Source organism: Halalkalibacter oceani, from assembly GCF_023715705.1.
GTDB lineage: Bacteria > Bacillota > Bacilli > Bacillales > Bacillaceae_D > Halalkalibacter > Halalkalibacter oceani_A.
In genome coordinates this window covers 1-48,488 of record NZ_JAMBOS010000031.1, presented here as the reverse complement: position 1 = coordinate 48,488, position 48,488 = coordinate 1, and the positions used below count along the sequence as shown (strand labels likewise).

Here is a 48,488-nt window from a genome sequence, read left to right as displayed (position 1 = left end):
CTCCTCCATTTGCTTGATATATTGGTTGGCGAACCACATATATCGTAGCATCACGAAGGAGTTTTTTTCATACCTCGCTGGAAGCTTTCCGGAACCCTAGGCCTAGCCTAGGGTTTTCTTTTTACAATAAAAAACCAGGGCCGCCAGCCAAAAACGGCACACCCTGGTTTGTACTTACCCTTGAATATCACGGCGCCTGTAGCCTAGGAAGGCGAGGGCGAATAGTACCGCTGCAACAAGAAGAAGCACTCCCGCAGAACCATAGTTGAATTCATCCTGCGGCAGCTGCGGCACATGACCAAACGGCGTCAGGCGCGCGAGCCAGTCCGGGAACTGAAACAGCCCGCCAAAATAGCTTACAATAAAGGAAAAGGCTAAATAGAGCCAGGCGAGGACACTTGCCCGTGGAAGAGCGCCGACAAGGAGCGCCCCAACACCTACCATGACAAACAGTGCCGGCACATAAGCAAGGGCCGCACCAATGAATTGCCCGATTGGAAGCTGCTCATCCATCACCGCCGCTCCTGTCAGTCCGAGCGCCAGCGCGGATATGACGACCATACAGATGCTGATGGCAAGGGCAAAGCCGGCATAGCTGCCAAGCTGGCGTCCGCGCGACACCGCTCTTGTCAGCACATGTTCATTGCGCTGTTTACGCTCTTCCGCTTTCAACTTAAAGATCACAAGCAAGGCCGGGATCACCGCCGCCAGCGCCAGTACCATTATAATCATGGAAATGAACTGCTCCGTCATGGACACGCCTTCTGCCGAGGCAAACATGTCGGCCATCATTTCATTTGACGAAAAAAACGTCTCCAGATCGCCGAGAACTGAGCCATAGGACGCACCTAACAAGGCCATCGCCACAAGCCAGGAAATCATTGCCGTCCGTTGCAGACGGATTGCCAGGGCAAGCGGGCCTTGCAGGAAAGCGGATGCCTCTTTTCTTCCGGCCCGCGCGGGCAAAAATCCGGCATCCAAATCACGCACCAGCTGAAGGCGCAGAGCGATAACAAAAAGCAGAACGGCAGCGGCAACCAATAGAAAGAGCGGACCCCACTCATTCTCCACATAGGTTTTCGTTCTGACTGCCCAGCCGAGTGGAGACAGCCAAGAGAGCGCCTCACTCGATACATCACCAATTGCCCGCAGGAAGTAGGCAAGACCGAGTGACGCAAAGGAGAGGCCGAGTGTTCCTCTCGCGCTCTCAGAGAGCTGGGCGAAAATCGCGGTCACTGTCGCGAAAAAAAGCCCTGTGCCGCCAAGGACGGCGCCATATAGCAAAGATCCCTGCAAATCAATGCTTTCAATGTCGAGCGCATACAGGCCGAAAGCCGTCAACAGCGCAAGAAGGAGATTCGCTCCTGTCATGACAATCAATGCCGCACTGAGCTGCGAAAGCTTGCCGAATGGCAGGGAACGCAGCATTTCCAGCCGACCGTCCTCTTCCGGCGCCCGCGTATGCCGCGTTGTGAGCAAAATGTTCATCACCGCGACAACGACCGCCGTCAGCAGTAGCATTTGATGTGCCATCATCGCCGCTTCCGTATAATGGTCAAGACCATAGCCCGGTCCGAGCATCGCCGTCATTGCCGGGTTATCCACCGTCAGCGCCATCGCCTGTCTTTCTTCATCTGACGCATACAGGCCCGTAAAAGAGGATGCTGTCGCCACACTCGCTGCGACAAGGCTCATCATCCAAATGAACAGGCGCAGACGATCCTGGCGGACAATAAAGCGGACCATCGCTGCTGTGTGGTGAAAAACCGTCATCTTTCAGCACCTCCTCCTTCATAGTGGCGCATAAATAAATCCTCCAATGTCGGCGGCGCACTTTCCAGCTTGACGATCCCATAGCCGCTAATATGCTTCATCACCAGCTCGAGTTCTTCTCCATCTACTTGAAGATGAACAGTTCCATCCTCCTCCCTGACATCATGAACTCCTTTCAGTCCCGTCAGCCCGGTAAGAGGCTCCTTCGTTTTAACCGTCAAATTCGTCCGCGTTAAATGGCGCAGCTCTTCCAATGTGCCCGTTTCAATCATTTCCCCTTCACGAATGATTCCGACACGATCACAAAGCCGCTCGACCTCCGACAAAATATGGCTGGAAAGAAGGATGCTCTTCCCCTGCGCTTTTTCCTGTGCAACACATTCCTGAAACACCCTCTCCATCAGCGGATCAAGCCCGGACGTCGGTTCATCCAAAATGAAGAGATCGGCCTCCGAGGAAAACGCCGAAATCAGCGCCACCTTTTGTCGGTTTCCCTTTGAATACGTCCGGCACTTTTTCGAAGGATCGAAGCTGAACAGCTCCATCAGCTCATCTTTTCTTTTTTGATTGTAGGAGCCGCGCATCCGGCCGAATAAATCTATTACTTCGCCCCCTGTTAAATTCGGCCACAAATGGACGTCTCCAGGTACATAGGCCAAGCGCTTATGAATCTCAACCGCCTCCTGCCAGACGTCCTTTCCAAAAATCTCAGCCCTTCCGCCTGACGCTTTTAACGCACCAAGCAAAATGCGGATTGTCGTTGATTTCCCTGCTCCATTCGGGCCGATAAACCCGTACACCTCGCCTTCCCGAACATCAATCGACACATCCTTTAATGCCGTGAAGCTGCCAAATTGTTTGGTTAATGATTGCGTAGCAAGTACACTCATGATCATTCCCCTTTCTTGTAAAAACAGGCTTTTAAAATATCGAGGTATTCGTAATAGTCTTGCCAATACGGCTCCATATCAATATCGGTCAGCTTCCTCCCTTTAAATTTCTCCATTAGCTCAATTCGGTACCCTTCCATCGACCAGCGGATCAAATCGAACGCTTTTTGCACATCAACATCATCGCGAAACTTCGTATGATCAATATTGTCGTTCATCACTTTCCCGAAAACCGCTTGCATGTTTTCGATTTTGCTTCTTAGCGGTTGCGGTAGCACTGGCTCCTCGAGATTCAGACCAACTGTCGCCATAAAGTTACCGAGTGTTTCATATTCGGCAAAGACTTCCCATTTCAGAATCGCCATTTTTTTCAACCGCTCGATAAAGTCGGTTTCCGTCAAATCAATTTTGTTCAAATAGTGTTCATCTAACACCCTAATCGCGTAATCGATCAAGTAATGATAAAGCGATTCTTTGTTCTCAAAATAATAAAAGAGCATACCCTTGCCGATCCCGGCAGCTTTCACGATCCGATTCGTCGATGCCTGTTCATAGCCATTCTCGGCAAACTCATGAAATGCCGCCTCCAAAATACGCTTTCGCTTCGTTTCCTCCAGCGCCTCAAAGCGTTCCAACAAAGGAATCCCTCCTTTCACAAACTTTAGACCACCCCGGTCGAATTCAGCATAACACGTTCGACCAGTGTGGTCAATTTGATTTTTTTTAGAAAAACATGCAGCGTCCTTTTTTAAAAGCGGCGTGTAGAATGATCCGAAATTTAGTATAAAAAACCAGGATGCATCAAAAGACACATCCTGTTCCTTAGCGTGACAGATCTCTTTTCCCCCTCGGTACTGCGGCACTATGAAAATGATCGATATTCAGAAAAATCCCAGCGCAACTCAGACACGCTCCAATTGGAATGTCACTGATTGCCATTTCATCCTCACCCACATATATCCCCAGCAGCACGTTAGACACTTTTTCTTCCCCCATTGCTCTTTTATGTTGAACCTTTTTCTACAGAGTAACACCGTCCCTTTTCAATTTTGGAGAAATGAAGGGGCACAGGAAAAGCCGCCGCCCTTATGAAATCGTGGCCGCGGCTCCAAAAACGAACTTAAAAATTCTGTTTAAAATCAAGCCTCTCTCCATCCTGATACTCGATCTCCAATGTAAACTGCTTCAGCTGATCCTGTGGCACCTCAAGAATGTCCAAAATATCACTTGTGATGCTTTCTGTCGTTCGTGCTTGATCAATGACGACCTGGCTTAAAATCGATTCAATTTCCTGCTGAGCCTCTTCTCCACTGATTTCACGCTTTTCGCCATTGTCTTCTTTTTCAACTTTCGCCCTTACCTCGCCATTAACTTCATAGTCATAGTCCCAGTCTCCGCCATCGACGAAATCGAGATCAAGATCAAACTCTTTTACGCCGCGTTCAGCCGCCACAGACCCGGCGGCGTCTCCGTCTTGATTTCCTTCATCAACGACCGGTTCCCCTCCCTGGAATGAGTCATCCACTGTCGACTGATTCGGCTCCTCATTTGCTCCACAACCGATTAACACAAGAATGCCAAGCAGACTGACGAAATACTTCATCTTCAAAGCTGTTCACTCCCTTGATCATTTGATGAAAATCTGTACAGAAAAGCAAGTTTTTGGCGAACCCTCTCTGAACGATATTTTGCGCTGATCCCGCCAATTCTATCCTTGTTTGTTTCTTATTCCCCGATCTGCTTTTCTTACACATCTTCATTCGCTCCTGACTTTCCCAGCCTCCATTTCTCATCCTGTGTTACTCCGGGACGTTTTCTAAAAACGGGGAGAGCATATTGCCGGACAATCACGCCCCCACCTTACTCGCTCGTTAAAAACACTTTCCCATTGACGCCGGAAAACGTTTCAACGGCAGCGACTGCTTTTTTTACTTCGATTAAGTCGTATTGCTGAACCGCCTCCATCAGCCGTACTTGCTGGCTTTCGATCAGCCTGATCAACTGCTGAAACGTTTCCTGCCATTTCGCAGCAGAAACGTCCTTGTTCCAATGCCGCAAATGAAACAGGTTGGCTTGGACTCCCGCTTGTTTGACGATCTCTTCCCAATTCACCTGTTTCCCCGATAGCAGACCTATCGATAAAAACATTCCTCTCGGCCGGACCCCCATAAGCCAGCTCATTGCCAGCTGCGCCGCCAACCGAATCAATGGCCGCATGAACACCGCGGCCATCGGTCAATTCCCACATTGCTTCCGCTATATTCTGCTCAGCTGCATGAATTACAGCGGAGGCTCCAAGCTGAAGCAGTTGCTCCGTATGCCGATCATCTCGCGTCACAGCAATCAGTCGAAAGCCCAACACACGAGCCAATTGCGCAAAAAGACGCCCAATCGCCGAGCCACAGGCATTGACCGCCAGCACATCACCGAAACTGAGATTCAATACTTCGGTACACACAACCCAGGCTGTAACAGGGTTTATATACATTTGCGCCGCCGTGAAATGATCAATCCGGTCAGGAACAGGCACCGCCCATTTCCCTTGCGTCTTGACGTACTCCTGCCACGTTCCTTCTCCCCGTAACGGCAACACGCGCGTTCCAACGAGGTGATGCGGAGCAAGCGGTCCCGCCTGCTCGACAATACCGACCCCTTCATACCCAGGAATATGAGGTAAAGAAATACGATGAGCATAAGAACCGCTAACCGGTATCAAATCAGACGGATTAATCGGCCGGGCCAGCATCCTTACAAGAATCTCGTCATCCTGCGGTGGCTCCACTTTTTTCTGTTCCACCCTCAGAACCTCCTGAGGGCTGCCGAAATCACGACAAATAATACAGTTTGCCTCCAAACTAAAACCCCTCCTTTATTCCTGTTTGAAGCAGCCATTTATTCCTTTCTTATCCTTCAAAAATGACCACTCTTCTGCTTTTAGCCAAAAAGCGCCGAACCTGTTCAATAAAACGGCTGAATTTTCCTTTGACAACCGCACAGGCACCCCTTACAATAAGCAACGTACGAACTATTATTTAACAGTAAGGAGGATTATGAAAAAGTGACACATTCAATGAGACTACGTTTCCCAACTTTGAACCGGTAATTTAATACGTTCAAAGGCTCTGTTTGTGCTAACAGAGTAAATGGGATAAGTCTGTCCTTTTTCAATAATCTTCATTGTTTATAGAAAGAATAGGAATCAGTGAACCTTCTGGTGGCTGTTCGCAATGTGAGGAAAGGTAGATTTTTTCTGCCTTTCTTTTTTATTGTACCTTGAATAAGAGATGCATTTGGTTTCCACTCACCTGGAAAGCGATTGCAGCTCTTGTCTTTGATGTGCAACGAAATCCGGATCGATCTTTTCCCTTTTGCTCTTTCGTCACAGGCAGCAGCCTGTGATTTTTTTTAATCATTCAGGGTGGGGCGGCGGCTTCGCGCGTTACTCGGATGGCTGAAAAAAGCCTGTTCTCAGCCATCCTTAAACCATTGTAACGGCTCCGCACGCCGCTTCTAAGAAAAGCCGCTACGCGTTTTTCTTAAGAAAGGGAGATCCAACATGACCTGCAATAAATATTCAAAGACGAAAAAGATCAACAATCAAAAAGAGCCGAACTTTCCCGGCCAACATTTTATGCACAATCGAAAGCTGATCGAGGAAATTATCGCTCATGCTACCATCGCTTCGCACGAGACCGTGCTTGATCTGGGCGCTGGCAAGGGCGCACTGACGACCGTTCTCACTTCAAGAGCACAGCGCGTGCTGGCCGTTGAATTTGACCAGAAATTAGTGGACTATTTGCGGCGGAAAATGACGCCACATCCGAATGTGAAGGTCATTCATCACGATATTCTTACGATGCCGATGCCGAAGCAGCCTTTTGTCGTCGTGTCCAATATTCCTTACTCTATCACAACGCCGATTATGAAACGGTTACTCGATCATCCGGCCGGTCCTTTTCAACGCGGGGTCATCGTGATGGAGAAGGGTGCGGCGAAGCGCTTCACCTCCCACTTCATTAAGGACGCCTATGTGATTGCCTGGCGGATGTTCTTTGATATCCGCTATGTAAAAGACATTTCGCGAAAGAACTTTTCGCCACCACCAAAAGTCGATTCGGCTTTGATCACGATCAAGCGGAAAAAGACGCCATTGATTCCGCCGGCCAAATACTTGGCCTTTAGAGGCCTGGCCGATTACGCGCTCCACAAGCCGGGACTTCCCGTCAATTTGGCGCTGCAAGGCATTTTCACTCCGCCGCAGCTGAAGCATCTTCGGCGCCGGCTCGCTCTAAAAACGGAGACGCCGATCTCGACATTGTCCGAACAGCAATGGGCACTCCTTTTTGAAGCAATGCTCCAGCATGTGCCAGCGTTTCGCTGGCCGAAGTGGAAAAAGAGAAAATAAGCTTGTCTGATAGAATGGTCGTTTGGAGGGCATGACCGCTCTTCTCTCTTCTTCTTGAAGCTTTTTCGCAATACGTGGTGATGGCTACGATTTATGGTGGCTTGGTGACCTGCTCCTTAGTACTGAAACCTCGCAATTGCTTTTTGCGAGGTTTTTTCTTTCATTTATTGATTTTTTCAATCATCTCATCATAGTAGTAGAATAATGGACGCTTGACTACGCTAATTGATTTTCAATTAAGGACAGCTTATTCGTTTCCCTTTCTCATTTCGACAACTTTTTTATCAATTATGTCGAAAACGGATTTATCGCCATTCACAAAAAGTTCATAGTCGTCAGTCAGCGTGAAAGTACCAGTTAACAAAGGATTCCACCACTCTATCAAATGAAAATTTTCAGGATTGAGATTTTATCCTTTTCATTTCAGGAATAATTTATTATAATTATAATATGAGAATGATTATTGGTATCTAGTTAGTATATTTTCTTACTGCTAGAAAGATAATCTTTCTATATTAATTCTTATTTAAAACAGGGAGGAGAAATTGTTTATGGAAAACAACGGAAATATCGAAAAATGCCCTTTCCACGGCAGCGCTACAAGCAACAAGTCCCGCGGCACAACAAATAAAGATTGGTGGCCAAACGCGTTAAACTTAAATATTCTTCAACAGCATGATACAAAGTCAAATCCGATGGATGACGATTTTGATTACACAGAGGAGTTCCAGAAGCTCGATTACTTTGCTCTTAAGAAAGATCTTGAGGAACTAATGACGAACAGCCAGGATTGGTGGCCTGCTGACTACGGACATTACGGTCCATTCTTTATTCGTATGTCCTGGCATGCTGCTGGTACGTACCGGACAGGCGACGGCCGTGGAGGCGGCGGAACCGGTGCGCAGCGCTTTGCTCCATTAAACAGCTGGCCTGACAACGGCAACCTTGATAAAGCTCGCCGTCTTCTATGGCCAATTAAGCAAAAGTACGGTAACAAGATCTCATGGGCTGACTTACTTGTCCTTGCAGGTAATGTTGCCATTGAATCAATGGGCGGAAAAACAATCGGTTTCGGTGCAGGACGTCCTGACATCTGGCATCCAGAAGAAGACGTCAACTGGGGTTCTGAAACAGAATGGCTCGCTGACAAACGTTACTCCGGTGACCGCGAGCTGGAAAATCCATTAGCCGCTGTCCAAATGGGTCTGATCTATGTAAATCCAGAAGGACCTAACGGAAAACCAGATCCGTTGGCAAGTGCGAAAGATATTCGCGAAACATTCGCTCGTATGGGAATGAATGATGAAGAAACAGTTGCCCTGATCGCCGGTGGTCATACATTCGGTAAGGCACACGGTGCAGGAGACGCGGCACATGTCGGTGCAGAACCAGAAGCAGCATCGATTGAAGCTCAAGGCTTTGGTTGGTTAAGCACACATGGTAGCGGTAAAGGCCGCGACACGATCACCAGTGGACTTGAAGGTTCTTGGACGGCTAACCCTACGCAATGGGATAATGGTTACTTTGACCTGCTATTCAAATACGAATGGTGGCTCACAAAGAGTCCGGCGGGTGCTTATCAATGGCTTGCGGTAGATCCAGATGAACAAGATCTCGCACCGGATGCCGAAGATCCTTCTGTTAAAGTACCAACAGTAATGTTTACGACGGATATGGCATTGCGCTACGATCCTGAATACGAAAAAATTTCACGTCGTTTCCATGCCAACCCGGACGAATTTGCAGATGCATTTGCCCGTGCCTGGTTTAAACTTCTTCACCGTGATATGGGTCCTCGCGCCCGCTACCTTGGACCGGAAGTTCCGGAAGAAGAGTTTATCTGGCAGGATCCGATTCCAACTGTTGATTATGAATTAACTGATGCTGAAATCGAAGAGCTTAAAGGAAAAATCCTGACTTCAGGTCTTAGCGTAAGCGAGCTTGTCACAACAGCCTGGGCTTCCGCCAGCACATTCCGCGGCTCCGATATGCGCGGTGGCGCCAATGGAGCACGCATCCGTCTTGCTCCACAAAAGGATTGGGAAGTGAACCAGCCTGAGCAGCTTGCAAAAGTGCTTTCGGTTCTTGAAGATATTCAAAACGGACTTGATAAAAAAGTCAGCCTCGCTGATTTAATTGTACTAGGTGGTAGCGCCGCCGTCGAAAAAGCTGCTCAGGATGCCGGCTTCGATGTAACAGTTCCGTTCACTCCTGGACGTGGCGATGCGACAGAAGAACAAACAGATGCAGAGAGCTTCGATGTACTTGAGCCTTACGCTGACGGATTCCGCAACTATTTGAAGAAGCAGTACAGCGTAAGCCCGGAAGAGCTTCTCGTCGACAAGGCACAGCTTTTAACGCTTACTGCACCGGAAATGACCGTTCTTATCGGTGGTATGCGTGTTCTTGGTACAAACTATGGCGGTACTCAGCACGGTGTCTTCACTGATCGTGTCGGCGCTCTCACAAACGATTTCTTTGTGAACCTGCTTGACATGGGTATCGAGTGGAAGCCGGTTGACCACAACCTGTATGAAGGACGCGACCGTCAAACAGGTGAGGTTGTTCGTACGGCAACGAGATTCGATCTCGTCTTCGGTTCAAATTCTGTCCTTCGTTCCCTTGCAGAAGTTTATGCACAGGACGACAACAAAGAGAAGTTTGTCCGTGACTTCATCGCTGCTTGGGTGAAAGTAATGAATGCTGACCGTTTTGACATTAAAACAACATCTTCTGACGCGAAGAAAGTATTAAGCTAATTCAAATCCTCGCTTTTTAGGAAGCGGAGAAAACAAAACAACCAGCGCGCACCAATTGAAAATCGGTGAGCGCTGGTTGATTTTTTATATGACGAGAGTTTGGTAGTCCCGTAAGCGCAACTGTATAGGTTTGATCCCAAGTTGTCGAATGTGCTAATCGGAAACTCATCATTAGGAGAACCAACATGATCCCCCTTTTCTTCCGCTAACCCTTATTCGCTTTTCCAAGCTGTTATTTCCCAAACATGCCCATCAGGGTCCTTAAAGGAACCGCTGTAGCCCCATTCATTTGCAGTCCCCTGCTTAAAAATCTTTCCTTCTTCTTTTTCAGCCTTTATCAGAATATCATCGACTTCTGCTTCCGTATCAGCAGTATGGCTCAGAATAAGCGTCGATGGCCCGGCATCTTCAAGCTTTTGTCCCGTCATTTCAGCAAATGCCGCGCGTTCCACTAACACGAGAGAGAGCCCTCCCTCGAGAAAGAAAGCAAGATGATCATCACCAGCTGAAATTTGATCCTCTGCTAGCTCAAACATCTCCCGATAAAATCTTTCAGCTCTTTCCAGGCTTTTGACCGGAATAGAAATAATCGCAACAGTTGGTTTCATATGATTCTCCTCGCTCCAGCATCCGTCGTACTGCCTTTATCATCACCCAATCTAACAAAGAAATGTACATGTCGCCTCCACGATAGGCCATCCCACTAATAATGAACTCACCACTCTTTAGTTTTCAACCTGACTAAATCGCGGCATCTATTCAAACACCGTCACAATCACACCGTCACTGTTGTCCCCTGACAGCTCATACTCGTGATTTTCCGGCACCGGAATGGTCATCCCTTCTGAAAAAGGATAATAAGCAACGGTATAGCTTTCGCCGTTAACCGTAATGGAAATCTTCTCTTCTTCTTTTAAATAAGCTAAATATTCTTCCAACACAAAGTTCTTTTCCTTCATCACCGCGCTATGAGGTAAGCCGACATAGCGGATATGCCACGGCTCATATTCAATGCCGGTAATCTCTGTTTTATCCTTTGGATAGCGTAAAATAAAGCCGTATTTCCAAGCGTTTTTCTCTATCCATATTCCTTCATCGGCCTCATACATCGTCGTCTCGGTCGAACCTACATCAAGCGCCACTCCGACATTATGCTCACTATAGCCTGCTGGCAGCGCATAGTCGGCTCCCATCGTTTGATAAAGCTCACCTTGTTCCTCAAAATCACGAAAGCCGCTGTTTATGACAAAATGCTGCACCCCGTCCTGCTCCGCGGCAGCGACCATCTCAGAAAAAGCGAGTGCCACCTCTGTTGATAAATAGATGCCGCTATTTAACAGGGTATAGCCTTTTGTCAATTCAGGCGCCTCATATAAATTGACGATATCAGACCTTACACCCTCCTGATGAACAGGGTATTCCGCGTTTACCAAAATCAGATTTCCCTGATAGAGTTGTTCTTTTCTAATCTCTTTTTGCTCCACCCTTTCGGAAGCCTCTTGTTCGTATTGCTGAATCTCCACTTCATGCTGGTGCAAAAATGGCACCCGCTCAACAATGACAAAAACGAGACAGCCAGTTAATAGTAATAAAAATCCCCACTTTTTCATTTTCGGTTCCCCCTACATCACAACTGACTATAGCGTAGACAAAACCTTTTAAATAAAAAGCAGGGAAAAGCTTAAATTTTTCTTAAATCTGTTCGTTCGCCCCCTCCTGTGGCAGACGCACTTCAAACATCGTCCGGATGACGCTGCTTTCGGCGGTAATCGTTCCACTATGCTGCTCGACGATATTTTTTGCGATGAACAGGCCAAGTCCGGTACTGGCCGCCTGATGGCTACGAGCCTTGTCGCCGGTATAAAACATCTCAAACAAATGCGGAAGCTCCTCCTCGGCGATAAGGCCGCCATAATTGATCACTTGAACGACGATTTCCCCGGCCTCGGAAAAGCCATGAATATCAATATACTGACCATCAGAGCCATAGCGATTGGCATTGACCAGCAGGTTTTCAAATACGCGCGCCAGCAGGTCTCCATCACCGAAGACCGCTAATTGTGGCTCCATATTCATTCGGGCGCTCACTTTACTCTTCTCGAAAACAGGATACATTTCCTCTATTAATTGATGAAGCAGCTCACTGAGATTTATCGTTCTTTTTTCAAGTGGCAGCATCCCGTAATTCATTCGCGTCACTTCAAACAGTTCTTCGATCAGCCTCTCCAAGCGCTGGGATTTTGTATAGGCAATCGTTAAAAAATGCCTGACCTGCTCCTCCGTTAACTTGTTATCCTTCAAAATTAAATCAATATAGCCTATTACGGAGGTGAGCGGCGTCCGCAGATCATGGGCGAGATTGACGACGAGCTGATCCTTGCTGCTTTCAGAAAACTCCCCTCTCTCAATCGCCTGCTGTAATTGCTCGCTCGCCAGATTAATGTCGCGGGCAATCTCGCCGAACTCATCCTTCGAACGGACTTGAACGCGATGAGTAAAGTCACCGCGGGCGAGAAAATGAATGCCGTTGGAGATCTCCTTGAAATAGGTAGAATACCTCTTGCTCAGGATAAAGAAAAACAGAATTGAAAGCGGAATAAAAATCAGCAAAAAGAAGTTAACATCACCAACCGATCTGATAAAGGAACGAAGTCGGGTCAACTGATCCTCGTAATCGACGACCGTATAATAGTAAAATTGCAGACCTTTATAAATAATATATGTCGTAACACCCGCAAGCAGCATGCTTATCCCAAACAAGAGAATCATCTTTGAACGAAAACTGCGCAGCATTTTACCCATTGAACGTATACCCAACTCCCCAGACAGTTTTAATCCATTTGTTTTTTCTTGTATCTTCCTTCAGCTTTTTCCGCAGCGTCCGAATATGAACCATCACTGTATTATCACGTTCAAAATACGCCTCACCCCATACATGCTGAAAGATATTCTCCACACTATATACTTTCTTCGGATGGCTCGCCAGCAAGTACAAAATATCAAATTCCTTCGGTGTCAGCTCAATCCGTTCATCATAAAGCAGAACTGTACGTTGTTCTGGAGAAATAACCAACCCTCCATATTCCAGACCCGCCTGCTGCTCAGGCTGTTGCTGATTTAATTTCGTAAAACGCCGCAGCTGGGCATTTACCCGCGCGACCAATTCAATCGGAGCAAACGGCTTTGTCATATAGTCATCGGCACCGATCACCAACCCGTGTACCTTATTAAAATCAGATGTCTTGGCGCTCAGAAAAATAATCGGCATATTATGCCGCTCACGAACGAGTTGGGTGACTTCATATCCGTCCAACTTCGGCATCATAATATCGAGAATCAGCAGATCGACCGGCTGTGCTTCAATCGCATCAACAGCCTCCTGCCCATCCACCGCTTTAATGACCTTGTATCCTTCCTTCTCTAAATGAATCGCAACGAGTTCACCAATCTCTTCATCATCATCCGCGACCAAAACCGTTATCGGCTTCATCGTTATCCCTCCCGACTCCTGTTTCCATTCATTTTAGTTTATTTTCTATGATTTCCAGGAAGAGTTCAATCCAGATCGGCAACATGAAGGAAATGTCCTGATTTCACAATAGATTGAGACGGAATCAGGATTTACTTATTTTGCCCTTCTACTACCTTTTTCTACCTGCCCTCTCCTTTTTTGCAAAATAAAATAAAAAAGACGGGGTTAACTGAACGCCCCGTTTTAACAACACCTTTTCTCCTACTCTTTCGCAAATCGCTCAAGTCCGAGAAAAGCAATATCTCGCTTCGTCCTGCCCTCGATCGCCAGCTCACGCAAAATGTCGCCAATAACGCTGGCGAATTTGAAACCGTGGCCGGAAAAGCCGGCGGCCATGATGACACGCTCCGTTCCCGGCGCCGTATCGATGATGAAATGATGATCCGGCGTATTGGAAAACATACATATCCCCTTATTCAGCAACTTCCCTTCCGCCTGCGGCATGAAATTCGCCAAAAAGCTTCGCAAGTCCCGTTCATCCTTTTCTTCATAAAACGCCCGGTCAATCGTATCCGGATCGGTTTCATCTCCCAAATCCATCCGCCCGACCTTCACTCCGCTGCCGTCCATATCCGGAAACCCGTAATAACACTCATCGTCCGGCAGATCGACGACAAAGCATGGGAAATGATCACGGTAGATGGTCCCCTCTGTCTCAAACCAGCCTACCGCTTTCCGCACGACTTCAATCGGCAGCGCGAGCTCCGGCAAAAGCTTCGCACTCCACGCCCCGGCCGTAACGATCGCTTTGCGCCCTCTGAACAGCCGGCCGCTAGCCTTGATATGAACAGCATCACCCTGCTCCTCAATCGCTTCCACCCGCGTGTTTTCATGAATCGTCGCGCCATGCCGCATCGCGGCTTCCTTATAAGCCAGGACACAGGCTTCGCTTAACAAAAAGCCGGATACCGGGTCAAAGCATCCTTTGAAATCAGCCGGCAGATGAAAGCCCGGCCAACGCCGTTCAATCTCCTCAGCAGTCAACACTTCATGCTCCAGCCGATGCTCACGCGAGCTTTCAATCGTTTCCCGCACAAAGCCGGAATCCCGATACCCAATCGACAAGGCACCGACTTGCTGAAACAGCGTCCGACCTGTCTCTTTCTCAAGCTCTTTCCAAAGCGCCAGCGCTTCCTTTAAAAGCGGTACATATTGCCCTCCGTCTCCATAGCCCATTCTGAAAATACGCGTTTCCCCGTGATGACTGCCAATGTTGTTTGGAATCGTCGATTGCTCAAGCACCAGCACCTTTTTTCCGCTCTTTGCCACATAATAGGCAGCCGCGATCCCCATCGAGCCTCCGCCAATGATGATGACATCATAGTATGCTTCCATTGCTGCTCCCCCATTTTCGCTTAATCTCATGTTCTGTCCTTCCATGATACTACGAAAGAGAGCATAATTCTGCATAAGAAAAGAAGCAATTTAAATGACTGATCCAAAGAAAAGCTGATGAAAAAGGACGATTTTCACTTTTTCATCAGCTTCGATCGGAAGTCAGCTTCCTTTCTTCATCCTGTCTTTCAGTGTCGAAGAAGAGGACACCTCCAGTGGAGACAAAGCACGCGACAAGCCGAGCGGCCGGGCGATATTGGCATAAATTGCTTCATAGCTGCCCGCCTTGATAGCATATTTCATGAAACACACCGACCGCCTTTGTTTTTGCCGCCTTTTGATAAAAATGAGTCCATGCCTTTAAATGTGTCTGTCCATGAGCATAGGCATGAAGGCTCTCGATGTCCTCCCAATACTGGGTAAAGACAATCGTTCGACCGCCCCATGCTGCATTATGGGAAAGAAAACCATTATCCTTTTCTGCGTAAAGCTCTTTCATCATCGGTGGCATCGCGGTAAATACCGGCCACCACGCCTTAATATTCCACCATTGCTGAATCCGCATGCCAATGATAAACAGTACAATATCGCGATCATTTGGAGCCGTATAACGTTTATTCACTTTATCCTCTCCTTTGTTTTTTTACACCAGCTTAATTCGGCCTTTGCAATCTCCTTGCCATAATCAAGCGTATACAGCCAAAACTCCGCGTCCGGGTGGTCGCGGATGTCCTTTTCAATTTGCTCATACACAGTCAGCTTCAACTGCAGCAGACGCTCATGTTCTTCTACGTGCTGAAACGCCTGCTCGCGGCTCATTTCCTTGCCAAAGAACAGTTTAACAAGCAGCTCGCTTTTATGCAGTCCCGTCTCCTGCACCGGCACAGTGAGCCATTCCTGAAGCTTCTTTTTTCCGTTTTCTGTAATCGTGTATTCCTTGCGCTCCGGCTCCCCTTCCTTATTTATGGCCACTTGGACGGCATAGCCTTCTTCAACAAGTGCCTTCAAAGCCGGATAAATCTGACCGTAGCTCATTTTCCAAAAATGACTGAAGCTGACATCAATCAGCTTTTTTATCTCATAGCCGGTTCGGCAGCCCGTCGTCAAAATCCCTAAAATAATCCACTTCGTTTCGACCTTCATTCGCGCCTCCATATCTTTAAGATATATCTTAAAGATATATACAAAGAGAGCGGCTGTCAACCCTTTATAAAACCCTTTTACATACATACTGTATGTATGTTAAGATGAACTCAACTTAGAGAAGGAGTGAGCAAAATGAAATGGAACAGCTTTTATCCTGTCATTATGACCGACCGCCTTACCGAAACGAGTCAGTTCTATCAGTCTTTATTTGGCTTTTCCGTTGTTTTTGAAGCCGATTGGTATGTAAGCTTGAAAAAGGAAGAGACAGGCGATGAGTTGGCCGTTTTGGATCAAACGCACGAGACGATCCCCCAAGCTTTTGGCAAGCCAGTACAAGGAATGATTCTGAATGTTGAAGTCGATGACGTTGATCAGCTTTACCAGACATTCATTAACGAACAGCATTTGCCGTTGCATCTGGATATTCGCGATGAACCATTTGGTCAACGCCATTTTATTACCAGTGATCCGAATGGCATTCTTATCGATGTCATCACCGTCATTCCCCCTGACTCGTCATTCCAGGCGCAATATGAAGAGCAAGTGTGGAAGGATGAATAATGGGGCCGCGTACACTCCTTTAAAATTCTATTTCGATCAGCGGCTCGCTGAACGGCTATCATGTTTAATCGAGCGGCACGATTCACATTTCAACTCAAAATCATTCATTGCCAATGTCGCGAAGAATGTTGAAGACAAAGAGCTGAAGGCGCGGGTCGACGTCATCACAACCGAGTTGCAGAGCCACTTGCCCGCCGACTATGAACGCGCCCTGTCGATCCTGCTCCAAATTTTAGGACCGGAAAACGAAACCGAAGAGGGCATGTTTACAAACGGCTACTTTTTAATGCCTGTTGCGTATTTTGTAGAAAAATACGGTCTTCACCATTTTCATGCTTCCATGCTTGCTCTAATGGAGATCACCAAGCGTCATACGTCCGAATATGCGATCCGTCCATATCTTGAATTGGACACTGACCGTGCTATCGCGTATCTTCAAAGTTGGATCACCGATGCGAACCCACATGTCAGACGGCTCGTTAGTGAAGGGACACGCCCTCGCCTGCCTTGGGCCAAAAGAATAGCGCCGCTTCAAAACGATCCCGGCTATAATCTGCACTTATTGGAACATCTGCTTGATGACCCTTCTGCCTATGTGCAAAAGTCTGTCGCCAATCATATCAATGATGTATCGAAGGAACATCCGCAATTGGTAATCAACTGGCTCGAAACATGCCTAGCTGATCGCCGACGGATCAATGAGCGGATCATCAAGCATGGATTAAGAACTTTGATCAAGCGGGAAGAAAACAAAGCCGTCCAACTCCTTGCGCGAGTGAACGGTTTTGTCAAACAGTGAAAAGAGGAAAAATCACGATGAGAAAAACAAAAGAAGAAACCGATATGACAATCCAACGAATAACCGCCATCGCCAGAGAGCTTTTTGCTGCAAAAGGCTACACGAATATCGCCCTCGAGGAAATTGTCCAGGAAGCCGGATTAACACGCGGGGCGCTTTATCATCATTTCACCAGCAAAAAAGGGCTTTTTCTCGCTGTATTTGAAGAGGTTCAGCGCGATATCGCCCGACAGATCGAAACCGAGGCGATGAAAAGCACAGACTTATGGGAGCAACTGCTTCTCGGCTGCCGCGCCTTTGTCGTCTCAGCTTCGGAAGCCCAAAATCACCGCATATTATTAGTGGACGGCCCGGCGATTTTAGGCTGGGACACGTTCCGCAAAATGGATCAGCAACACTCGATGAAGTCATTAATGGAGCATCTGGAGCTCTTGCAGAAACAAGGCATGATCAAGCCAATCTCCATCGAAGCGATGACACATTGCCTGTCAGGGGCGATGAACGAAGCGGCTCTCTGGATCGCTGAACACCCTGATCGCCAGCAGGCCATTGATCAAGTGATGGATTCCCTCCGTGTCCTGCTCTACGGGTTTAAGATGTAAGAAGAACGTGTAGCGTCCTTTTAAAAAAAGAGATGTCTCAAAAGGTTGAAAAGACCCTCCGAGACATCTCCACTACCCACTCGTGGCATTACTCCCTCGAAAACAACTCACGCAGCTTCGTCCAGAATGACTTCTCTTCTTCTCGTTCAGCCGGTGCCTCCTCCGGCTCTTCTATTTCAACTCCTGCGGTTTTGATTACGAACTGCACGGTCTCGACATTGTGATTTTTTTCGGAAACAAAGGAAACTGGGTCAAAGTCCGATTTGTCGTAATCGGAAATCATCGCATCAATCTCTTCCTGCATCTGCTCAGGCAGACCGCTCGTCGCCTCATGCAGCTTACCTGTACCGTTGTGAAGAGCGTCAGCCCCGGTTGCTAGTTCACCGCTTCCTTCTGTGACTTCACCGATTCCATGATGCAGCTCACTGTAAGCAGCAGACAATTGTCCAACCCCACCTGTATAGCTCACAAGCCCTTGGTGAAACTCGCTGTAATTAACCGCTAACGCTGACAGTCCTTCTTGTAGCTGGGAAAACGAGTCGAGCCCATCCATCCCGCTGAGTGACTTATTAAGACCGTCTGCAATTGCCGTTAAGCGGTTTGCCATTTCCTTTGTTCCGGCGCTCACTTCCTCCAGTATGGAATCAACCGCGTCAAAGCCTTGTTTCGCGGCTTCATAGGTTGCCTTCGCTTTTTGCGCGGCGGAGTATGCTTCAACGAGCCGGTCAATGACATCACGGTCTGCGCCGCTCGCATACAATTGCTCGATTTGCTCCTGACTGACCTGCTGACCGCTAATGCCGTTCATCGCCTCATTAACTTGATTGTAGGCAGTTGCATACTGCTCGCGGAGCTGCACCAGGCCCTGTGAGGTTTCCTTAAGAGCATCCGCCAGCTGGAAAAGGCCGTCCGGCAATTGCTGCAAGTCTCCGACATCCATCTCCTCTGTCAGCTGAAGGGACTGGCTAACCTCTTTTAACGCCTGTTCAATGGTTGAGGACGCCTTCACCAGTTCCGCCGAGGAACCTGTCATTTCATCGATTCCCTTTTTATATTCAGCAGAGCCATTTTCAAGGCTGCGCAAGCCGTCATTCAGCTGCGAAATACCCTGTTTCAGCTCGCCTACTCCATCATCCATCTCCTTGACTCCAGCTGTCAGCGAGCTGAATTCTCCTGCGATTTCGTCAGCTCCGGGAGCCTCGATCGCCATCGCCGGCGGCACAGCTGTGATGTCGATTCCACTAAACTCAAAGTCTGTGACAGCGGCCGACAAACTGAGCTCCTTCTCTTCCCCCGGCATCACGGTGAATGTCACTTGCTTATCTTTCCCGGCATTGGCAATCACCCCGTCACTTGTCTCAAGTGTTTCATACGTACCTTCTTCAAACGTAAGGGCGATTTGCAGCAAATAGTTTTCAAAAAAGGATGGATCAACGTCTTCATTACGGGACGTATCAATTGTGATTTGCAGACGGCCGTTTGCTCCGGCAAGCTCATCGACCGTCATCTCCTCTCCATCCAACTCGTAGGAAAGCGAAAAATCCCACGGCAGCTCCAGACGATCCTTAAGATTTCCTTGATAGTAGGCGCTTCCCTCCGATGCAGCGAACCGCACTTCGTCGCCGGATTGTTTCATTTCAGCCTCATTCGTCAAGTTTTTCAGGCTGCTGTATCGGCCATAGTCGGTGATCATCCCCGCTTCACTGACATGCAATGTGTTCACAACAAACACTTCATCTAATTGACCGTCAGCAAGTAAGTTGGCATAAATCACTTCCTCCTTGGCACTTATTTCCCCTTCCTGCCCCGTCTCTCCTGCTTCGTCCCCCACAGGAGACGCATGGACAAGAAATGAAGGGGCAACCAGCATGACAGCTACTATGACAAACGGTAGTCGTTTCATTTTCATCATCATTTCTCCTTGTAAAAGTTTGCTTGTAATGTTGTTTTCCGAATCACTTTATCAAGCACATACAGCATCGCCGGCAGGAAGAAGAAAACGAGGACAAAGGCTAATAGCGCCCCCCGGCCGAGCAATAGTCCAATCGAAGATACGACCGGATTCGTGGACGTAATCCATAAAATAAAGCCGATGCTCGACAAAATGGAAGCCGAAACTGAAATCGAGAATGTCTTTTCATCCAATGTATCGATGATCGCTTTCAGCGCCGGCATTTCTCTTCGCTTCTCTTTATACGTCTCGGTAAATAAAATCGCATAATCGACCGTCGCCGCCAGCTGTACCGTACTGATAATCAAATAGCCGATAAAATCAAACGAGGTGTCCGTAAAATACGGAATCGATAAGTTGATCCAAACAGCGGCCTGAATCGTGATCAGCAGGATGATCGGTATCGAAATTGACTTGAATGTCAGAAGAAGGACGATCGCAATCGTTACGACAGTCATCGTATTGACAAATGTATTGTCCTTTTGCACGGTATTTTTAATATCATATAACGCCACGCTTTCACCGAGGCTCAACGTCTCGTCGCCGTAATACAAAGCGGCTTTTTCCTGGACTGTTTCCACAATTGAAAACGGGACATCTCCCTCTTTTTCCCGGTCGGTATTAATGATGAGGCGGCTGTAATGCTCTGATAAGAACTCACTCGTGACCTCCTCATCCAAATATTCCGTCGGAATGGCGCTGCCTACGGCATTTACATAAGAAATGACATTCGTGACATGCTCAATGTCCTCCAATTCTTGAACGAGCCTCTCTTCTTTGACAACATCATCTTTTGGCACGAGCAGCACAATCGGCGTCGATTCGCCAAATGCTTCCTTAATCGCGAGCAAATCGGCGCCGGTACGTGTTGATTCCGGCTGCTCGCCAAGCCCGTAGGTGAATGCCGTATTGCTTTGCGCGAGAAAGCTTGGAATCAAAATCGCCAGAACAAGGAGCAAGGACGGATACTTCATTTTCATCACACGCCGGCCGATTCCCGCAAAACTTGGAACAAAGCTTTTGTGCTGCGTTTTGTCCATCCATTTGTAAAACAGCAGGGTTAAGGCCGGAAAGAACACCATCACACTAATAAAGCTGAGCAGAATCCCCTTTACCAAGCTTAAACCGAGATCGGCGCCCAGCTCGAAGCTCATCAGCATTAAAGCCATGAAACCAAAGAAGGTCGTTGCCGCGCTCGCCGCAATCGGCGCGAATGACTGCTTCATCGCAAGCTGCATCGCCTCCTCCGGGTTAGTCGTTTTTTTCCGATATTCCTGAAAGCTGTGCAACAGAAAAATCGCATAATCAAGCGACACGGCAAGCTGTAAAATCGGCGCCACCGATTGCGTGACAAAGGACACCTCTCCGATAAAAATGTTCGTGCCCAAATTGATCAGAACAGAAACCCCAATCGCCACGAGAAAAAAGAGCGGCTCCACCCATGAAGTCGTTGATAGCACGAGAATCAGGATAATAATCGGCACAAGCAGGGCGGCGGCATACACCGTTTCCGTCCCGGCCATTTTCTGAGCGGTAGCGGTATTGACCGCTTCCCCGGCCATCGCCCCTTCCTCGCCGATTAATTGGTAGATTTCATCCGTGATCCGGACTTCCTCACCCGGACGAATACTTAGCTGAAACAGCGCTTTTTCATCCTTATAGTACGTCTCGACCGTACTTGCATCCGCCACTTCAAGCGGCACCTTTATATCTACCGCATCGTCAAGCCACATCACGTCAGAGACGCCGTCAATCGCGGCCAGCCTTTCTTTAACCTGCAGCGCCTCCTGTATACTGACATCCTCCACCATGACCCTCGTATCAGGGACCGAAGAAGTAAATTCATTTTCCATCACGTCAACCGCCCGACTGTAAGAGCGCATAAAACGACCTCGGCAAAAAGGAAAACCTGCCTTTTGCCGAGGCCCAACCCATCTTCATTGAAGCATTTTCACCAATTCTTCCCCATTCATGCCCCCCGGGACATTTATTCGGTGCAGAACCCCTTTTTTCAAATTTTTTTCAGTATTGATTTTCGGCTTTACCGTATAAAAAAGCTCGACACCGAGTGTTCTGGCCACTTCCTTCGCCTGTTTATTCAAAACACCATATGGCGCAGCGAATGACAACACCTCTTCCCCCAGTTCTTCCTCGATACGCGTGATCGAAAGAGCGAGGTCCTCTTCAATCCGGGCTTTATATTGCTCTCTGGACTCGCCTTCTTTCACAGTGACGAGCATTGGGGCGGGCTCGCCTCCATTTTCCGGCTCGATATAGTCATGGTGATCATAGGTATGGGTTTGACATGTAATGAGTCCTGAAGCGAGCATTTCTCGGGCCTGCTCCCACGAAAAATGTTTTTCATTCCCGTGATCCCGCCTTTCTACGATGATGAAAAGAGTCGCCTTCATTTCCAGCTCGTCTAAGATTGGAAACGCTAATTCATAATTAGAGAGGTAGCCATCATCCATCGTCAGTAGGATCGGCTTTTCGGGCAAGGCATCTTTTTTCCCGTGGCGATAATCGATTAAATCCTGATCGCTAATCGTGGTATAGCCCGCTTCCTTCAGCGCGAGCAATTGATCCTTGAAATCATCCGGATGGACAGTCAGGGAATCTTGCTGGTCGAAGCTGAAATGATGATACATCAAGACAGGCACCTCCGTCTCAGGTCCGGCGAAAACCGACATCGATGGAAGCAGCAGATACAAAAGAGAAACGATAATCAATGTTCTTTGTTTTATCATATCTATTGTCCTTTTCCGATTAGTAGTAGGTTCATAGCTTCAACGAAGGATTTCGCTATTACTCTTAAAACGCTATCATCTACCTAATAGTTACATTTTTTCCTTCGAAAAATTTCTTTTTGACAAGAAGATTAGTTCTATCAGCCGGGCGTTAACAAAGAATTGGCTAAACACGGCTGCAGGCTGGGGTATGCCTGAGAGCAAAATGTGATGGTCACCCCTTTACCAAAAGTGCTATAATGACAGAAAATTCGCATGTTGAAAGGAGACACCTCATGGAAAGCTATGTTGTCTATCTGCGGGGCATTAATGTTGGCGGAAAAAATAAAATCAAAATGGCCGACCTTCGCACATCCCTGCATGAAAACGGCTGCGAAAACGTCCATACCTATATTCAAAGCGGAAATATTGTATTGCAGTCCGAACTGTCTGCTCAAGAACTGGCCAGGCAAATTGAAACAATCGTCGCAAATAATTTTAAATTGGACAGCAGCTTAATCAAAGTGTTAGCCCTGGACGCTAAGACCTATCGTGCGATTATCGAGGAGGCTCCACACGGGTATGGAGAGGAATCGCAAGCAACGGACTATCGCTATGATGTTCTATTTTTACTTGATGTAACGTCTGATCAGGTCATGAAAGAAGTGATGGTACGCCAGGGAATTGATATGGCGTGGCAAGGTTCACATGCCATTTATTACCGCAGACCGGGACCTGGCAATCCAGATTATACGAAAAGCTATCTTAGTAAGCTAGTAAAAAAAGACATCTATCAATCAATCACTGTACGCAATTGGAAAACAGCCACAAAAATGTGGGACGCACTTCAAGAATTATAAGGTTGCGAATGCCTCCTTATGGCACACTTAGAAAGGTGTCAAGATCCTGATCTCACCTTCTTGGGGCTGCCGCCCGCAGACCTCTACCTTTTTCCCGGCAGCTTTTCTTGAATGACGAGCAACAAGGTCGCGATAGGTCCCAACAGCAATGAAATAAAAAACCAATTGAGTCCGGACCTGTTCTTTCCTTGCGCTAACCCTGCATTAATAAGGGCGAGCGTTCCCCATCCCACAAAATACTGATTCTCCATCGTTTCTGATCACCTTTCTTTGTTAATAAGTCAAATGTCATACCAGTAGCATTTTTGGCCAGCTACAGCTATCCCATAAAACTGCTGGAATAGTAAAACTGTACCATATTGATGGTAGCCCTACAATGAAGAAATCTATCCTTTCCGCTAGACAACGTGCCGTAAGGATAGCAGGGTCTGTCGGTAGTACATAAAGGGCTGGGCAAAAGGTAGAACCCCCTTTTTACCCAGCCCAGAACTATCACAGTTTAATAATCAGCCTTCTAAAATACCTTTCGCTGATAAATGATCGTTGTCACGCTCCAGGAAACGGCATAGACAGCGAGGATGACAGTGGTCGCTCCCATATATAGAGCCGGCATCGATAAGCTGGCCATAAAGTTGGTAATAGTCGTCATGCGTTCAGCGAAAAACATGAAAACGCTCGGTCCTACCGCTGACAAAACGAGAAAGCTGATCAGGACAACCATTGAAATATAGCCCGGTTTAAAAATATAGAACATCGGAAAGGTAAATGATGCAAACACTAGAAACAGGCCGCCGCCAATCGCCATATCAGTCGGCGTAAACGGTTTGTTGAAGACAAATAACGCCACGCTTGCCACCGCCATGCCCACCCCCATATAAGCGATGGCGCCAAGATAGCGCGAGGCGATAATTTCCTTCCTGGTGTAAGGCAAAGAATTTAATAATATATTTGTCTCCGCTCTTTCATCGTACGTATACGTATTAAAGGGGATCAGTATACTGGCAATCAGAAACGTAAATGCCGGATGTTTATCCATCATGACAAAGAACACCACCATAAGAACATAGATAAGAAGCAGCTTTTTCTGCAGGATAAGATCACGTCTGATTAAGTTAAACATGCTGTTTCTCCCCTTTCAAGTAGTACATAATATCCTCCAAAGAGGCGCGTTCAATCACCACAGTGTTTCCGAACGTTTCTTTCACCGCTCCAATATTATCTGTTAACGCCTCAAATCCCGTCGGCGCCCGATGAATACGGACAAAGGCTTTTTCCGTGTCCCGATCCAGCAGCTCGACGCCCCCTTTAACGAGTGCATAATTTTCTGCTACATCATGAATCGACTGGTTGAACACGATTTCCCCTTTCTGGATAAAGGCGATGTAATCGGCGATTCGGTCTAGATCTGTCGTAATATGCGTCGAGAAGAAAATCGTACGCCGGCCATCAAGCATTAATTCCTGCAACAGATCCAGCAGCTCCCGCCGAAAAATCGGATCCAATCCTGCTGTCGGCTCATCCATGATAATCAGCTCGGCATCATGGGAAAGAGCGATCGCCAGCGATGCTTTCATCTGCATTCCCTTCGAGAACGTTTTAATCGCTTTGTTCAGCGGCAGTTCAAATCGTTCCACATAGCGGTGAAATAACGCGTCATCCCAGCTTTTATATGCCGGCCCGACAATCCGCTTAATATCCTTTAAGTTCAATCCTTCATAAAAGACATTGCCATCATAGACGAAGCCGATGCGCTCCTTAATCGCCTTCTCGTGCGTCCTGTAATCCAGACCAAAAACTTTAACCTCACCGCCATCGGGCTTTAACAAATTCATCATCATCTTGATCGTCGTCGATTTACCGGCCCCATTCGCGCCGATAAACCCGGTCACAAACCCCTGTTTCACCCCTAAATTCATATTATGAACGGAAAACCCATTGAAAGTTTTACTCACATTTTTCATTTCCACTACATGTTCCATCTCTCTTCACTCCTCATACAAAATCTTCAGTAATTGCTGCAGCTCATCAAGCGACAGTCCGATTTCCCTGCTATTTGTGATTACCGCAGTGAGCTGTTCCTCAATGACCTTCAGCTTCTTCTCTCGAATGACCTCTAAATTCTGCTCAGCGACAAATGAACCTTTTCCGACGATGGAGTATATAAAGCCCGCTTTCTCCAACTCTTCATAAGCACGTTTCGTCGTAATCACACTAATTTGTAAATCCTTGGCGAGCTGGCGTATCGAAGGTAATGCCGTGCCTTCCTGTAGCTCCCCTGCTAAAATGAGCGATTTAATTTGGTTCGTAATTTGTTCATAAATCGGCTCCTTCGTACTGTTGGAAATAATAATTTGCATGTCAATCCCTCTTCTTTATTTATTGGTAATCAGCGTTGCTCTATATCCATCACTGCCTGACACACAATCGCTGTAACTTGAACAGTTATAAACAGATGAAAAAGCGCTAAGCGATACGTGGTTTTCCATGCCTGTCATGTAAAACTTCACCTCGCCCGTCTCTTATGTTCATTCTTTCTAGATCCAAGCTTGAATATAACCAAAACCTGTATATATTGTACATATAACATATATACATTATATACACGATAAAAATATTGTGCAACCTTTTTATTTATACAGCAAAAAACCGTTATTTTGAAAAGAACATCTCAAAATAACGGTTGTATTTCTTTCCCGGCTCACCTCTACCCTAAGCTCTCTTGCCCTTCACTTTATGATAAAGAGACATAACGACCCAAATAGCGGTTGGAAAAGCGACCGCTCCAATGACCATATACGCCAGGAGGTGAAGAGCGCTCCTTGAACCATCAACAAATGCCACGACCATCACCGCAAGGATGAAAAGAAGAAATGGTACCATGTTCAATACGTTTGCTGCCCCTTTCTTTCCTTTGCTCTTCCATTTGTTGCTGTATGTGGCGATTACCGTCCAGGTTGCGGGGATGGCAATGATTGTGAGAATAACAGCTACTACTTGAAGAACGGATTTTAAGGTACCAGTGCTTATCACCGTTCCGAGCCAGACGAGCACAGTCAGCACAGCGAGTGGCATTGCCAGCACCCTCATAGAACGATTTACATTCTCATACTTCTCAACGGTTGTGTCACGATCACTGTAAATCGGCTTTGTACCCGGGTATGATCGAAATAAATGAATATTTCCTTCCGAAGCAACATGCGTCCAGCCGGCAGTTGAAAAGAAGTCAAAGTACTCCTCCTTTTCGTCTTCTTTTAAAGAGCGATAATCTATACTGTAGATATAATCTGAGCTTTCTCCTTTTTCAAGCGTATACCCCATAAATTTAAAGTCATTGACATGCCAGCCCTCTAACGAAAAACGGCGCAGTCTCTCCATATCCTTCTCCTCGGCAAAAGCCAATCCGCCTGACATAATATATTTTGTTTTTTTCATTCTTCTCCCTCCTTCAATCCATTTTCCGCTAATTGAATCATCAGCTTTCTCAGCTTCAGATCTTCCTCCAAAACTTCCCTGCCCGTCTCCGTCAGCAAATAGGTTTTGCGTCGGGAATCCGACCCATCATGTAAATAAATCCACTCCTGCTTTAATAACTTTTTAATAATGGTATACATCGAAGCCGGGCCTATCGTAATCGCTCCTTTTGTCGTTTCTTCAATTAAATTCATAATCGCGTAGCCATGCCTCGGTTTCGTTAAAGCAGCCATAATATAAAACATTGAATCCGTTAATTGCTCAGTTGTCTTCAACTGATCACCCCCATATATCACTCGAAGATATATCACATAACGATATATTTATTTAAAGAAAATATATCACAATCTGATATATATGTCTATACATATATCACAATTTGATACATTAATTCAAAGAACGCCGGTCCACCCTGAAAAACAGGACAGCCCGGCTGCACTCTCTAAGTGATCTCAAGTTTTACACTCTGAGCACGCTGCGGAATCCTCTGGCCGCATAGTACGATTCCGCTCCATTATGATACATAAAAACGGTATGATAGCGGCGATCGCAAAAAATCGCCCCGCCGTGCTCCCTTATATGAGCAGGTGTTTTCACCCAGCTCGATGTTTTCAAATCAAACTCGCCAAAATCCTGGAGCTCCCGGTACTGTGCTTCCGTTAACAGTTCAACGCCCATAGCATCAGCCATATCAACCGCGCTATTTTCCGGCTTGTGCTTTTTCCTTGATTCCAGTGCTTCGCGGTCGTAACAAACACTTCTGCGTCCTTTAGGACTTTCCGCTGAACAGTCATAAAAAATGTACTCGTCCGAGTCCTGGTCATAACCAACTACATCCGGCTCACCACAGGTCCTCTCCATCTCATAAAGGGACCACAGCTTTTCCGGATGGGCCTCAAGCTTTGCTTGCACCTTTGCCCAGTCAATTCCCTGATGACGATTCATGTTTTTTTCAAAACGGTCCTTTACTGTTTCGAGCAATTCGTCGCGATCCTCGGACAACAGCTCCTTAGTTTCCTTTGCCATATGAGCTCCCCCCTCATTTTCATTTATTTTCCAACAACAAGATCAAGGATTGCCAGGCTTTGCTTTCCTTACACGTTCATCGTTCTATTTTTCACTGGTTGCCCCCTGCTCTGCGGTGAGAGCAATAGAACAGCTGAAATTGAGAACAGTTAAAGTTTTACGTGTCAAAGCATCAGCACTTTTCATAAGAGCAGACCTATCTTCGCGCGTAATGACTCTTTAATTAATGAGGAGACTTGCAAATGAAAATGCGGGTTAAGAAAAGGCTAATAAGTGGAGTCCTCCTCTTTTCCCAGTATGCCATATAACGTTAATTTTAGAATTCCCATCTTGTATTCCGGATCGGTTTTCATAAAATCAGACTGTTGCATAACTGCTATTATCGAGAACAGGTAAGAAAGTATCACCTCGTTCGGAATTGCATCATCGATTGCTCCTTCTTCTTTTCCCAGTTCTATAAATTTTATATAAAGCGACTTCGCTTTTGTTTCCATGACTTCTTGAACTACCTGTTGCATGGTCTGATCCTCCCATGCGTATTCACTAAAGTAGGAGCCGCTTATTTCTAAGATCGCATCATTTTTTTCACTCATAATCATCGTTAACTTATCTGTAAAAGGAACATCTTTTCTCAAAATCTCCTCATAGCGCTCCATATATTTCTCGACATATGAGATAAGTGCTTTTTTTGCAAGCATATTCTTATCCCCAAAATAATTATAAATTGATACTTGGGAAACGCCTGCTTTTTTAGCGATTTCACTTATACTAACTTCTTTAACTCCGCGTTGTGTAAAAAGTTCACGAGCTGCATCAATAATAGACTCTTTCTTCATATTCGTTCTTTTTTGATAACCATTCATCTTCATCACCTGACCATTATTATACCACGGTTTTGAAATTATCGAACAAAAATTTCAAAACATATTGACAGTCGCGGTTCCAAACTCTATTATGAAATTCAATAACGCATATTACAAAACTAACTGGAGGATGAATAGTGGAGCCTTATATTTTACGCTTTTCAGAAATAGATCATACAACGCTTAAGTCTGTTGGCGGTAAAGGATTAAATATTGGTAAACTGTTACAGATTGATGGCCTAAAGATACCTGACGGATTCTGTGTGACCACTAAAGCATACAAAGAAGCTATAGAAAACCTGCCGGAACTAACCGGCTTGTTTGAAAGGCTGGTCGGTCTAAAAGCAACAGATAAGGCCCAAATTTCAGAAATCAGTAAGGAAATTCGTTTAACAATTGAAGGTAGCAGAATGCCTAAGATTGTAGAAAACGAAATTAAACAGGCCCTGTCTTTATCTGAAAGCCAGGAGGCCTATGCCATTCGTTCCAGCTCAACTGCAGAGGATCTGCCATTTGCCTCCTTCGCTGGTCAACAAGATACGTATTTAAATATCAAAGGAGAGAATCATATTCTTCAGCACGTGATAAAATGTTGGGCATCGTTATTTACCGAGCGGGCGGTCACCTACCGTATACAAAATGGGTTCGATCATCGGAAAGTCTTTCTGTCTGTCATCATCCAAGAAATGGTTTTCCCTCAAGCATCAGGCATTATGTTTACGGCAGACCCGATGACGTCCGATAGAAAGTCAGTGACGATTGATGCCGGTTTCGGACTCGGGGAAGCTCTAGTTTCAGGTTTAGTTAATCCAGATATTCACAAAATACAGAACGGTACTATCACTGAACGAAAGCTAGGTACACAAGAAATGGAGATCAAACCTCTATTACATGGGGGAATCAGCGAACATAAAATTGAGAAGAGTAAAGAGCCTAAGAGCGTCCTCTCAGATATGCAGATACTCCAGCTTGCCCGCATAGGTAAAAAAATCGAGGCGCACTTTAATTCTCCTCAAGATATTGAATGGTGTTTGGCTGATAATGAATTTTATATTGTTCAAAGCCGTCCTATTACAACGTTATTTCCGCTGCCTCCAATCAAAGGAAAGAAGAAGCCACGTGTATATATGTCAATTGGACATACCCAAATGATGACGGACACTATGAACCCCCTTGGAATGTCCTTTTTTGAAATGATCTCAGAAACTTCCTTAGACAGGATAGGAGGCAGACTTTTCGCTGATATTACCCACGATCTTTCCTCCAAAATAGGCCGTATCCGTTTACTATCAGCAACGGGACAACAAGATCCCCTCATTCAGGGAGCGATTAAAAGCCTGTTGGAAGATAAAGCATTCATGGCGTCTCTGCCCCAGGGAAAAAGAAATGTTAAAGGAGGAATCTTCACAGCCTCCACTATGATAGAGGCTGTAAGAATGTATAACAAAAATGATCCGTCGGTCTTGGTGGAAGTATTAAAGCAATTTGAAAATGAACTGATTGAATTAGACAAACAGCTTTCAGAACTCTCCGGCGAGCAAGCTCTCAAGTTCATCGAGCATGACCGTGATCATTTATTAGCAATGGCCTATAATCCAATCATACTAGGCGCTATAATAGCAGCTATTCTTGTTAATAATTGGCTGAATAAAAATATAGAGAAGTGGTTAGGCGATAGGAACATAGCAGACATTCTTTCAAAATCACTGGATCATAACATTACGACCGAAATGGGGCTGGCCCTTGGAGATATTGCCGATATGATCCGTCAATATCCAGATGTTATTGCGTTCATTTCTACTAAGCCCGATGATGAACGCTTTTTCGAGGAAATGGAAAGGCTACAAGGCGGCAAAGAAGTAAGGAAAATGTTTGGACACTTTTTAAGAAAATTCGGCATGCGATGCCCTGGAGAGATAGATATTACTAAAGATCGATTTGAAGAAAAGCCCACTCAGCTAATTCCTGTTCTGTTAAACAATATTCATGTTTTACAACCAGGAGAGCATAGACAAAGGTTCTACGAGGGCAAACTTGATGCAAAGAAAACGCAGGATAACATTATTGATCGATTGCGAAATCACAACAGCCGAGAAAAAAGAATAAAAAAGGTTATGAAGCGTATCAGCTTTCTTCGCAATTTTATCGGCTATCGAGAAGAACCAAAGTATTATATTGTCCGCCGCTATCAAATATATAAAAAGGCATTACTGAAAGAAGCAGAAACTTTGGTTAATCAAGGGATTATTAAAGAAAGGGAGGATATTTTCTATCTGTATTTCGATGAATTATTGCAAGTTGTGAAGACGAATGAACTGGACTACTCTCTCATTGAAGAAAGAAAGAAGGATTATATCCATTTTGAAAAGCTTACCCCGCCTCGTATACTGACTTCAGCTGGATTTGTTCCTCCTGTCCGTTACTCAACGAAGGATATACCGGAAGGAGCATTGTCGGGCATTCCGGTTTCATCTGGTATCGTTGAGGGACGGGCACGCGTTATTCTATCCGTAGAAGAAGCCCAGCTGGAGAAGGGGGATATTCTGATTACCCAATTCACTGACCCAAGCTGGACTCCGCTCTTTGTGACTATAAGTGGACTCGTTACTGAAGTAGGAGGCTTCACGACTCACGGAGCAGTCATAACACGGGAATACGGGCTCCCCGGCGTAGTCGGAGTCGAAAACGCCACGAAACTTATAAAAGATGGACAGAGGATTCGTGTTGATGGGACAAAAGGGTATATAGAAATTTTAAAGGTATAGTTGAGCTGAATAAATGCAGAAGATATTCATAAAAACCCCTACGATAAAGGTCATTTCTCCTAGCCTTTTCCCGTCAATCTGAGTACCCCGGCCTGTTAAGCCTGCGGAATCTTCACGATCTTTTCATGCCCGTTGTAAGTGAATTTCTCACAACGGGCTTCTGGGCTGTTAGCCATGCCCAATAGGTTTGTCTCACGTTTATCTCATGATCACAAGCTTACATCGTACTAATATCAATAACAAAACAGTATTTGACATCCGACGCTAATACTCGTTTGTACGCCTCGTCAATTTGATCGGCAGATATGACTTCAACCTGAGGAGCAATGCTATGCTTCCCGCAAAAATCGAGCATTTCCTGTGTTTCGCGGATGCCGCCGATCATCGAGCCTGCAAAGGAACGGCGGTGGCCGATCAAGGAGAACGCGTTTACTTCTAGCGGCTCGGCAGGCGCACCGACGTTTACCAGCGTTCCATCGAGCGTTAACAGGGAAAGGTATGCACTAATATCAATTTTTGCACTGACGGTGTTAATGATCAAATCAAATGTACCGGCCAGCTTCTCGAATGTCTCCGGCTCGCTCGTCGCAAAGTAATTGACTGCCCCGAATTGCAGGCCGTCTTCTTTTTTCTTTAATGTTTGGGAGAGAATCGTCACTTCCGCCCCCATGGCGTGGGCGATCTTGACCGCCATATGACCAAGTCCTCCCATACCAACAACCGCCACCTTCTTACCTGGCCCGGCTCCCCAATGATTTAATGGTGAATATGTCGTAATGCCTGCGCACAGCAATGGTGCAGCCGCATCAAGTTCTATGTTATCAGGGATGCTCACGACAAAGTCCTCTGTTACAACAATATGAGTAGAATAACCCCCTTGCGTATACTCACCATATTTGTCGACACCAGCGTAGGTAGGGATATTGCCTTTCAGACAGTACTGTTCTTCCCCCTTACGGCAATTCTCACATTCGCCGCAGGAATCCACCATACAACCTACCCCTACCCGGTCACCAGCTTTATACTTTGTCACCTCGGCGCCAACATCGGTTACAATTCCGGCTATCTCATGTCCGGGTACGAGCGGATACTCGACCGGCCCCCACTCCCCATGTGCAGTATGAATATCAGAATGGCAGATTCCCGAATATTTAATTTCAATTAAAACATCATGCACATCAAGCTCGCGCCGCTTAATTTCAGCTGGGCGAAAGGATTTGTCCGGACCATCGACAGCCCGTGCTTTAGCCGTTATCATTGATAAAACCTCCCAAAATATAGACTGTAAAAGAGACTGATACGTTCTCTTCACAATATAATCGTAATACTTATAGCTAACTCTAGGTCAAGTAATTTATCAAAATAGTTCCAGCAGCCTTTTAGCCAGCTAGGCCGATTAAGCATGAACATTGACGGCTGACATATCCAATGATAGAATCCCCTCAAATCTAAAGTTAACTCGAAGTCTATCTGGGCTGAAGGGAGAGAAAAGATGAAGACCTATTCGATCAGCGAGGTTGCTAAAGAATTGAACCTTACAGTCTATACGTTGCGCTACTACGATAAGGAAGGACTTATTCCTTTTGTGGAACGGACAGCCGGGGGAAAACGGTTGTTTAAACAATCTGATATCAGTGCGTTAAAGGTGATTGAATGTTTGAAAGCGACCGGAATGCCGATTAAAGAGATAAAAAATTTCATTAACTGGTGCATGGAAGGAGATTCCACCCTGCAAAAAAGATATGAAATGTTCCTGGAACGAAAAGCCGCCGTCGAAGCAAAAATGAAGGAACTGCAACAAACAATGGAAGTGATCGAGCACAAATGCTCCTATTACAAAACAGCATTGGACGCCGGAACGGAAGATGTTCATCAAAACAATAAAATAGAGATGTTCAATTAATAGAAGAGCCCGGAGGAAAAGGTCATTGTTTTCCCGGGCTCTTCTACGTCCTGCTTTACTCTATTTATTTTCAAACCAAAAGGAGGGTAGCCTCGTCTGAGGTGAAACGTTCGTTATAGCCGCCCTGTTTATAAATCAATCATTTTCCCTTCAACTACAAAGGAAGCATAAACTCTCCTTTCAATTCAGCTCCATCAATTTCATAGTCATAACTATGATGATGATAGAAATTGAAGTTTAAATCGTTTAGTTGATTTGCTCTGCCAGCTCTAAAATAATTCCCTCAGGCCCACGAATATAGCATAATTTATAAGCGTTTTTATAGTCTTGTATCTCACCAATCAATTCTCCACCCTTCTTTTTTAATTTCATCACAAGGGCTTCCATATCTTCAACAGCGAAGGCAATATGGCGGATTCCCAATGTATTTGCCAAAGGGTGCTGTATCCCGGCTCCATCTGTCGGCGTGTGAAATTTCACCAGTTCTATATTTGCCTCACCGTCCGGCGTACGCAACATAGCAACTTCCTCTTTAACGTTCTGAAGACCTATGATCCGCTCCACCCACTCTCCTTCCACTTCCATCTCTCCCATCATTTCAAGGCCGAACTCAAGAAAAAATGCTTTCACCGCTGGAAGATCGTTGACGATGATTCCTACATGATCAATTCGATTGATTTTCATTTCCCACGCCCCCTTTACTACCCAGCTTATCACACAGCTCTCCGGCAAATTTCTTTCCGATTGCGTTAGATCTGTCACAAGCAAGAAGATAGTAACAATGCCCTGTTTTGCTTTAAGTTGTTTTGATTTTGTCCAGACGTGGTATCTCTCATTACTAAGTCACCACAGAAGGAGGTGTCACCTTGGCTCAACAGAAATACGCTGAACACGAACGGTTGGAAATCCATGAAATGATTACAGTCAAATCGGCATGCGCTGTAAAATCTGCGATGATGCAAGGCTTCGCATCCGATAAAAAGTTAAAAAGGCTTTTGGAAGAGGATGTGAAAGTATCTCAGCAGGCGATTACGGAATTAAAAGAGATTTTAGAAAAAGCCAAGTAGGAGGGTGAAGAATGGCCAGTATCTTAGATAAGGTAAACAACAAGGAAGTAATTAATGATGAAGTGATTGCAACCGACCTGTTAGTTTCTGCTAAGGCTGCTGTCCGGAATTATGCCGTCGCCCTGACGGAAATCGCCACACCGGAAGTACACAGCATCGTAAAAAAACAATTAAATGATGCGATTGATCTTCACCACAAGGTTGCGACGTATATGATTGAAAACGAAATGTACCATGCCTATGATATTAAGGAACAGTTGGATCACGACATCAAAAAAGCAAACAAGGCGCTTGACGTGCCTGTCAACAGCCAATCTTAAATTGGCGAACCGTAGAATCTAAAAAAGGAAAGGAGATATGCAAAATGGAACATTTAAAAGCTTTGATCATTAAATTTGCGATGATCACGCTCGTATTGTTCATCGTACTTGGTGTATGGGGTGTATCCTTTTCTAACATTCTGGTGACAAGCTTGATTTTAACAGCGGGAGCGTATGTACTTGGCGATTTATGGATCTTCCCTTCACTTGGCAATGGCGTCGCCACGATCGCTGATCTCGGACTGGCATTTGTCGGGATATGGGTCATAGGGGAGATGCTCTATCCGGCCGTCAACCTTCTGCTCGCGGCGCTCATTTCAGCAGTGATTATTGCCGGTGGCGAGTGGTTCTTCCATAAGTATATGGCAAGAAATGTGTTAGGACGCAACACCCGTCATGTAAGGAAAGAAGCGCAACGAGTTTAATAGGTCTCTATCAGCAAGGGGCCGGGACAAAGGTTTCTTTATCCTTTGCCCGGCCATTAAGTAATAAATGAGACCCACTAACCATTTAAACCCCGTCGCGAATGAAGCTGCTGCCAATACATCACAGCTCATTTTGCCTCATCCGCTTCCCACATAAAAGCAGCCCTGTCCAAGAGTGCAACCAAGGCTACAATACCCGTGAAGACAGAGTATATTTTTCCACCGTTAATGCAACCGCCTTTGACGCCAGTAAGCCAGGTACACTCATCGAGAAAAACAACAGGAGCGAAGGCCAATAGAGCAATACGGCCCCAAGAATAAGTAGTTGAAAGAGCAGGACGATGCTCACGAAAGGCCGGCTCAGGCTTACGACCAGAGCCGCCATATAAACCTTGTACCAGCTTCGTTGCAGGCGGACGTAGATTGGAAAGCAGTAAATGGAAAAAAGCAGGAAGACAACCGTTAACGTGTAAAGCATATATTTGAAAACAAGCATCCAGCTCTGCCCAAGAGAATCGATAAACCAAAGGTCTATGCCGATAATGAAGCCAATGATACAAAGAGGGACGCCGACCTTATAGCTCGTACCGAAATGCTGTTTAAAGCTTGCTTTGAATGTTTGATAAACAGGCAGGTCTCTCCCCTCTACCTCCCATTTGTAAATGACATCAAACAAGGCTGCCGTCGCCGGTATGACCGTGAAAACAGGAAGAGAGTAAAGAAGCCATGTCAGGTTCAAAGCCGCCAGTCGTGTCAGCCATTCCATTCCCCGAAATAACAATCCCGTTAGCCCCTTAGGCTCCATGATGTCACTTCCTTTCCTTCGTTTCTGGACTTGTTATCCCTTTGACCCCGCGGTCAAATCCATCCCTTCAATAAAGTATTTCTGGCAGATGAAGAACAAAACGATTACCGGGATTAACACCATCGTTGAGCCGGCCATTAAATAATTCCATTGCGTTGTCGTCTGACTAACAAAAGTCTGCAAGCCTATTTGCAGCGTATACATCGATTCATCGTGTACATAAAGCAACGGTCCAAGGAAGTCATTCCATACTCCATTAAACGAAAAAATAGCGACCGTCACTAAAGCCGGCTTCGTCAACGGCAGCATAATTTTTCTCCAAATGTAAAAATGGCTCGCACCGTCAATCTTCGCTGCTTCGATCAGTTCGTTACTAATCGACATATAAAACTGCCTCATCAAAAAAATGAAAAAGGCACTGCCAAAAAAGGCAGGAACAATCAATGGTAAGTATGTCCCGACCCAACCAAGCTTTGTAAAAAGAATGTATTGCGGAATCAATGTCACAAAGCCCGGAATCATCATCGTCGCTAAGACGAGGGCAAAGACAAAATTGCGTCCTGGAAATGATATTTTTGCAAACCCGTAGGCGATAAAAGAGTTGGACAGAATATTGCCCAGTACGACAAAAGCGGTAATAAATAACGTGTTTGCTGTATAGCGCAGGAAAGGAAATGCCTGCAACGTATCCAGATAGTTGGACCAGACGATTTCTTTCGGAAATATCGTCGGCGGAAATTGCATAATTTCCGACATTGGCTTTAATGATGTAATGACCATCCAGTAAATCGGGGTCAGCAGGACGATGCTGATCGCAATAAGCAGCAGCGAGATGACCGCGTGAGAGAGCCGTTTTTTCACTTTTCTGTTCTGAAAAAGCCTCCTCAGTTTAAGGGAGGGACTTGCCGCTTCAGCCTGTGATGTACGGTGACTGTTTACAGTCTGAGACGCCAGCTGTTCCTCACTCTGTACATAGTTTTTCGCTTCCATTATTGCCGCCCTCCTTCATAATGAACCCAGCGCGGTGCCAATTTAAGATTGATCACTGTCAGAACGAATACGATAAAAAACAGAATCCACGACATCGCCATCGCATATCCCATGTCAAAACCCACGAAAGCTTTATTCCACATATGCAGATTGTAAAACAGCAGAGAATTCGCCGGTCCGCCTGTTCCGTTTTCAGTCATTACATACGCTTCCTGAAAAATTTGGAAAGCACCAATTGTCGTCGTGACAACATCAAAGAAAATAATCGGCGTTATTAATGGCAAAGTAATATGCCGGAACCTCTTCCATGCGTTCGCCCCATCAAGCTCAGCGGATTCATAAAGCTGTGCAGGAACATTTTGCAATGTTGCCAAATAAAGCAGCATCGTGCCACCGATGCTCCAAAGCCTCATCATGATCAACGCCGGCTTTGTCCATTCCGGATCAAACAGCCATGACGGCCCCTCAATGTGAAACCAATTCAGCACGGTATTAATCAGCCCGGTCGATGGTGACAGCAACTGCATCCATAATATGTACACGGCTACCCCAGAAAGCACAGCCGGCAAGTAAAAGATCGTTCGATAGACTTTCATTCCTTTTATCTTCTGGTTTAACAGAACCGCCATCAACACTGCTCCGAGCGCCGTCAACGGAACGATAAACACGACATAATAAAGCGTATTAAGCAGTGACGTCCAGAATAGCTTGTCCGCTGTAAACATTTGTTTATAGTTATTCAACCCGATAAAATCCATTCGCGACGTAATATTATAGTTCGTGAAGCTCCCAATTAACGAGAACAGCATGGGACCTAACATAAACAGGCAGAAACCAATAATAAATGGGGAGATGAATAACCAGCCCCATAATGTTTCCCGCCTGCGTAACGACAGTCTGTTCAATCCGATTATCTTTCCTCCCACTTTTCTTCCCCGCTTTTCGATAGAATATGGAAATGAAACGGGCTACCACATCTTTATCCGGGTAACCCGTACATTGACTGTTATTGATGCTGCTGTACTAACCCTTCGACGGCCTCCTGCGATTTAGCCAAGCCTTCCTCCGGGCTCAGTCTGCCTAATAAAATTTCGTCAATATAAGAGTTGTGAAGCGAGTTATAGTCCGGTGCAGTTAACGGTACAGGCGTTAAAACAGTCCATTCCAAATTTTGATGGGCCAGCTCATATACCATTCGTTCTTCCTCTGTTAAATCAGCACGTTCAGCCAGTCTTTCATTGGCATGCTGATTTGCCATCACATCAAACCCGTTCGCTCCCCAAAATTCCTGAGGGGCATTGTCTGTTACATATTTGATAAACTCCCACGATGCCTCCGGATGCTCAGCTCCATAAGGAATTTCAGCGACAAACCCGCCGCCCCAGGAGTGGTGACCGGAACCTTCGCTTCTCTCAGGTAACGGGGCAACTCCAAAATTGAGCTCCCCAGCATGCTCTTTCAGACTTGTAAAATTGTTGATGTTTTGGCCACGCATCGCCACTAGACCTGAGACAAAAGGATCAGCAATCCCGGAACCGAATTCCGCTTGATAGCGCTCAATCGTGTCCCTGCCGATTCTCTCCTGCCAATCAACGATCCAGTTCAACGCTTCTACTTTTTCTGGGGTATGAATCGCAACTTCCCCATCCTCGTTAAACCAGCCTGTCCCATTATCCGCATTCAAGCTCCATACATCTGCCCCGAGATCCCACAATGGATAAAACCCGATTGTTTCCCATTGGTCTCCGTTTTTCTTATCGAGAGCAGCCGCGGCCTCCTCCAGCTCCTCCCATGTCGTTGGCGGACTATCCGGGTCCAGTCCCGCTTCTTCAAACATATCCTTATTGTAAAAAAGCACCTGTGTATCCGTGTTAAATGGCAGCGCATAGGCTTCCTCTTCATATAAAACAGCATCCCATAAATGCGGGTAAAAACGCTCCTGAATTTCTTCGCTTTCCTGCTCAATGAACGGCTGTAAATTAACAGCCTGATTCGCTTCCGCCCGCTGCCTTACCGAGTTAATATCCTGAATGATGACATCCGGCGGATTCCCTGCCGCGATCGCAGCTAAAGACTTCGTCCAAATGTCGCCCCATGGTTGATAGACATGCTTCACATGGATCTCATTTTGCATTTGATTAAAATCGTCCACGATCTTTTCAATAATCGGACGCCGCTGTTCAGAACCCCAGAACGTCCAGAATTCAAGTTGTACCACTCCTTCTGCCTGCACATTTTCTTCGTCACTCGAAGTATTCCCCGTTTCACAGGCAGAAAGCAAGACAGCGACTCCTCCCAATACCAGAATGGAAACAAAAAAAGAAAGCAACCTGTTTTTCATCTGTCATTCCCCTTTTGCAAGTTTATGTTCCGCAAGGTTTCTTTCTTATTACTTCTCCATCCGTTTAGATTTGAGAAAGAATGCTACTTCGTCTTATGTACAATTTTAAAAGAAACCCGGCAAACTAATTGTTTACTTCCCCTTCTTCTTCTCTTCAAACCAAATTTCACAGTTTTTCAAAGTTAATAGGAATAAAGATCCGAACCTAATTGAACGCCAAATCTACATTAGGCCCTCTTACTCAATAGAAAAAGCCTCAGGCTCGTTCAATTACGAATAAAGAAACAGGACTTTTGTAAAAAACATAGAACATTTCTATAAATAGGGAATAAAGGGGATGGTCAATGATGAGTCGATTGCTTACTTCTTCTCATGCAAAAAAAGGACTGCAAAAGGTACGGAATGTCGCTAAATTAATACAGGGCAGGCTCGATCCCACAAAATCATTAGAAAGCCAGGCTGAAGCTATTCGCAAGATTTTGGATGCTGAATTAGAACAGGATGAGTTTTTCGTTATTGTAGACCATTCTGGAAAGGGCATTGTTCATACGAACAGATTACGCGAGGGGACCTATTTCACTGACGACGTCGGGCTTAAAGCCGCCCGGTCCGCGCAGCCGCTCCTTCAGCTATATCCGAGAAATACAGGCGAAGTTTTGATTGACGCCTCATGTCCGCTATTTCAGGATAAGAATGGAAAACAATATAGCTTAAGAATGGGGAGATTAATTCACAAGCCGTTTCTCGGCTTGCTTTTTGCTACTTTAAATGGCGTTGCGGCTCTTTCAGCGGGAATAGCATCAAGGCTGGTCGGCGGCACAACATCAGACATGATCATTGTTTTTCTGTGCACATTTGGTACCGCTTTCATTTTTAGTCTCTTTTTCCATCGTATTCTGATCAGCCATTTAAGAAGCTGGTACGCCGTAACCCGTTCGATTTCCTCCGGTGACCTGAGTGCGGAAGTTAAGACGGTCGGCCGAAGAAACGAGTTTCATCAAATTGGCTATGAAATCAATAAAGTCATTTTAGGCTTTCGCTCCATTATAAAAAGCATCGAAAGCTCGATCAAGACCGTTAGCCATATCAGTGATGAACAGGAAGCCGCTTCACAACGGTTATCAGCTGCCTTTCAGCAAATATCCGCAACGATGCAAACCTTTCAAGGCGGCTCGGAGCAGCAGCAAGGATCAGTGAATCTCGCCCACCAAATGGTGAATGAAATGATGAAGAAGGCAGGCAGCATGGCCAATGAAGTAAACAAAGCGGTTACCGGCGCCGACCAAGCACTTATCACCGCTAAAAAAGGAGAGGACGCGGTACTCTCCACCACCACGATAATGAGAACGATTGAGGAAGATGTAAAGTGTACGGCAGAAAAGATTAAAAAAATTGCCGATGAAGCGGATGCAGTGATGAATAAAGTATCATCAATTACTGATATTGCCGAACAAACAAATTTGCTTGCCCTAAATGCATCTATTGAAGCAGCCCGCGCCGGCGAAGCCGGGAAAGGTTTCGGTGTGGTGGCGACAGAGGTAAGGAAGTTAGCCGAAGGAACAAATGAATTCGCCAAGGATGTCTTGTCCTCCTTACAGCACACCCAGCGTGATCTAAGCGACGCCGTTCTCCAGGTCGAAAATAATATGAGCTTTATTAAGAACGGCATGAAGACCGTGTCCTTCGCCGGTCAGACGATCTCGGAGTTAAAGGAAAGTTCCCTAAAGACAAAGGAGTTGGTCGAAAACAACCAAACCTTTGCTCATGATGTGATGGCAGAAGGGAAAAAGCTTGAGCAAATTATGAAAGAGATTAATAGCATCGCCCATGACTTTACGAATATGATTCAGGAAACATCTTCAACGATGGAAACGAACGTGGCAGGGATCCAAACACTGGCCAATGATTCTGCCTTACTCGCGACTGAAGTAGCCCAATTAACTAAAATTGTCGAACGCTTTCGTTATTCCTCAAAGTAAATCCTTTAAGCAGCTTCCTGATAAACCATTAGCAGGAAGCTGTTGCCGTATTTTTGCTTCTGACTAATTGGAGGAAGGTCCAGGAGGTAAGACGGTCCTTCCTATCTCCCTTCTTATTTCTTCTTGTCCTCATCGTAAAGTCTCCCTTATCATTGAGGTAAGACATTTCCTACATATTGAATAATGGAGTCACTAAAGTTAAATTTACTGAGGAGGTTGAATAATGGAAAGAAATAAAGAACTATATGATTATTTTTTCAACAGGACTACGCAGTTAACTGAAAACTGGTATCAATCTCTTGATAAAAGTGATCCATCGGGTATCTACGTTTCCACCAACCCGGATATCATTAAAAAAGTAAAAGAACAAAATACCGAATTTCATAGACGCTTTTGTACATTATTCATCGAGGATGAAGAGACCTTTTTACATTACCTTAAAGATTGGATCATTTCGATCGCAAAAGATGAAGAACATTTTAAAACCCCAATTCATTTCATATTACGTGAGTTCTTCCACACCCAGGAGCAGTATCTCGACCTGATTCAAGAATTTGTTCAGCACGATACTAATCGGTATTCAGCGGAAGAGGTTGAGTCCTGGAGACGTAGGATTACACAAGCGTTCAGCCGCATCATTACCGAGTTTACGGAGGAATATGACAAGTTCTCAAAAGCAATGCTTGCTGCACAGGAGGAAACGATAAATGAGCTAAGCTCCCCTGTTATTTCACTTAGTGATAAGGTAGCTCTCCTTCCACTAGTTGGAAACATCGATAGCGTCCGCGCAAAATATGTGCTAAAAAATACGTTAGAACAATGTAAAATAAGGCGGATCAATCAGCTGTTAGTTGATTTGTCGGGTGTGGTAACAATTGACCGGCTTGTAGCCCAGAAGCTGTTTCAATTAATTGACGCTCTGAATTTAATTGGTGTCTCATGTACTCTTTCAGGGATGAGGGCGGAATTAGCTCCAACTGTCATTGAAATGGGAATTGATTTTGATAAAGTAACAATCGTTTCAAGCCTGACACAGGCTATAAACTCTCAAGATTTCATCTCCCATTAACATCGTTCATCGTACGCATTTTTTAACCTATCTTAGATTAGTCGGAGGAACATAATGATAGACATTCTATCCCACTTCATGAAAGAGCATTTTCCTAACCTTGCTCTAAGACCACCTCTATTTTATTCATGGAAATTTGCCATCCGATTTGAAATTTCCATGCCTTCGGTGCAGCATGAAGACAAGAACAACCTTCTTCAAATAGAAGAAAGAATGAATCGTATTTTCAATTACGTTTTTCAAGATACCGATGAACTGATACTGGTCACTGATATTCATTGTGAGAGGAACAATCCCTTTTTACAAAAAAGACCAACAAAGATCTATCAAAAATATATAACAGACAAGGAACGAAGGCGAAAATTGCAGCATAGGGTTGGACCAAGTGTTTTCTTGGAAGATGGGGAAGATGATGAAGAAATGGTTACGCACCGCTTTGCTCTCTCGTGTAAAAAAAGTGACGTTCGTTATAAACCACTCTTACGTGCCCTTAGTTATGAGGATTTTCCCCATCCATGTCAAATACTAAAAGGGCTCTACCGTCCTGGTATTGACATTTATTTTGTAAATCTTACAAGGAACATGATTTATCACCTATACGATGACCGGGGCTGTGACGTTATCGCCTCAAGGAAGGAAGATTTGCATTCACTTTATGAAGAGCTAAATGATTGGATGTTAGACGATGACCGGGAACAGATTGATAAGCTATTCAAATAATCGATTTGTTTGATCATAATAAGAAGTCTTTGAGCTGAAGAATTGCCCTCATACTTGGCCTGTAATCGTCATTTTTACAGGCTGAGCCTTTACCCAGGGAGTTGATTCTGCCCTTAGTACATGGCTGCTTTTTTATTCATTTACTCCTTCCTGCTATACATTTCATAAGCAAAATAGCCAACTAATAAACCTGCACCGGCCCCTAAACTAATAATAGACAGGAACGGGATTTGGACGAACATGCTAACAATCACACTAATGGCCGTACCTGCCAGCATCCCCAATGGTATTAAACTATCTAACAGGGATTGCGCGCTTTTCGATTTTTTCTGACCGAGAGTGCCTTGTTTATGTTTAGCTTGCAGCCTTTTAATCACAAAGGCTGCAATCCCCGCTACTACGATAAGAGGGAATAGTATACGCGCCATTTCCATTATTGAGCCCATGTAAAAAACCCCGCTCCCTTTAACATTTTTCATTTCTGGCATTGTCACACGTGCAAAACTGAAATTTGAAGAATACAGTCCTATCAGGTTAGAAAAAGTGAATGGGATTTATGTGAGTGAATGTCTGAAAGGAACGGAATAGACGAACAACTTAAAAAATGCCAACCAACTATATAGGAGCCTGGCTCTACCTATATCTTAGCAGAAATAAGCCCTGGATACCTAAATCTCAGGGCTTTTAATAGACAAGTCTATTTTAAGAAGTTATCCAGAAACTTACTCGCATCACTATTGAACTTCCACATCACCCCGAATTGATCAATTACGATTCCAAAACTTGCTGACCATGGTGTTGACGATAACGGCATGATCACCGTCCCCCCTTCCACAAGCTTTTCAAAGCTTCGTGCATTCATTTCTGGATCAGCATCAATGATACTGATTAACACGCTATTTCCCTTTGTGATTTCTCCCATCACAGCCTGCATCGACGGCGGTACATCAGAGAGCATTAAACTGTTGCCAAAGAACTCAATACGTGCTTCCATAATCATGTTTTGCTCTTCTGCCGTCATCGGGGCATTTGGATTTTGAACGAAAGCATCAAACCTGACTTTTTGCACACTTGTTGCTTGTAATGCCTCTTCATAAAAGGATAACACCTCTTCTGCTTCCCCATTAAATTGTAAATATGTGATTGATTTCATTATTGATTCCCTCCTTTTTATAGTTGAAGTATAATGGGATATAGGCGACATATGTATGTCGTATATGGGAGGTTACTATGAAAAAGATTGAGCGGCTTATCTCTATCGTCATGATCTTGTTACAACGAGAAGTTGTTCCGGCATCAGAATTCAGTCGGCTTTTTCATGTAACGAGACGCACGATTCAGCGTGATATGGAAGCATTAAGTTATGCGAACATCCCTATTTATGCGGAATATGGAGCAGAAGGGGGATATGCGCTGATGGAAGAATATAAATTCGATAAACGACTACTGAATCAACAGGATATCGAAAATATCCTCGTAGCTTTAGGCGGCTTTGAGCAACTGATTCAAAACCAGGAAATTCAAGCTACTATACAAAAAATCAAAGGAATGACCAGCGCAGATATTTCTCCCAAACTAGATTTATCTTTTTACGATTGGCCGGGAAGGAGAGAAATGAAGGAAGATATTTCTTTGATCAGGCAAGCAATCGAGAACCACCAGCTAGTAAAAATTGAATATGTCGACCAAAAGGGAAACAAAACTGCCAGAGTCGTCGAACCTTATAAGATGCAGGTAAGTGAGATGCAGTGGTACCTGTTCGGTTACAGCGTGGAACGAAACGACTACCGGACATTTAAATTAGCGAGGATATTACATATTGAAAAAGGTGGCTTTTTTACCCCACGGACTGATCCCGAGCTTATAGAACAAACACAGCGCAACGAACCACCTTTGGTTCGTGTTCAGCTAATGCTAGATGTTTCTGTCAGAGATCAATTTATCGAACGCTACGGAAAGAGGGCGGTTACGAAAGAGCCATCAGGCAGTTACCTGACGACCATTGAACTACCGGAGAGCCCTTTTGCCTATCAGTTTTTAGCCGGCTTCGGTAACAAAGTTAAAATTATAAAACCAAACGATTACATTGAAAAATACGTCACCTTTTTGGATCAGGCGGTAGATCTGTACAGACAGCCAAAAAAGTAAACATTTTCATAATGACGCTACCAGCACTCTTTTTGGAGCTGCAAATCTATGATTTCGTCCCGGCGCGATCTCATCTACATAAGAAGATTTATTATCACTGCCCCAAATACGCCTAACCCCGTCCTGATATTAGACGGGGTTTTGTTTAAATCTTAGTTTTTTATTACCAATGAAACAATATCCCTTTTGCATTACCTTAAAATACTCGGCAGATATAATGATATACTCGGAATAAAGGTTACTAACAGCAAAACCACGATCATGACAAAAATCCATGGAATGATCGATTTAGCGAGAGTTTCATATGAGACATTACTTACTTTTGTTGCCATAAATAAATTGGCACCCAATGGTGGTGTAATAAACCCAATTGCCAAGTTTAGAACCATAATCAAACCAAAATGAACTGGGTCCACTCCAACCGCTGTGACGATAGGCAACAGTATTGGGGTCAAGATCACAATAGCCGCATTGGTCTCCATGAATGTACCCGTAATCAGTAAAAGAACATTGATTAATAGCAGAATCACTATCATGTTTGTTCCGATATCTATAATAAAACTTGAGATTGTTACTGGTAGCTGTGTTACCGTAAGGATTAATCCAAAACCAGCGGACATCCCAATAATAAGCAGAACCGCAGCGCTTAGCATACAGGCATTAAAAGCAAAGTAGGGAAGCTCCGTTATCTTTATTTCCTTATAAACAAAGACACTGAGAATAATCCCATATATACAAGCAGCTCCAGCAGCTTCAGTTGGTGTAAATATCCCACCATATATTCCACCAAGTACAATAACCGGCACAAGCAGAGCCGGAATTGCTTTGAGAAAGATGACAAAAGCTTCTTTTACCGTGTACTGATTTTCTTCACCTTTATATTTATGCTTATTTGCATAATAAAGAGTAAACGTAATCAATGCAATTCCTACTAACAATCCGGGGCCTATTCCAGCGGCAAACATCTGTGTTACTGAAACGCCCGCGGTAACAGCGTAAATAATCATTGTTACACTGGGAGGAATTAACGTACCAACAGTTCCTGAAGTAGCTACTAAAGCAGTTGCAAAAGGAGGGGCATACCCTTTTGCTATCATAGCCGGTATCATAATTAACCCGATAGCAGCTACAGTGGCCGATCCAGTTCCCGAGATCGCAGCAAAAAACAAACATGCAATTACGGTAACAACACCTAACCCTCCTGTTATCCTTCCAAAAAATATATTAGCCAAATTCAGTAACCGTTTAGCTATCCCCCCTCTACCCATAATATCCCCTGCGAACGCAAATAGCGGCACTGCCAGAAGAGGAAAGTTATTTAATCCTTCTATCATTCTTTGAGTAAACGTGTCCATACCTATAATGTTTGTCCCTAAAATTGTTACAACAGACGAAAGACCAAGTGCTATTCCAATCGGTACGGAAAGCAGGAGAAACAAGATGAACGTGCCAAATAAAAGTAAGAATGTCATTTTCTCTCCTCCTTTGCCAGAGACCGCGTAAAGATGTTTTCCCTGTCCAGACCTGCTCTTTCTCTAAAGGACTTAATAGGCTGTTTTACATTCTTCACTTTCCACCAAATATTTTGAATCAAGCGCAGATTTATTAGCAAAAAACCGATTACCCCTGCACCGTACATGACATTCATCGTAATATCCAAACTGGCCGATTTAATATTATATTCCATAGTAGATAAAGATACTCGAATGACCGAAATGAAAATGATGATGGAGAATATTAAAAATAATAAATCAGCTAAAATAAGCAATGCTTTTTGTACACTGGACTTAAATTGGTTAACAAACAAATTTATATTAATATGAGCCTGATTACGGGTAGCATAGGAGAAGCTAAAGTACATGATCCAAATAAATATAAATCTAGCTAACTCTTCAGCCCCTGAAAACCCTGTATTAAATCCAAAACGGAGTACCACTTGTAAAGAAATAAGCAGGGTCATGGCGAAAAATAGAACAACAATGAAGATCGGTTCTAAATTCTTCTCTAACCATAGAAACGTCCTTTTCACATTCTCATCCCCCTCCCTTAAAGCCCGAAAAATACTTAATATAGATGCTCATGTGGTGAAATTAATGCCTTTCTTCTTCTACTTGTTCCATAAACTCCTCATACAGTTCTGCCCCTACTTGACTTATGATATCTTCCCTAATTGCTTCATTCATAACTTCGCCCATTCTGTCTCTTTCTTCTAATGACACTTCATTTATTTGCACACCCTCTTGCTCCAGCATCGCTAACGTTTCCTCTTCCAGCTGAGTCATAAGATCACGTTGCATCTCAATGGCCTTGCTTGCTTCCGCTAAAATAAGTTGCTTATCGTCTTCAGATAAAGACTCCATAAAGCTCTTGTTTGCATACCAAAGATAAGGGGTGTAAATATGGTTCGTTACAGATAAATAATCCTGTGCTTCAAAAAACCTCTCATCGTAAAAACTTATAGTTGCACTTTCTTGACCATCAATTAAACCCTGTTGTAAGGAAGTGAACATTTCAGCCCAATCTATACTTGTAAGGGAGACACCAAGTGATTCCCACCCCTTAATTTGTATAGGGTTATAGCCTCTTATTCTTAAACCGCTAACGTCCTCTTTCGTTTCGATAGGTCTTGAATTATTCGAGAAGTTCCGAAAGCCAATTTCCATGAACCCTATTCCAGTTAATCCGTTTGGCTCCAAAACATTGAGTAAATTTTGTACTGCTTCTCCATCTAACACGCGATGAGCATGGGGAGCATCCTCAAACATATAAAAACTATTAAACACTTGGAATTCCGGGATTGAAGTGTAGTGTACGGTCGCCCCCAATGACATCTCTAAATCCCCCCGACGGGTTTGTTCCATCATCTCAGCGGCATTTCCTAATTGAGCATGCGGAAAGATCTCCACCTTGATCCTCCCCTCTGAAGCGCTTTCAATATTTTCTTTAAATGTTTCTAGCGCGACATTTGAAGGGTGGTCTGCTGAACTGTCATGCCCAATTCTTAAAAAAACTTCTTCTTGACCGTTCGCACCTGTTTCACTTTCAATTGAACCCTGACAACCAACTAACAAGCTGAGCAACAAGAAACTCCCTATACCAATAATAAGATTTTTCATATATTTACCTAACCGAGTCAATTTCATAATTTGAACCCTTAGTCTCGCAAGGTTTTCAAGGCACGAAAAAAGGAGTACCTCCCCAAAAGTCGAATGAGTTAAGTGACGAAACAAAACTACAGACTGGAGGAAGACTCCCTA

Annotated in this window: 49 protein-coding genes and 1 pseudogene; 16 read left to right on the top strand and 34 right to left on the bottom strand. The window is 45.0% G+C overall.

All coding sequences use genetic code 11. The annotated features are described in order from the left end of the window. Positions 1–174 precede the first annotated feature (174 nt). From M3212_RS19425 to M3212_RS19405, 5 genes and pseudogenes are all read right to left on the bottom strand, one after another. Complete coding sequence (locus M3212_RS19425) at positions 175–1,773, bottom strand: ABC transporter permease (protein ID WP_251195610.1); 1,599 nt, start codon at positions 1,771–1,773, stop codon at positions 175–177. Beyond that, positions 1,770–2,663, bottom strand: a complete 894-nt coding sequence (locus M3212_RS19420; RefSeq protein WP_251195609.1) for an ABC transporter ATP-binding protein — start codon at positions 2,661–2,663, stop codon at positions 1,770–1,772. The genes M3212_RS19425 and M3212_RS19420 overlap by 4 nt, the downstream gene beginning before the upstream one ends. Positions 2,664–2,665: 2 nt before the next feature. Beyond that, positions 2,666–3,301, bottom strand: coding sequence for a TetR/AcrR family transcriptional regulator (locus M3212_RS19415; RefSeq protein ID WP_251195608.1), 636 nt, complete (start codon positions 3,299–3,301; stop codon positions 2,666–2,668). Positions 3,302–3,783: 482 nt separating this feature from the next. Further along, the gene (locus M3212_RS19410; protein ID WP_251195613.1) at positions 3,784–4,266 is read right to left on the bottom strand and encodes a YusW family protein; all 483 of its coding nucleotides are present in this window, start codon (positions 4,264–4,266) and stop codon (positions 3,784–3,786) included. Between the two features lie 257 nt (positions 4,267–4,523). Beyond that, positions 4,524–5,517: pseudogene (locus M3212_RS19405) on the bottom strand (zinc-dependent alcohol dehydrogenase family protein). Positions 5,518–5,721: 204 nt separating this feature from the next. Here M3212_RS19405 and M3212_RS22435 point away from each other — a divergent pair. From M3212_RS22435 to katG, 3 genes are all read left to right on the top strand, one after another. Continuing rightward, entirely contained in the window at positions 5,722–5,766 is a 45-nt protein-coding gene (locus tag M3212_RS22435; RefSeq protein WP_156177705.1) for an erythromycin resistance leader peptide, read from the top strand. A 453-nt stretch (positions 5,767–6,219) separates the two neighbouring features. Next, positions 6,220–7,068 carry a 23S ribosomal RNA methyltransferase Erm gene (gene erm / locus M3212_RS19400; RefSeq protein ID WP_251195607.1) on the top strand — a complete coding sequence of 283 codons (849 nt, stop codon included), beginning with the start codon at positions 6,220–6,222 and terminating at the stop codon, positions 7,066–7,068. Positions 7,069–7,619: 551 nt separating this feature from the next. Continuing rightward, complete coding sequence (gene katG, locus M3212_RS19395; RefSeq protein WP_251195606.1) at positions 7,620–9,827, top strand: catalase/peroxidase HPI; 2,208 nt, start codon at positions 7,620–7,622, stop codon at positions 9,825–9,827. A gap of 212 nt (positions 9,828–10,039) precedes the next feature. On the opposite strand, the gene M3212_RS19390 is transcribed toward katG, so the two are convergent. The 7 genes from M3212_RS19390 to M3212_RS19360 form a co-directional block, all read right to left on the bottom strand. Next, the gene (locus tag M3212_RS19390) at positions 10,040–10,435 is read right to left on the bottom strand and encodes a VOC family protein (RefSeq protein ID WP_251195605.1); all 396 of its coding nucleotides are present in this window, start codon (positions 10,433–10,435) and stop codon (positions 10,040–10,042) included. 147 nt (positions 10,436–10,582) lie between these two features. Then, positions 10,583–11,437 (bottom strand): M15 family metallopeptidase, encoded by an 855-nt coding sequence (locus tag M3212_RS19385; protein WP_251195604.1) that lies wholly within the window; start codon positions 11,435–11,437, stop codon positions 10,583–10,585. Between the two features lie 82 nt (positions 11,438–11,519). Beyond that, positions 11,520–12,629: a sensor histidine kinase gene (locus tag M3212_RS19380; RefSeq protein WP_251195603.1), complete on the bottom strand. Its 1,110-nt coding sequence runs from the start codon at positions 12,627–12,629 to the stop codon at positions 11,520–11,522. Continuing rightward, positions 12,622–13,317, bottom strand: coding sequence for a response regulator transcription factor (locus tag M3212_RS19375; RefSeq protein ID WP_251195602.1), 696 nt, complete (start codon positions 13,315–13,317; stop codon positions 12,622–12,624). Before M3212_RS19375 ends, M3212_RS19380 begins: the two co-directional genes overlap by 8 nt. Before the next feature lie 243 nt (positions 13,318–13,560). Beyond that, on the bottom strand, positions 13,561–14,724 hold the full coding sequence (gene solA, locus M3212_RS19370; protein WP_251195601.1) for an N-methyl-L-tryptophan oxidase: 1,164 nt from the start codon (positions 14,722–14,724) through the stop codon (positions 13,561–13,563). A 241-nt stretch (positions 14,725–14,965) separates the two neighbouring features. After that, positions 14,966–15,316, bottom strand: coding sequence for a DUF4188 domain-containing protein (locus M3212_RS19365; protein ID WP_251195600.1), 351 nt, complete (start codon positions 15,314–15,316; stop codon positions 14,966–14,968). Beyond that, complete coding sequence (locus M3212_RS19360) at positions 15,313–15,837, bottom strand: PadR family transcriptional regulator (RefSeq protein ID WP_251195599.1); 525 nt, start codon at positions 15,835–15,837, stop codon at positions 15,313–15,315. The genes M3212_RS19365 and M3212_RS19360 overlap by 4 nt, the downstream gene beginning before the upstream one ends. A gap of 135 nt (positions 15,838–15,972) precedes the next feature. On the opposite strand from M3212_RS19360, the gene M3212_RS19355 reads away from it, so the two are divergent. The 3 genes from M3212_RS19355 to M3212_RS19345 are packed head-to-tail and all read left to right on the top strand — an operon-like array spanning position 15,973 to position 17,802. Continuing rightward, positions 15,973–16,401 carry a VOC family protein gene (locus tag M3212_RS19355; protein ID WP_251195598.1) on the top strand — a complete coding sequence of 143 codons (429 nt, stop codon included), beginning with the start codon at positions 15,973–15,975 and terminating at the stop codon, positions 16,399–16,401. Further along, the gene (locus M3212_RS19350) at positions 16,394–17,200 is read left to right on the top strand and encodes a DNA alkylation repair protein (RefSeq protein ID WP_251195597.1); all 807 of its coding nucleotides are present in this window, start codon (positions 16,394–16,396) and stop codon (positions 17,198–17,200) included. The genes M3212_RS19355 and M3212_RS19350 overlap by 8 nt, the downstream gene beginning before the upstream one ends. A gap of 17 nt (positions 17,201–17,217) precedes the next feature. Further along, positions 17,218–17,802 carry a TetR/AcrR family transcriptional regulator gene (locus tag M3212_RS19345; RefSeq protein WP_251195596.1) on the top strand — a complete coding sequence of 195 codons (585 nt, stop codon included), beginning with the start codon at positions 17,218–17,220 and terminating at the stop codon, positions 17,800–17,802. An 88-nt stretch (positions 17,803–17,890) separates the two neighbouring features. On the opposite strand, the gene M3212_RS19340 is transcribed toward M3212_RS19345, so the two are convergent. From M3212_RS19340 to M3212_RS19330, 3 genes are read right to left on the bottom strand one after another with little or no spacing between them, the layout of a single operon-like run. Continuing rightward, positions 17,891–19,711, bottom strand: a complete 1,821-nt coding sequence (locus M3212_RS19340; RefSeq protein WP_251195595.1) for a YhgE/Pip domain-containing protein — start codon at positions 19,709–19,711, stop codon at positions 17,891–17,893. A gap of 2 nt (positions 19,712–19,713) precedes the next feature. Continuing rightward, entirely contained in the window at positions 19,714–21,636 is a 1,923-nt protein-coding gene (locus M3212_RS19335) for an efflux RND transporter permease subunit (protein ID WP_251195594.1), read from the bottom strand. Positions 21,637–21,690: 54 nt separating this feature from the next. After that, positions 21,691–22,500, bottom strand: a complete 810-nt coding sequence (locus tag M3212_RS19330; RefSeq protein ID WP_251195593.1) for a polysaccharide deacetylase family protein — start codon at positions 22,498–22,500, stop codon at positions 21,691–21,693. A 275-nt stretch (positions 22,501–22,775) separates the two neighbouring features. Here M3212_RS19330 and M3212_RS19325 point away from each other — a divergent pair, with 275 nt between their 5' ends. Next, a complete protein-coding gene (locus M3212_RS19325) occupies positions 22,776–23,339 on the top strand; it encodes a DUF1697 domain-containing protein (protein ID WP_251195592.1) in 564 nt (187 codons plus the stop codon). An 83-nt stretch (positions 23,340–23,422) separates the two neighbouring features. Here the strand turns inward: M3212_RS19325 and M3212_RS19320 are convergent, their stop codons facing one another. The 8 genes from M3212_RS19320 to M3212_RS19285 form a co-directional block, all read right to left on the bottom strand. Continuing rightward, a complete protein-coding gene (locus tag M3212_RS19320) occupies positions 23,423–23,590 on the bottom strand; it encodes a hypothetical protein (RefSeq protein WP_251195591.1) in 168 nt (55 codons plus the stop codon). A gap of 263 nt (positions 23,591–23,853) precedes the next feature. Further along, positions 23,854–24,459 carry an ABC-2 transporter permease gene (locus M3212_RS19315; protein ID WP_251195590.1) on the bottom strand — a complete coding sequence of 202 codons (606 nt, stop codon included), beginning with the start codon at positions 24,457–24,459 and terminating at the stop codon, positions 23,854–23,856. Next, the gene (locus M3212_RS19310) at positions 24,452–25,318 is read right to left on the bottom strand and encodes an ABC transporter ATP-binding protein (RefSeq protein WP_251195589.1); all 867 of its coding nucleotides are present in this window, start codon (positions 25,316–25,318) and stop codon (positions 24,452–24,454) included. The genes M3212_RS19315 and M3212_RS19310 overlap by 8 nt, the downstream gene beginning before the upstream one ends. A gap of 6 nt (positions 25,319–25,324) precedes the next feature. Then, on the bottom strand, positions 25,325–25,696 hold the full coding sequence (locus tag M3212_RS19305; RefSeq protein WP_251195588.1) for a GntR family transcriptional regulator: 372 nt from the start codon (positions 25,694–25,696) through the stop codon (positions 25,325–25,327). Positions 25,697–26,048: 352 nt separating this feature from the next. Then, complete coding sequence (locus tag M3212_RS19300) at positions 26,049–26,771, bottom strand: DUF2812 domain-containing protein (RefSeq protein WP_251195587.1); 723 nt, start codon at positions 26,769–26,771, stop codon at positions 26,049–26,051. Continuing rightward, on the bottom strand, positions 26,768–27,085 hold the full coding sequence (locus M3212_RS19295; RefSeq protein ID WP_251195586.1) for a PadR family transcriptional regulator: 318 nt from the start codon (positions 27,083–27,085) through the stop codon (positions 26,768–26,770). The genes M3212_RS19300 and M3212_RS19295 overlap by 4 nt, the downstream gene beginning before the upstream one ends. A 184-nt stretch (positions 27,086–27,269) precedes the next feature. After that, entirely contained in the window at positions 27,270–27,836 is a 567-nt protein-coding gene (locus M3212_RS19290) for a DUF4256 domain-containing protein (protein WP_251195585.1), read from the bottom strand. 266 nt (positions 27,837–28,102) lie between these two features. Then, a complete protein-coding gene (locus M3212_RS19285; RefSeq protein ID WP_251195584.1) occupies positions 28,103–28,699 on the bottom strand; it encodes a TetR/AcrR family transcriptional regulator in 597 nt (198 codons plus the stop codon). A 137-nt stretch (positions 28,700–28,836) separates the two neighbouring features. Here M3212_RS19285 and ppsA point away from each other — a divergent pair, with 137 nt between their 5' ends. Further along, positions 28,837–31,464, top strand: coding sequence for a phosphoenolpyruvate synthase (gene ppsA, locus M3212_RS19280; protein ID WP_251195583.1), 2,628 nt, complete (start codon positions 28,837–28,839; stop codon positions 31,462–31,464). Between the two features lie 217 nt (positions 31,465–31,681). Here the strand turns inward: ppsA and M3212_RS19275 are convergent, their stop codons facing one another. Next, positions 31,682–32,722 carry an NAD(P)-dependent alcohol dehydrogenase gene (locus M3212_RS19275; protein WP_251195582.1) on the bottom strand — a complete coding sequence of 347 codons (1,041 nt, stop codon included), beginning with the start codon at positions 32,720–32,722 and terminating at the stop codon, positions 31,682–31,684. 234 nt (positions 32,723–32,956) lie between these two features. Here M3212_RS19275 and M3212_RS19270 point away from each other — a divergent pair, with 234 nt between their 5' ends. Next, positions 32,957–33,367 carry a MerR family transcriptional regulator gene (locus tag M3212_RS19270; RefSeq protein ID WP_251195581.1) on the top strand — a complete coding sequence of 137 codons (411 nt, stop codon included), beginning with the start codon at positions 32,957–32,959 and terminating at the stop codon, positions 33,365–33,367. 246 nt (positions 33,368–33,613) lie between these two features. Here M3212_RS19270 and M3212_RS19265 read toward each other — a convergent pair whose 3' ends face one another. Beyond that, positions 33,614–34,051 carry a VOC family protein gene (locus M3212_RS19265; protein WP_251195580.1) on the bottom strand — a complete coding sequence of 146 codons (438 nt, stop codon included), beginning with the start codon at positions 34,049–34,051 and terminating at the stop codon, positions 33,614–33,616. 182 nt (positions 34,052–34,233) lie between these two features. Here M3212_RS19265 and M3212_RS19260 point away from each other — a divergent pair, with 182 nt between their 5' ends. Genes M3212_RS19260 through M3212_RS19250 form a run of 3 tightly spaced genes read left to right on the top strand, consistent with a single transcriptional unit; the run spans position 34,234 to position 35,179 of the window. Beyond that, positions 34,234–34,434 (top strand): hypothetical protein, encoded by a 201-nt coding sequence (locus M3212_RS19260; protein WP_251195579.1) that lies wholly within the window; start codon positions 34,234–34,236, stop codon positions 34,432–34,434. A gap of 11 nt (positions 34,435–34,445) precedes the next feature. Continuing rightward, positions 34,446–34,754 (top strand): spore coat protein, encoded by a 309-nt coding sequence (locus tag M3212_RS19255; protein WP_251195578.1) that lies wholly within the window; start codon positions 34,446–34,448, stop codon positions 34,752–34,754. Between the two features lie 44 nt (positions 34,755–34,798). Further along, positions 34,799–35,179, top strand: coding sequence for a YndM family protein (locus tag M3212_RS19250; protein ID WP_251195577.1), 381 nt, complete (start codon positions 34,799–34,801; stop codon positions 35,177–35,179). Between the two features lie 187 nt (positions 35,180–35,366). Here M3212_RS19250 and M3212_RS19245 read toward each other — a convergent pair whose 3' ends face one another. The 4 genes from M3212_RS19245 to M3212_RS19230 all read right to left on the bottom strand — a co-directional run bounded on the left by M3212_RS19245 (position 35,367) and on the right by M3212_RS19230 (position 39,315). Continuing rightward, positions 35,367–35,984 (bottom strand): YesL family protein, encoded by a 618-nt coding sequence (locus M3212_RS19245; RefSeq protein ID WP_251195576.1) that lies wholly within the window; start codon positions 35,982–35,984, stop codon positions 35,367–35,369. Between the two features lie 33 nt (positions 35,985–36,017). After that, entirely contained in the window at positions 36,018–36,974 is a 957-nt protein-coding gene (locus tag M3212_RS19240) for a carbohydrate ABC transporter permease (protein WP_251195575.1), read from the bottom strand. Then, on the bottom strand, positions 36,974–37,900 hold the full coding sequence (locus tag M3212_RS19235) for a carbohydrate ABC transporter permease (protein ID WP_349774211.1): 927 nt from the start codon (positions 37,898–37,900) through the stop codon (positions 36,974–36,976). The genes M3212_RS19240 and M3212_RS19235 overlap by 1 nt, the downstream gene beginning before the upstream one ends. A gap of 80 nt (positions 37,901–37,980) precedes the next feature. Next, positions 37,981–39,315, bottom strand: a complete 1,335-nt coding sequence (locus M3212_RS19230; RefSeq protein ID WP_251195574.1) for an ABC transporter substrate-binding protein — start codon at positions 39,313–39,315, stop codon at positions 37,981–37,983. Between the two features lie 347 nt (positions 39,316–39,662). Between M3212_RS19230 and M3212_RS19225 the strand changes: the two genes are divergently transcribed. The 3 genes from M3212_RS19225 to M3212_RS19215 all read left to right on the top strand — a co-directional run bounded on the left by M3212_RS19225 (position 39,663) and on the right by M3212_RS19215 (position 43,083). Further along, positions 39,663–41,294 (top strand): methyl-accepting chemotaxis protein, encoded by a 1,632-nt coding sequence (locus M3212_RS19225; RefSeq protein WP_251195573.1) that lies wholly within the window; start codon positions 39,663–39,665, stop codon positions 41,292–41,294. Between the two features lie 223 nt (positions 41,295–41,517). Continuing rightward, positions 41,518–42,363 (top strand): STAS domain-containing protein, encoded by an 846-nt coding sequence (locus tag M3212_RS19220; RefSeq protein ID WP_251195572.1) that lies wholly within the window; start codon positions 41,518–41,520, stop codon positions 42,361–42,363. 54 nt (positions 42,364–42,417) lie between these two features. Then, the gene (locus tag M3212_RS19215; protein WP_251195571.1) at positions 42,418–43,083 is read left to right on the top strand and encodes a DUF3885 domain-containing protein; all 666 of its coding nucleotides are present in this window, start codon (positions 42,418–42,420) and stop codon (positions 43,081–43,083) included. A gap of 140 nt (positions 43,084–43,223) precedes the next feature. On the opposite strand, the gene M3212_RS19210 is transcribed toward M3212_RS19215, so the two are convergent. Both M3212_RS19210 and M3212_RS19205 read right to left on the bottom strand, forming a co-directional pair. After that, entirely contained in the window at positions 43,224–43,517 is a 294-nt protein-coding gene (locus M3212_RS19210; protein ID WP_251195611.1) for a hypothetical protein, read from the bottom strand. Positions 43,518–43,780: 263 nt separating this feature from the next. Further along, positions 43,781–44,236, bottom strand: a complete 456-nt coding sequence (locus M3212_RS19205; protein WP_251195570.1) for a VOC family protein — start codon at positions 44,234–44,236, stop codon at positions 43,781–43,783. A gap of 77 nt (positions 44,237–44,313) precedes the next feature. On the opposite strand from M3212_RS19205, the gene M3212_RS19200 reads away from it, so the two are divergent. After that, entirely contained in the window at positions 44,314–45,231 is a 918-nt protein-coding gene (locus tag M3212_RS19200; protein ID WP_251195569.1) for a helix-turn-helix transcriptional regulator, read from the top strand. Positions 45,232–45,422: 191 nt separating this feature from the next. On the opposite strand, the gene M3212_RS19195 is transcribed toward M3212_RS19200, so the two are convergent. From M3212_RS19195 to M3212_RS19185, 3 genes are all read right to left on the bottom strand, one after another. Further along, entirely contained in the window at positions 45,423–46,703 is a 1,281-nt protein-coding gene (locus tag M3212_RS19195; RefSeq protein ID WP_251195568.1) for a TRAP transporter large permease, read from the bottom strand. After that, positions 46,700–47,260, bottom strand: a complete 561-nt coding sequence (locus M3212_RS19190) for a TRAP transporter small permease (RefSeq protein WP_251195567.1) — start codon at positions 47,258–47,260, stop codon at positions 46,700–46,702. The genes M3212_RS19195 and M3212_RS19190 overlap by 4 nt, the downstream gene beginning before the upstream one ends. Before the next feature lie 61 nt (positions 47,261–47,321). Continuing rightward, entirely contained in the window at positions 47,322–48,374 is a 1,053-nt protein-coding gene (locus tag M3212_RS19185) for a TRAP transporter substrate-binding protein (RefSeq protein WP_251195566.1), read from the bottom strand. Positions 48,375–48,488: the final 114 nt, after the last annotated feature.

Bases quoted from the DNA above. Each gene is read 5' to 3' on its own strand.
- M3212_RS19425 (WP_251195610.1), bottom strand. From the start codon at position 1,773: ATGACGGTTTTTCACCACACAGCAGCGATGGTCCGCTTTATTGTCCGC.
- M3212_RS19420 (WP_251195609.1), bottom strand. From the start codon at position 2,663: ATGAGTGTACTTGCTACGCAATCATTAACCAAACAATTTGGCAGCTTC.
- M3212_RS19410 (WP_251195613.1), bottom strand. From the start codon at position 4,266: ATGAAGTATTTCGTCAGTCTGCTTGGCATTCTTGTGTTAATCGGTTGT.
- erm (WP_251195607.1), top strand. From the start codon at position 6,220: ATGACCTGCAATAAATATTCAAAGACGAAAAAGATCAACAATCAAAAA.
- katG (WP_251195606.1), top strand. From the start codon at position 7,620: ATGGAAAACAACGGAAATATCGAAAAATGCCCTTTCCACGGCAGCGCT.
- M3212_RS19390 (WP_251195605.1), bottom strand. From the start codon at position 10,435: ATGAAACCAACTGTTGCGATTATTTCTATTCCGGTCAAAAGCCTGGAA.
- M3212_RS19385 (WP_251195604.1), bottom strand. From the start codon at position 11,437: ATGAAAAAGTGGGGATTTTTATTACTATTAACTGGCTGTCTCGTTTTT.
- M3212_RS19380 (WP_251195603.1), bottom strand. From the start codon at position 12,629: ATGGGTAAAATGCTGCGCAGTTTTCGTTCAAAGATGATTCTCTTGTTT.
- M3212_RS19375 (WP_251195602.1), bottom strand. From the start codon at position 13,317: ATGAAGCCGATAACGGTTTTGGTCGCGGATGATGATGAAGAGATTGGT.
- solA (WP_251195601.1), bottom strand. From the start codon at position 14,724: ATGAGATTAAGCGAAAATGGGGGAGCAGCAATGGAAGCATACTATGAT.
- M3212_RS19360 (WP_251195599.1), bottom strand. From the start codon at position 15,837: ATGAAGGTCGAAACGAAGTGGATTATTTTAGGGATTTTGACGACGGGC.
- M3212_RS19355 (WP_251195598.1), top strand. From the start codon at position 15,973: ATGAAATGGAACAGCTTTTATCCTGTCATTATGACCGACCGCCTTACC.
- M3212_RS19350 (WP_251195597.1), top strand. From the start codon at position 16,394: ATGAATAATGGGGCCGCGTACACTCCTTTAAAATTCTATTTCGATCAG.
- M3212_RS19345 (WP_251195596.1), top strand. From the start codon at position 17,218: ATGAGAAAAACAAAAGAAGAAACCGATATGACAATCCAACGAATAACC.
- M3212_RS19340 (WP_251195595.1), bottom strand. From the start codon at position 19,711: ATGAAAATGAAACGACTACCGTTTGTCATAGTAGCTGTCATGCTGGTT.
- M3212_RS19335 (WP_251195594.1), bottom strand. From the start codon at position 21,636: ATGCGCTCTTACAGTCGGGCGGTTGACGTGATGGAAAATGAATTTACT.
- M3212_RS19330 (WP_251195593.1), bottom strand. From the start codon at position 22,500: ATGATAAAACAAAGAACATTGATTATCGTTTCTCTTTTGTATCTGCTG.
- M3212_RS19325 (WP_251195592.1), top strand. From the start codon at position 22,776: ATGGAAAGCTATGTTGTCTATCTGCGGGGCATTAATGTTGGCGGAAAA.
- M3212_RS19320 (WP_251195591.1), bottom strand. From the start codon at position 23,590: ATGGAGAATCAGTATTTTGTGGGATGGGGAACGCTCGCCCTTATTAAT.
- M3212_RS19315 (WP_251195590.1), bottom strand. From the start codon at position 24,459: ATGTTTAACTTAATCAGACGTGATCTTATCCTGCAGAAAAAGCTGCTT.
- M3212_RS19310 (WP_251195589.1), bottom strand. From the start codon at position 25,318: ATGGAACATGTAGTGGAAATGAAAAATGTGAGTAAAACTTTCAATGGG.
- M3212_RS19305 (WP_251195588.1), bottom strand. From the start codon at position 25,696: ATGCAAATTATTATTTCCAACAGTACGAAGGAGCCGATTTATGAACAA.
- M3212_RS19300 (WP_251195587.1), bottom strand. From the start codon at position 26,771: ATGAAAAAAACAAAATATATTATGTCAGGCGGATTGGCTTTTGCCGAG.
- M3212_RS19290 (WP_251195585.1), bottom strand. From the start codon at position 27,836: ATGGCAAAGGAAACTAAGGAGCTGTTGTCCGAGGATCGCGACGAATTG.
- M3212_RS19285 (WP_251195584.1), bottom strand. From the start codon at position 28,699: ATGAATGGTTATCAAAAAAGAACGAATATGAAGAAAGAGTCTATTATT.
- M3212_RS19275 (WP_251195582.1), bottom strand. From the start codon at position 32,722: ATGATAACGGCTAAAGCACGGGCTGTCGATGGTCCGGACAAATCCTTT.
- M3212_RS19270 (WP_251195581.1), top strand. From the start codon at position 32,957: ATGAAGACCTATTCGATCAGCGAGGTTGCTAAAGAATTGAACCTTACA.
- M3212_RS19265 (WP_251195580.1), bottom strand. From the start codon at position 34,051: ATGAAAATCAATCGAATTGATCATGTAGGAATCATCGTCAACGATCTT.
- M3212_RS19255 (WP_251195578.1), top strand. From the start codon at position 34,446: ATGGCCAGTATCTTAGATAAGGTAAACAACAAGGAAGTAATTAATGAT.
- M3212_RS19250 (WP_251195577.1), top strand. From the start codon at position 34,799: ATGGAACATTTAAAAGCTTTGATCATTAAATTTGCGATGATCACGCTC.
- M3212_RS19245 (WP_251195576.1), bottom strand. From the start codon at position 35,984: ATGGAGCCTAAGGGGCTAACGGGATTGTTATTTCGGGGAATGGAATGG.
- M3212_RS19240 (WP_251195575.1), bottom strand. From the start codon at position 36,974: ATGGAAGCGAAAAACTATGTACAGAGTGAGGAACAGCTGGCGTCTCAG.
- M3212_RS19230 (WP_251195574.1), bottom strand. From the start codon at position 39,315: ATGAAAAACAGGTTGCTTTCTTTTTTTGTTTCCATTCTGGTATTGGGA.
- M3212_RS19225 (WP_251195573.1), top strand. From the start codon at position 39,663: ATGAGTCGATTGCTTACTTCTTCTCATGCAAAAAAAGGACTGCAAAAG.
- M3212_RS19220 (WP_251195572.1), top strand. From the start codon at position 41,518: ATGGAAAGAAATAAAGAACTATATGATTATTTTTTCAACAGGACTACG.
- M3212_RS19215 (WP_251195571.1), top strand. From the start codon at position 42,418: ATGATAGACATTCTATCCCACTTCATGAAAGAGCATTTTCCTAACCTT.
- M3212_RS19210 (WP_251195611.1), bottom strand. From the start codon at position 43,517: ATGGAAATGGCGCGTATACTATTCCCTCTTATCGTAGTAGCGGGGATT.
- M3212_RS19205 (WP_251195570.1), bottom strand. From the start codon at position 44,236: ATGAAATCAATCACATATTTACAATTTAATGGGGAAGCAGAAGAGGTG.
- M3212_RS19200 (WP_251195569.1), top strand. From the start codon at position 44,314: ATGAAAAAGATTGAGCGGCTTATCTCTATCGTCATGATCTTGTTACAA.
- M3212_RS19195 (WP_251195568.1), bottom strand. From the start codon at position 46,703: ATGACATTCTTACTTTTATTTGGCACGTTCATCTTGTTTCTCCTGCTT.
- M3212_RS19185 (WP_251195566.1), bottom strand. From the start codon at position 48,374: ATGAAATTGACTCGGTTAGGTAAATATATGAAAAATCTTATTATTGGT.